Source organism: Actinoplanes sp. NPDC023936, assembly GCF_040639325.1.
GTDB lineage: Bacteria > Actinomycetota > Actinomycetes > Mycobacteriales > Micromonosporaceae > Actinoplanes.
On sequence record NZ_JBEZZR010000010.1, the window covers coordinates 167,586 to 222,679 of the forward strand.

General features: G+C 71.0%; 57 protein-coding genes and 1 pseudogene (1 of these 58 only partly in view). 38 read left to right on the forward strand and 20 right to left on the reverse strand.

The window, feature by feature from the left end; all coding sequences use genetic code 11:
* On the forward strand, positions 1-630 hold the 3' portion of the coding sequence (locus AB0F72_RS16435) for a sugar phosphate isomerase/epimerase (RefSeq protein ID WP_360431095.1). It extends 186 nt beyond the left edge of the window; only the last 630 of its 816 coding nucleotides appear in the window; its start codon lies off the left edge, out of view; the stop codon is at positions 628-630.
* A gap of 114 nt (positions 631-744) precedes the next feature.
* On the opposite strand, the gene AB0F72_RS16440 is transcribed toward AB0F72_RS16435, so the two are convergent.
* Positions 745-1,278, reverse strand: coding sequence for a CGNR zinc finger domain-containing protein (locus AB0F72_RS16440; RefSeq protein ID WP_360431098.1), 534 nt, complete (start codon positions 1,276-1,278; stop codon positions 745-747).
* Between the two features lie 87 nt (positions 1,279-1,365).
* Between AB0F72_RS16440 and AB0F72_RS16445 the strand changes: the two genes are divergently transcribed.
* From AB0F72_RS16445 to AB0F72_RS16465, 5 genes are all read left to right on the forward strand, one after another.
* Entirely contained in the window at positions 1,366-2,265 is a 900-nt protein-coding gene (locus tag AB0F72_RS16445) for a proline dehydrogenase family protein (protein ID WP_360431101.1), read from the forward strand.
* 164 nt (positions 2,266-2,429) lie between these two features.
* Positions 2,430-2,642: a helix-turn-helix domain-containing protein gene (locus tag AB0F72_RS16450; RefSeq protein ID WP_014447695.1), complete on the forward strand. Its 213-nt coding sequence runs from the start codon at positions 2,430-2,432 to the stop codon at positions 2,640-2,642.
* A 186-nt stretch (positions 2,643-2,828) separates the two neighbouring features.
* Positions 2,829-2,930 carry an AURKAIP1/COX24 domain-containing protein gene (locus AB0F72_RS16455; RefSeq protein ID WP_007465623.1) on the forward strand — a complete coding sequence of 34 codons (102 nt, stop codon included), beginning with the start codon at positions 2,829-2,831 and terminating at the stop codon, positions 2,928-2,930.
* A 78-nt stretch (positions 2,931-3,008) separates the two neighbouring features.
* Positions 3,009-4,100, forward strand: coding sequence for an NAD-dependent epimerase/dehydratase family protein (locus tag AB0F72_RS16460; RefSeq protein ID WP_360431104.1), 1,092 nt, complete (start codon positions 3,009-3,011; stop codon positions 4,098-4,100).
* Positions 4,097-5,089 (forward strand): lysophospholipid acyltransferase family protein, encoded by a 993-nt coding sequence (locus AB0F72_RS16465; protein ID WP_360431107.1) that lies wholly within the window; start codon positions 4,097-4,099, stop codon positions 5,087-5,089. The genes AB0F72_RS16460 and AB0F72_RS16465 overlap by 4 nt, the downstream gene beginning before the upstream one ends.
* 469 nt (positions 5,090-5,558) lie before the next feature.
* Here AB0F72_RS16465 and AB0F72_RS16470 read toward each other — a convergent pair.
* Together AB0F72_RS16470 and AB0F72_RS16475 are read right to left on the reverse strand one after the other, a co-directional pair.
* Positions 5,559-6,401: pseudogene (locus AB0F72_RS16470) on the reverse strand (DUF5667 domain-containing protein); the annotation flags it as partial.
* A gap of 166 nt (positions 6,402-6,567) precedes the next feature.
* Positions 6,568-7,521: an ECF subfamily RNA polymerase sigma factor, BldN family gene (locus tag AB0F72_RS16475; protein ID WP_360431110.1), complete on the reverse strand. Its 954-nt coding sequence runs from the start codon at positions 7,519-7,521 to the stop codon at positions 6,568-6,570.
* A gap of 374 nt (positions 7,522-7,895) precedes the next feature.
* Between AB0F72_RS16475 and AB0F72_RS16480 the strand changes: the two genes are divergently transcribed.
* From AB0F72_RS16480 to hemB, 8 genes are all read left to right on the forward strand, one after another.
* Positions 7,896-9,407: an AMP-binding protein gene (locus AB0F72_RS16480; protein ID WP_360431113.1), complete on the forward strand. Its 1,512-nt coding sequence runs from the start codon at positions 7,896-7,898 to the stop codon at positions 9,405-9,407.
* Positions 9,404-9,652 (forward strand): glutaredoxin family protein, encoded by a 249-nt coding sequence (locus AB0F72_RS16485; RefSeq protein WP_360431116.1) that lies wholly within the window; start codon positions 9,404-9,406, stop codon positions 9,650-9,652. The genes AB0F72_RS16480 and AB0F72_RS16485 overlap by 4 nt, the downstream gene beginning before the upstream one ends.
* A gap of 11 nt (positions 9,653-9,663) precedes the next feature.
* Positions 9,664-10,305 (forward strand): HAD family hydrolase, encoded by a 642-nt coding sequence (locus tag AB0F72_RS16490; RefSeq protein WP_360431119.1) that lies wholly within the window; start codon positions 9,664-9,666, stop codon positions 10,303-10,305.
* 232 nt (positions 10,306-10,537) lie between these two features.
* Positions 10,538-11,278 carry a redox-sensing transcriptional repressor Rex gene (locus AB0F72_RS16495; RefSeq protein ID WP_360431122.1) on the forward strand — a complete coding sequence of 247 codons (741 nt, stop codon included), beginning with the start codon at positions 10,538-10,540 and terminating at the stop codon, positions 11,276-11,278.
* Positions 11,275-12,591 carry a glutamyl-tRNA reductase gene (locus AB0F72_RS16500; RefSeq protein ID WP_360431125.1) on the forward strand — a complete coding sequence of 439 codons (1,317 nt, stop codon included), beginning with the start codon at positions 11,275-11,277 and terminating at the stop codon, positions 12,589-12,591. The genes AB0F72_RS16495 and AB0F72_RS16500 overlap by 4 nt, the downstream gene beginning before the upstream one ends.
* A complete protein-coding gene (gene hemC / locus AB0F72_RS16505; RefSeq protein ID WP_360431128.1) occupies positions 12,588-13,514 on the forward strand; it encodes a hydroxymethylbilane synthase in 927 nt (308 codons plus the stop codon). The genes AB0F72_RS16500 and hemC overlap by 4 nt, the downstream gene beginning before the upstream one ends.
* The gene (locus AB0F72_RS16510; RefSeq protein WP_360431131.1) at positions 13,511-15,097 is read left to right on the forward strand and encodes a uroporphyrinogen-III synthase; all 1,587 of its coding nucleotides are present in this window, start codon (positions 13,511-13,513) and stop codon (positions 15,095-15,097) included. Before hemC ends, AB0F72_RS16510 begins: the two co-directional genes overlap by 4 nt.
* A gap of 128 nt (positions 15,098-15,225) precedes the next feature.
* Positions 15,226-16,206, forward strand: a complete 981-nt coding sequence (gene hemB / locus AB0F72_RS16515) for a porphobilinogen synthase (protein ID WP_360431134.1) — start codon at positions 15,226-15,228, stop codon at positions 16,204-16,206.
* Between the two features lie 106 nt (positions 16,207-16,312).
* On the opposite strand, the gene AB0F72_RS16520 is transcribed toward hemB, so the two are convergent.
* The gene (locus AB0F72_RS16520; protein WP_360431137.1) at positions 16,313-17,323 is read right to left on the reverse strand and encodes a GNAT family N-acetyltransferase; all 1,011 of its coding nucleotides are present in this window, start codon (positions 17,321-17,323) and stop codon (positions 16,313-16,315) included.
* Positions 17,324-17,399: 76 nt separating this feature from the next.
* The gene (locus tag AB0F72_RS16525) at positions 17,400-19,043 is read right to left on the reverse strand and encodes a lytic murein transglycosylase (RefSeq protein WP_360431140.1); all 1,644 of its coding nucleotides are present in this window, start codon (positions 19,041-19,043) and stop codon (positions 17,400-17,402) included.
* Positions 19,044-19,144: 101 nt separating this feature from the next.
* On the opposite strand from AB0F72_RS16525, the gene AB0F72_RS16530 reads away from it, so the two are divergent.
* Together AB0F72_RS16530 and AB0F72_RS16535 are read left to right on the forward strand one after the other, a co-directional pair.
* Positions 19,145-19,369: a zinc ribbon domain-containing protein gene (locus tag AB0F72_RS16530; protein WP_360431143.1), complete on the forward strand. Its 225-nt coding sequence runs from the start codon at positions 19,145-19,147 to the stop codon at positions 19,367-19,369.
* A gap of 418 nt (positions 19,370-19,787) precedes the next feature.
* Positions 19,788-22,355: an adenylate/guanylate cyclase domain-containing protein gene (locus AB0F72_RS16535; protein ID WP_360431146.1), complete on the forward strand. Its 2,568-nt coding sequence runs from the start codon at positions 19,788-19,790 to the stop codon at positions 22,353-22,355.
* 204 nt (positions 22,356-22,559) lie between these two features.
* Here the strand turns inward: AB0F72_RS16535 and AB0F72_RS16540 are convergent, their stop codons facing one another.
* A complete protein-coding gene (locus AB0F72_RS16540; protein ID WP_360431149.1) occupies positions 22,560-22,997 on the reverse strand; it encodes a phospholipase in 438 nt (145 codons plus the stop codon).
* A gap of 72 nt (positions 22,998-23,069) precedes the next feature.
* Between AB0F72_RS16540 and AB0F72_RS16545 the strand changes: the two genes are divergently transcribed.
* Positions 23,070-24,086, forward strand: coding sequence for a potassium channel family protein (locus AB0F72_RS16545; RefSeq protein WP_360431151.1), 1,017 nt, complete (start codon positions 23,070-23,072; stop codon positions 24,084-24,086).
* A 35-nt stretch (positions 24,087-24,121) separates the two neighbouring features.
* On the opposite strand, the gene AB0F72_RS16550 is transcribed toward AB0F72_RS16545, so the two are convergent.
* Both AB0F72_RS16550 and AB0F72_RS16555 read right to left on the reverse strand, forming a co-directional pair.
* Positions 24,122-25,141 carry a 2-oxoacid:ferredoxin oxidoreductase subunit beta gene (locus AB0F72_RS16550; protein ID WP_360431154.1) on the reverse strand — a complete coding sequence of 340 codons (1,020 nt, stop codon included), beginning with the start codon at positions 25,139-25,141 and terminating at the stop codon, positions 24,122-24,124.
* Entirely contained in the window at positions 25,134-26,987 is a 1,854-nt protein-coding gene (locus AB0F72_RS16555) for a 2-oxoacid:acceptor oxidoreductase subunit alpha (RefSeq protein ID WP_360431157.1), read from the reverse strand. Before AB0F72_RS16555 ends, AB0F72_RS16550 begins: the two co-directional genes overlap by 8 nt.
* Before the next feature lie 203 nt (positions 26,988-27,190).
* Here AB0F72_RS16555 and ndhC point away from each other — a divergent pair, with 203 nt between their 5' ends.
* The 5 genes from ndhC (at position 27,191) to AB0F72_RS16580 (ending at position 29,870) form a co-directional block, all read left to right on the forward strand.
* Entirely contained in the window at positions 27,191-27,568 is a 378-nt protein-coding gene (gene ndhC, locus AB0F72_RS16560; protein ID WP_360431160.1) for an NADH-quinone oxidoreductase subunit A, read from the forward strand.
* A gap of 80 nt (positions 27,569-27,648) precedes the next feature.
* Positions 27,649-28,245 (forward strand): DivIVA domain-containing protein, encoded by a 597-nt coding sequence (locus AB0F72_RS16565; RefSeq protein ID WP_360431163.1) that lies wholly within the window; start codon positions 27,649-27,651, stop codon positions 28,243-28,245.
* Positions 28,242-28,745 carry an SRPBCC family protein gene (locus tag AB0F72_RS16570; protein WP_360431166.1) on the forward strand — a complete coding sequence of 168 codons (504 nt, stop codon included), beginning with the start codon at positions 28,242-28,244 and terminating at the stop codon, positions 28,743-28,745. The genes AB0F72_RS16565 and AB0F72_RS16570 overlap by 4 nt, the downstream gene beginning before the upstream one ends.
* Complete coding sequence (locus tag AB0F72_RS16575) at positions 28,742-29,317, forward strand: DNA-3-methyladenine glycosylase I (RefSeq protein ID WP_360431169.1); 576 nt, start codon at positions 28,742-28,744, stop codon at positions 29,315-29,317. The genes AB0F72_RS16570 and AB0F72_RS16575 overlap by 4 nt, the downstream gene beginning before the upstream one ends.
* 25 nt (positions 29,318-29,342) lie before the next feature.
* Positions 29,343-29,870: a hypothetical protein gene (locus tag AB0F72_RS16580; protein ID WP_360431172.1), complete on the forward strand. Its 528-nt coding sequence runs from the start codon at positions 29,343-29,345 to the stop codon at positions 29,868-29,870.
* Between the two features lie 36 nt (positions 29,871-29,906).
* On the opposite strand, the gene AB0F72_RS16585 is transcribed toward AB0F72_RS16580, so the two are convergent.
* Together AB0F72_RS16585 and AB0F72_RS16590 are read right to left on the reverse strand one after the other, a co-directional pair.
* Positions 29,907-30,695, reverse strand: coding sequence for an enoyl-CoA hydratase-related protein (locus AB0F72_RS16585; RefSeq protein WP_360431175.1), 789 nt, complete (start codon positions 30,693-30,695; stop codon positions 29,907-29,909).
* Positions 30,692-31,495 carry a PaaX family transcriptional regulator C-terminal domain-containing protein gene (locus tag AB0F72_RS16590; protein ID WP_360431178.1) on the reverse strand — a complete coding sequence of 268 codons (804 nt, stop codon included), beginning with the start codon at positions 31,493-31,495 and terminating at the stop codon, positions 30,692-30,694. Before AB0F72_RS16590 ends, AB0F72_RS16585 begins: the two co-directional genes overlap by 4 nt.
* Before the next feature lie 274 nt (positions 31,496-31,769).
* Here AB0F72_RS16590 and AB0F72_RS16595 point away from each other — a divergent pair, with 274 nt between their 5' ends.
* Together AB0F72_RS16595 and AB0F72_RS16600 are read left to right on the forward strand one after the other, a co-directional pair.
* Positions 31,770-31,937, forward strand: coding sequence for a DUF3117 domain-containing protein (locus AB0F72_RS16595; protein ID WP_014447667.1), 168 nt, complete (start codon positions 31,770-31,772; stop codon positions 31,935-31,937).
* A 77-nt stretch (positions 31,938-32,014) separates the two neighbouring features.
* Positions 32,015-33,430 (forward strand): leucyl aminopeptidase family protein, encoded by a 1,416-nt coding sequence (locus AB0F72_RS16600; RefSeq protein WP_360431180.1) that lies wholly within the window; start codon positions 32,015-32,017, stop codon positions 33,428-33,430.
* A gap of 49 nt (positions 33,431-33,479) precedes the next feature.
* Here AB0F72_RS16600 and AB0F72_RS16605 read toward each other — a convergent pair whose 3' ends face one another.
* A complete protein-coding gene (locus AB0F72_RS16605) occupies positions 33,480-34,034 on the reverse strand; it encodes an O-methyltransferase (RefSeq protein WP_360431265.1) in 555 nt (184 codons plus the stop codon).
* A 315-nt stretch (positions 34,035-34,349) separates the two neighbouring features.
* On the opposite strand from AB0F72_RS16605, the gene AB0F72_RS16610 reads away from it, so the two are divergent.
* Positions 34,350-35,603: a trypsin-like peptidase domain-containing protein gene (locus AB0F72_RS16610; RefSeq protein ID WP_360431183.1), complete on the forward strand. Its 1,254-nt coding sequence runs from the start codon at positions 34,350-34,352 to the stop codon at positions 35,601-35,603.
* Positions 35,604-35,675: 72 nt separating this feature from the next.
* A complete protein-coding gene (locus tag AB0F72_RS16615) occupies positions 35,676-36,095 on the forward strand; it encodes a preprotein translocase subunit TatB (RefSeq protein ID WP_360431186.1) in 420 nt (139 codons plus the stop codon).
* 148 nt (positions 36,096-36,243) lie between these two features.
* Here AB0F72_RS16615 and AB0F72_RS16620 read toward each other — a convergent pair whose 3' ends face one another.
* The 3 genes from AB0F72_RS16620 to AB0F72_RS16630 are packed head-to-tail and all read right to left on the reverse strand — an operon-like array spanning position 36,244 to position 39,242.
* Positions 36,244-37,392, reverse strand: a complete 1,149-nt coding sequence (locus AB0F72_RS16620) for a P-loop NTPase (RefSeq protein ID WP_360431189.1) — start codon at positions 37,390-37,392, stop codon at positions 36,244-36,246.
* Between the two features lie 22 nt (positions 37,393-37,414).
* A complete protein-coding gene (locus AB0F72_RS16625) occupies positions 37,415-37,939 on the reverse strand; it encodes a DUF1003 domain-containing protein (protein ID WP_360431192.1) in 525 nt (174 codons plus the stop codon).
* A gap of 25 nt (positions 37,940-37,964) precedes the next feature.
* The gene (locus AB0F72_RS16630; protein WP_360431195.1) at positions 37,965-39,242 is read right to left on the reverse strand and encodes a CBS domain-containing protein; all 1,278 of its coding nucleotides are present in this window, start codon (positions 39,240-39,242) and stop codon (positions 37,965-37,967) included.
* A 27-nt stretch (positions 39,243-39,269) separates the two neighbouring features.
* On the opposite strand from AB0F72_RS16630, the gene AB0F72_RS16635 reads away from it, so the two are divergent.
* Entirely contained in the window at positions 39,270-40,220 is a 951-nt protein-coding gene (locus tag AB0F72_RS16635) for a PhzF family phenazine biosynthesis protein (RefSeq protein ID WP_360431198.1), read from the forward strand.
* A 25-nt stretch (positions 40,221-40,245) separates the two neighbouring features.
* Here AB0F72_RS16635 and AB0F72_RS16640 read toward each other — a convergent pair whose 3' ends face one another.
* Together AB0F72_RS16640 and AB0F72_RS16645 are read right to left on the reverse strand one after the other, a co-directional pair.
* A complete protein-coding gene (locus tag AB0F72_RS16640; RefSeq protein WP_360431201.1) occupies positions 40,246-40,740 on the reverse strand; it encodes a hypothetical protein in 495 nt (164 codons plus the stop codon).
* Between the two features lie 23 nt (positions 40,741-40,763).
* Positions 40,764-41,477, reverse strand: a complete 714-nt coding sequence (locus AB0F72_RS16645) for an HAD family hydrolase (RefSeq protein ID WP_360431204.1) — start codon at positions 41,475-41,477, stop codon at positions 40,764-40,766.
* Between the two features lie 194 nt (positions 41,478-41,671).
* Between AB0F72_RS16645 and AB0F72_RS16650 the strand changes: the two genes are divergently transcribed.
* The 3 genes from AB0F72_RS16650 to AB0F72_RS16660 all read left to right on the forward strand — a co-directional run bounded on the left by AB0F72_RS16650 (position 41,672) and on the right by AB0F72_RS16660 (position 44,499).
* Positions 41,672-42,574: a DMT family transporter gene (locus AB0F72_RS16650; protein WP_360431268.1), complete on the forward strand. Its 903-nt coding sequence runs from the start codon at positions 41,672-41,674 to the stop codon at positions 42,572-42,574.
* A gap of 142 nt (positions 42,575-42,716) precedes the next feature.
* Entirely contained in the window at positions 42,717-43,451 is a 735-nt protein-coding gene (locus tag AB0F72_RS16655; RefSeq protein ID WP_360431207.1) for a hypothetical protein, read from the forward strand.
* A 112-nt stretch (positions 43,452-43,563) separates the two neighbouring features.
* Positions 43,564-44,499, forward strand: a complete 936-nt coding sequence (locus AB0F72_RS16660) for an SDR family NAD(P)-dependent oxidoreductase (RefSeq protein WP_360431210.1) — start codon at positions 43,564-43,566, stop codon at positions 44,497-44,499.
* A 192-nt stretch (positions 44,500-44,691) separates the two neighbouring features.
* Here AB0F72_RS16660 and AB0F72_RS16665 read toward each other — a convergent pair whose 3' ends face one another.
* The 3 genes from AB0F72_RS16665 to AB0F72_RS16675 all read right to left on the reverse strand — a co-directional run bounded on the left by AB0F72_RS16665 (position 44,692) and on the right by AB0F72_RS16675 (position 47,914).
* Positions 44,692-45,099 carry a CoA-binding protein gene (locus AB0F72_RS16665; RefSeq protein ID WP_360431213.1) on the reverse strand — a complete coding sequence of 136 codons (408 nt, stop codon included), beginning with the start codon at positions 45,097-45,099 and terminating at the stop codon, positions 44,692-44,694.
* 260 nt (positions 45,100-45,359) lie between these two features.
* Complete coding sequence (locus tag AB0F72_RS16670; protein WP_360431216.1) at positions 45,360-47,342, reverse strand: intein-containing Rv2578c family radical SAM protein; 1,983 nt, start codon at positions 47,340-47,342, stop codon at positions 45,360-45,362.
* A gap of 152 nt (positions 47,343-47,494) precedes the next feature.
* Entirely contained in the window at positions 47,495-47,914 is a 420-nt protein-coding gene (locus AB0F72_RS16675; RefSeq protein WP_360431219.1) for a thioredoxin domain-containing protein, read from the reverse strand.
* Between the two features lie 471 nt (positions 47,915-48,385).
* Here AB0F72_RS16675 and AB0F72_RS16680 point away from each other — a divergent pair, with 471 nt between their 5' ends.
* From AB0F72_RS16680 to AB0F72_RS16710, 7 genes are all read left to right on the forward strand, one after another.
* The gene (locus tag AB0F72_RS16680) at positions 48,386-49,015 is read left to right on the forward strand and encodes an RNA methyltransferase (RefSeq protein WP_360431271.1); all 630 of its coding nucleotides are present in this window, start codon (positions 48,386-48,388) and stop codon (positions 49,013-49,015) included.
* Between the two features lie 139 nt (positions 49,016-49,154).
* The gene (locus tag AB0F72_RS16685; protein ID WP_360431222.1) at positions 49,155-49,817 is read left to right on the forward strand and encodes a DUF6758 family protein; all 663 of its coding nucleotides are present in this window, start codon (positions 49,155-49,157) and stop codon (positions 49,815-49,817) included.
* A gap of 131 nt (positions 49,818-49,948) precedes the next feature.
* Entirely contained in the window at positions 49,949-50,107 is a 159-nt protein-coding gene (locus tag AB0F72_RS16690) for a hypothetical protein (RefSeq protein WP_014447648.1), read from the forward strand.
* Positions 50,108-50,116: 9 nt separating this feature from the next.
* Positions 50,117-50,929 (forward strand): PH domain-containing protein, encoded by an 813-nt coding sequence (locus tag AB0F72_RS16695; RefSeq protein WP_360431226.1) that lies wholly within the window; start codon positions 50,117-50,119, stop codon positions 50,927-50,929.
* Entirely contained in the window at positions 50,929-51,792 is an 864-nt protein-coding gene (locus tag AB0F72_RS16700; RefSeq protein ID WP_360431274.1) for a PHP domain-containing protein, read from the forward strand. Before AB0F72_RS16695 ends, AB0F72_RS16700 begins: the two co-directional genes overlap by 1 nt.
* 51 nt (positions 51,793-51,843) lie before the next feature.
* Entirely contained in the window at positions 51,844-52,461 is a 618-nt protein-coding gene (locus AB0F72_RS16705) for a MarC family protein (protein WP_360431229.1), read from the forward strand.
* Between the two features lie 110 nt (positions 52,462-52,571).
* Complete coding sequence (locus AB0F72_RS16710; protein ID WP_360431277.1) at positions 52,572-53,396, forward strand: PD-(D/E)XK nuclease family protein; 825 nt, start codon at positions 52,572-52,574, stop codon at positions 53,394-53,396.
* A 94-nt stretch (positions 53,397-53,490) separates the two neighbouring features.
* Here the strand turns inward: AB0F72_RS16710 and AB0F72_RS16715 are convergent, their stop codons facing one another.
* Positions 53,491-54,366 carry an oxygenase MpaB family protein gene (locus AB0F72_RS16715; RefSeq protein WP_360431232.1) on the reverse strand — a complete coding sequence of 292 codons (876 nt, stop codon included), beginning with the start codon at positions 54,364-54,366 and terminating at the stop codon, positions 53,491-53,493.
* A gap of 123 nt (positions 54,367-54,489) precedes the next feature.
* Between AB0F72_RS16715 and AB0F72_RS16720 the strand changes: the two genes are divergently transcribed.
* On the forward strand, positions 54,490-54,966 hold the full coding sequence (locus AB0F72_RS16720) for a DUF2231 domain-containing protein (protein WP_360431235.1): 477 nt from the start codon (positions 54,490-54,492) through the stop codon (positions 54,964-54,966).
* Positions 54,967-55,094: the final 128 nt, after the last annotated feature.

The following is a 55,094-nucleotide window of genomic DNA, read 5'->3' on the forward strand; positions in this document are numbered from 1 at the left end:
TCGGTCCACGCGCCCTGTCTGCTGGTCACCCAGCGGGTGTGGAGCTCCGACCCGTGGGAGCGGCTGGCGAAAGCCGCTGAGCTGGCCGAGACGCTCGGCGCGCCCACCGTCGTGGTGCACCCGCCGTTCAGCTGGCAGCGCGACTACGCCCGCAACTTCGCCGAGGGCCTGGAGCAGGTGCGCAGCCGGCACCCCGACCTGTCCTTCGCGATCGAGAACATGTTCCCGGTGAAGATGGCCGGCCGCTGGTTCGTGCCGTACACGCCGGGCTGGGACCCCACCGAGACCGGCTTCGACGCCTACACGCTGGACCTGTCGCACTGCGCGGCGTCCCGGATCGACGCCCTCGAGATGGCCGACAGGATGGGCGCCGGCCTGAAACACGTGCACCTCGGCGACGGCACCGGCGAGGGCCGCGACGAGCACCTGGTCCCCGGGCGGGGCAACCAGCCCTGCGCCGAACTGCTCCGGAGCCTGGCCGGCCGAGGCTTCACCGGCTCCGTGGCACTGGAGATCAATACCCGCAAGGCCTCCAGCCGGGCCGCCCGGGAGGCCGACTTGCGGGAGGCGCTGGAGTTCGCGCGCCGCCACCTGGCTCCCGCCGCCACGACACTGACCAACCCCCGCTAACCCCGCCGTCCCTTCCACGATCTGCCGATGCACGCGTCTTCGCCGACATCGCCAAGATCGCGCGGCGGCGCGGCGGCGCGGCGGCGCGGCGGCGCGGTGGGGGGCAGGCGGCGTTTAGGCGGGGGTCAGGGCTGCCCGTTTGCGGGCCCGGTGGGCGGCCACGTGGGAGCGGGTCGCGCAGCGCTCCGAGCAGAAGCGCCGGCAGTTGTTCGACGACGTGTCCAGATAGACGTTGCCGCAGCGCTCGTCGGCGCAGATGCCGAAGCGGGCGCTGCCGTACTCGCAGAGCCACACCGCGAGGCCCCACGCCGCGCCCGCCAGGTATTCCGCGCTGACCGACGAACCCCGGCTGGCCACGTGCATGTGCCAGTCGCTGGCGTCGTGCCCGGAGATGCGTGGCTGCACCGGGTACGCCTCGAGCATCGTGTTCAGCTCGCGCACCGCCTCGGAGTCGCGCCCGGACGTGCCGTACTCGAAGACCTCGCGCAGCCGGCGCTGTGCGCGGCGGAACACGGCGAGGTCTTTCTCGACGACCTGGTCTCGCATGTAGCCCTGCTCGCCGGAGAACAAGGCACGCAACCCGGCGAGATCGTCCAGTCCGGCGTTGACGAGGTCGACTGCCGTCCGGGCGTACGCATCGAAGTTCACCCGACAACGGTAGCCGCAGGTTGGCGCGTAGGGCATGTATGAAGCGCGGCGACGTTTGCCGGCCTGCCCGGAGGTTACCCTCGGCACATGCTCCGTTCCCTCTTTCTCGCGGCGGCCGGCTCGTCCCGGCTCGAGCGTCTGGTCGAGTCAGCACCTGTCAGCAAGGGATTCGTGCGGCGGTTCATCGCCGGCAGCGCCGGTGACGCCTTGCGGGTGAGCCGGGAACTCGCCGACGACGGTCTGGCCGTGACGCTGGACCACCTGAGGGAGGACACCCGGACGGCGGAGCAGGCGGCGGCGGTCCGCCAGGAGTACGTGACGATCCTGGGCCGGCTGCGCGAGGCCGGCCTGACGCCGGCGGCCGAGGTGAGCCTGAAGCTGTCCGCGCTGGGTCAGCGGATCGACGAGAAACTGGCGCTGGAGCACGCGCACGCGATCTGTGCGGCAGCGGCGGAGGCCGGCACCACGGTGACGCTGGACGCCGAGGATCACACCACCACCGACGCGATGTTCGAGACGCTGCTGGAGCTGCGCCGCGACTTCCCGGAGACCGGCGCGACGCTGCAGGCGCATCTGCGGCGGACCGAGGGGGACTGCCGGGAGCTGGCGACGGCGGGTTCGCGGGTCCGGCTCTGCAAGGGGGCGTACGCGGAACCGGAGTCGGTGGCGTTCCAGTCGGCGCTCGACGTCGACAAGTCGTTCGTGCGCTGCCTCAACATCCTGATGTCGGGGGAGGGGTACCCGATGGTCGCGACGCACGACCCGCGGCTCATCGCGATCGGTGAGGACCGCGCCCGCTGGTTCGACAGGTCGACCGGGGAGTACGAGTTCCAGCTTCTGTACGGGGTGCGTCCCGACGAGCAGGCCCGTCTCGCCGCGGGCGGTCACACGGTCCGCGTGTACCTGCCGTACGGCGACCAGTGGTACGGCTACCTGATGCGCCGGATCGCCGAGCGTCCCGTCCGGGTTCTCACGTCGAAGAAGTGACGCTCCCCTGAAAGAAGTAACCCAACCGGGTCAAAACCTCGCAGATCCGGCGTGTCGGGCTTGACTTTTTGTGGGCATTTCACGGAACGCATCGCGTTGGTCACAGCTGTATCGATACCGTTCTGATGACACGCACGTGCCTGCGAAAGGATCGGTGCGACGAGATGACGGGTCCAGCCCAGACCGAGGAACGACTCTCGGAGGTACGGTTCCTGACGGTGGCCGAGGTGGCCGCGCTCATGCGGGTTTCCAAGATGACCGTCTACCGGCTCGTGCACGGCGGTGACCTCACCGCGGTGCGGGTCGGCCGCTCGTTCCGGGTGCCGGAGCACGCGGTACACGAATATCTTCGCGGCGCCTTCTCGCAGAGCGCCTGACGACCGGCCGCCCCCGGCGCCTGCCGGGGTCGTGTTGGCCCGTCGCGATCGTCCCGGTACGCTGGACCGGTTGGTTCCCGGGTCTGCGCGCCGATCGTGACGCCACGCTCCGGGTGCCGTCCAGTCCGGTACCGGCCGTGCCTTCGGGTCGTCGGTCCACCCACATGGTTTCGAGAGGCTTTTCGTATGGGCTCCGTGGTCAAGAAGCGCCGCAAGCGTATGGCGAAGAAGAAGCACCGCAAGCTGCTGCGCAAGACCCGCGTCCAGCGTCGCCGTCTCGGCAAGTGACGGACGGCCGGGCGGATCGCCCGGCCGCGACCGGATCTTGCCGACCCTGTCCCGAGGCTCGCATCGAGAGGTGCACCCGTGGTGACCTCACCGCCCAGCGTTGTCGTGGTCACCGGAGTCAGCCGTTATCTCGGCGCTCGGGTGGCCGCCCGCCTCGCAGCTGACCCACGGATCGATCGTGTCGTCGGCCTGGACCCGCATGACCCGCCCGCCGGCCTGCTCGGCCTGCTGGACGGTGTGGAGCGGATCCGGGCCGACGCGCGCGCGGCCACCGAGGCCATCGCCGATCTCGGCGCCGAGGCCGTCGTCCATCTGGCCGTGACGAGTGTGCCCGACGGCCGTCACGGTGGCCGGGCCGCGATGAAAGAACAGAACGTCATCGGCACCATGCAGGTGCTCGCGGCCGCCCAGGGCGCGCCCGGCCTGCGCAAACTCGTGGTGCGTTCCTCCACTGCGGCATACGGCGCCTCGTTCCGTGACCCGGCCGTCTTCACCGAGGACACCGAGCCCCGCGCCGTGCCGCGCGGGCCGTTCGCCCGGGACATCCTCGACATCGAGGGATACGTCCGGGGTTTCCGCCGGCGCCGCCCCGAGGTGGCCGCGACAGTGCTGCGCTTCGCCCCCATGATCAGCTCGACGGCCGAGACCTCGCTGACCCGATACTTCGCCCAGCCGGTCGTGCCGACCGTGCTCGGCCGTAACGCCCGCCTCCAGTTCGTGCACGTCGAGGACGCGCTGGAGATCCTGCACCGCTCGGTGATCGAGGACCATCCCGGCACGTTCAACGTCGCCGGCGCCGGTGTCCTGATGCTCGCCCAGGCGGTTCGCCGGGCCGGCCGGGTCGCCCTGCCGCTGCCCGAGTCGGCGCTCTCCACCGGCGCCTCGCTGCTGCGCAATCTCGGTGTCGAGCAGATCGGCCTGGACCAGATCGACCTCTTCGTGCACGGTCGGGTGGTGGACACCTCCCGTCTGATCCGTGAGTTCGGCTTCACCCCGCGCACCACCACTGCCGCGTTCGAGGAGTTCATCCAGGCACACGTGGCCGGTTCCACTCTCACCGCGGACCGTCTGGTCGCCGCCGAGCAGGCCCTTCTGGACGGCATCCGCCGGGTCCGGGCCGCGGCGGACGCCACGCCGGACCGGGTGCCGGTGGGAAGCGACCGGTCGTGAGCCAGGACGAGTACCGTCGTGACGCGCTGCCCGGACATGCCGAGTTCCAGTTGCCGAAACCGCCGCCGGTGCAGCGGGTGAACGGCAACCGGCCGATCCCGGAGGCCGTCCCGGTTCCCGATGCCCGGGACGCCGGTGCGGAGATCCCGGACGTCTGGGACCAGCGGCTGGCGAGCACGCTGGCCTTCCTGCGCCGCCGGCTGGCCGGGGCGTACGAAGTGGACGAGTTCGGCTTCGACCCGGAGCTCACCGACACGGTGTTCCAGCCGATCCTCAAGATCCTGTACCGGGACTGGTTCCGCACCGAGGTGCTCGGCATCGAGAACGTGCCGTCCGAGGGCGGCGGCCTGGTGGTCGGCAACCACTCCGGCACGATCGCGCTGGACGCGCTGATGCTCACCGTCGCGATGCGCGACAAGCATCCGAGCGAGCGACACCTGCGCCTGCTCGGCGCCGACCTGGTGTTCCGGATGCCGGTGATGAGCGAGCTGGCCCGTGCGGCCGGTGCGACGGTGGCCTGCAACCCGGACGCCGAGCGCCTGATGACCAGCGGGCAGTTGGTCGGCGTCTTCCCGGAGGGCTTCAAGGGCATCGGGAAACGCTTCTCCGAGCGTTACAAGCTGCAGCGGTTCGGCCGGGGCGGGTTCGTGTCGGCGGCTCTGCGCACCGGCACCCCGATCATTCCGGTGGCGATCGTCGGGGCCGAGGAGACGTACCCGATCCTGGCCGATCTGAAGCCGCTGGCCCGGCTGCTCGGCGTGCCGTACTTCCCGGTGACGCCGACGTTCCCGCTCCTCGGCCCGCTGGGTCTGGTGCCGCTGCCGAGCAAGTGGCTGATCCAGTTCTGCCCGCCGATTCCGACAGCGCATCTGACCGAGTTCGCCGACGACCCGCTGGTCGTCTACAACCTCGCCGACCAGGTCCGGGAGACGATCCAGGCCACCCTGCACGAGCTGCTGGAGAAGCGCCCGGACGCATTCGGTCCGTGACCGTCAAGTGACACATAGTCGCAGTCACTGGAATGAATCGCCCGGACCGACCTATAGTGACAGTTGAGGGGCGGCCCCGAAGTCGGTAACGACTTTCGGCACCGCCCCTCGCCAATGAGCTGGCTCAGAACAGGTCGTTCAGCAACCCGTCCAGCATCCCGCCGTCCGGCCCGTCGTCGAGGATGACCGGTGGGGTCGTCACCGGGACGGTGGGCGTGGGCGACGTCGCCCCGATCCTCGCCGGCGACTTCGACGGCGACGTGGTCGTCGGCGCCACCGTTCCCGGCACGGTCGCCGCGTCGCCGGTGTCGTCCGGCTTCGTGGTGATCACGCTCTTCGACGGTTTCGGTGTGGCGGCCTGGCCCTGCTGCTTGCTCGGCGACTTGCCGCCGGTGTGCCCGGGCTTCGGCTGCGCGGCCGGTCCGGCGGAGGCGTTGTCGTCCTCGCCGCCGCCACAGGTGCGCAGTTTCGGCCCGAGCTCGTCGGAGCCGCTCGGCGTGATCTTCTCGCAGTCGAGGCCGGTCCGCAGCCGATCGGTGCGGCCCGCCACGTCCTCCAGCAGCGCCAGCGACGCCGCGGCCCGGTCCCGGTTCGCCGGGGAGAGCTTGCCCAGGGCCGGGGCGAACACCTTGCGCTGCGCCACGACGAAACCGTCCAGCGTGGTCAGCGGCTTGGTGTCCTGATGGGAGACAGCGGACGTGTTGAGCAGCCGGACACCCTTGCGGGTGTCCGCGTCCATGTCTTCCAGCACCGTGCGGAACGCCGGGTCGCCGCCGTCCATGGAGACCGCCTCGGCCAGCCGGTTGCGGGCGAAGTCCAGCGAGAGCTGGCCCCGCGACACGTCCGATCCGGCGATCGCCAGCTGCGCCCGCTCGGTGGAGCGCTTGACGCCGTAGAGCGCGTCGCCGGGCGATGCGCTCTCACTCGCCGCGGAGATCCCGGAGACCGCCATCGCGCCGGCGGCGACACCGATCACGATCGCGCCCCGGGCCCGGATCCGGCGGCCGAAGAACGACCGCCGGCTTCCGGTCGTGTCGATGACGGGTTCGGCGTCGTCGATGGCGGTCCGGCCGATGCCGTCTCGCTCGGCCGTGGCGACCAGCATGGCGCGCAGGCCGACGCGGAACTCGGATTCGACCGGTGCGCCGGGCCGGGCCGCGCCGAGGCGGCTGCCGATGGCGACCAGCCGGTTGAGCTCCTCGTCGGCTTGCCCACGGGTGTGGTGCCGACGGGCGCCGCCGGCCTCGTCGAGTAGTTCCGCGAAGCGCTCGGCGCTCCGGCGGTCCAGGAATTCGAACTTCACCGTGGGCACCTCCCCTCGCTCGTGGCTGTCTCGCCGGCCTGCGGGCCGGCGTAGGCGACGGAGGCGGATTTACCGGCCCCGGCTCGCATCCGGACAAACGCGCGACACGCGGCACCGGTTACGGGTACGAGGGGGTGCCATCGGGTATCGGAGATCGACATCCGAGAGCGCCTGATCAAGACTGGAACCCTTCCGGCAGCAACCGGTTGAGCGCTCGGACGGCCCGGTATTGCAGGGCCTTGATGGCGCCCTCGTTCTTGCCCATGGTCTGTGCCGTCTCGGCGACCGAGAAGCCCTGCAGGAAGCGCAGCACGATGCACTCCTGCTGCTCGGGGTTGAGCTGCTTGACCGCGGTGAGCAGGGCGACGTTCGTGATGTGGTCGACCACCGCGGATTCCGGGCTGCCCTCCGGTCCGCGGTCCTCCCGGTCGGCGTCGAGGACGTCCCCGGTGGTCACCTCGAGGCGGTACCGCCCCGACTTGAAGTGGTCGGCGACCAGGTTGCGGGCGATCGTGACCAGCCAGGCGCCGAGGTCCCGGCCCTGCCAGGTGAAGCTGCCGATGCGCTTGAGCGCGCGCAGGAAGGTGTCCGAGGTGAGGTCCTCGGCGAGCTGCCGATTGCCGACCCGGAAGTAGACGAACCGGAAGACGGTGTCGACGTACCGGTCGTAGATCAGTCCGAAGGCCTCGGCCTCGCCGGCCTGTGCCCGTTCGACGAGCGCCCACACCTCGGCGGCGGGGTCGCCACGATCGGGCCGGGCCGGGTGTTTCGGCGGCGCGGTCTCGGTGGGTGGTCCGGTGGTGCTCTGGGTCGGCAGGACGACGGTGTGGTCGCCCGGCGCCGTGTCCGGCTCGCCGATGTTCGACCGCTGACCCGCCGTCGGCTGGGCGGGCGGGCGTGGCGACCCGGCCCGTCCGCCGAACTTGCCGTTGCCTCCGTGTGGCTGGGCGACGGCCGGCGGCCCGTTCGGCGTCCGGCGGCTGCCGGTCTGCTTCGGGCTGTCACCGCGGATCGCGTTGACGATGCCGCCGTCGAACGACTCACGCAGGGTGTTCAAGCCCTCGTTGAGCGCGAGCCGGGCCGCGAGGACATCGCGGTGGAACGGGTCCCCGGCGTACACATGGGTCACTTCGCCTCCTCAACCCGGCGGGCCTGTGACGATCGCGAATCAGTCCCGCCAGACGTGAATTCGCCATGATTCCGTGCTTTGTGTGGCACAGCGGCCTCCTCGGGATGAGGGTGGTCACTCACAACAAAAGGGGCGGGTCAACCCGCTGAAAAGCCGGTCGACCTCACCCGTTGGTGTGGAGTCCGTTACGCAGACGGAAGTATCACCGACATCGGACACGAGGAGTCGCACACCATGTGCGCTGCGCGCAAAGCCGCGAATCGGATCTTTACCCCGTCCAGAGTCGGCTCGACGATCGCTGGTGGAGCGTCGGCGCCGACGGACCTGATGTCCGGCATGCCGCTCCGGGGTCGTTTGTGCCAAACTCGGGCCTCGTGGAGGAACCCGCCCGCGATCCGGTTGCCGAGGCCGCCGACCGCCACCCCGACCGGCCCGCCCTGATCGCCGGGGACGCGGTTCTCACCTGGGCAGAACTGGACAGTCGCGTGTCCACCGCGGCGCGCTGGGCGGCCGCGCGCACCGCGCCGGGCGATCGGGTCGCGCTGGTCCTCGGCAACACCGTGGACTTCGCCGTCGCCTACTTCGGAGTGCTGCGTGCCGGCCGGGTCGCGGTGCCGCTCAATCCCGGTTACACGGCCCGCGAGATCGATCATGCGGTGATGGACTCGGGGGCGGCGCTGATCGTCGGGGAACCCGCGGGACCGCCTCGGCTGCGCCTGGTGACTGCTCCCCGCGTACCCGATGAGCAGGAAGCTGGGGACGGCATCCTGCCGGCGGTCAAGGCAGCGGATCTCGCGGTCCTGCTCTACACCTCGGGGACGAGCGGGCGTCCGAAAGGGGCCATGCTCACCCACGCCGCGCTGGCGGCGAACCACGACCAGCTGGACCGGATCGAGCCGCCGGTGGTCGGCCCCGGCGACGTGGTGCTGCTCGCGGTGCCGTTCTTCCACGCCTACGGCCTGAACACCGGGCTCGGGACGGTCGCCCACCACGCGGCGACGGGGGTTCTGGCCGAGCGTTTCGATCCGGCGGAGACGCTCGCGCTGATCGCCCGGCACGAGGTGACTGTCGCGGTCGGCGTGCCCGGGATGTATCAGGCCTGGACCTCGGCGCCCGGCGCGGCGGAGGCCCTGCGCGGCCTGCGGACCGCGGTCTGTGGCGCGGCGCCGCTGGGTGCCGGCGCGGCGGCGCGCTTCCGCGCCGCGACGGGCAAGAGCATCCTGATCGGGTACGGGTTGACCGAGACGGCGCCGGTGCTCACCACGACCGCCGTCAGTCACCGGGACAAGAGCGACTCGATCGGCCGGCCGCTGCCCGGGGTCGAGCTGCTGCTGCGCGACCCGGCCGGCGCCGAGCTGTGGCGTGACGGCACCGCCTCGGTGGAGGACGACCTGGCCGACCTGAACCCGGCCGACCCGGACCTGGACGTCGCGGCCTCGGCCGGCACCGACCCCGGCGAGATCGTGGTGCGCGGCGCCAACCTCTTCTCCGGGTACTGGCCGGACGGCAGCGGCGGGCCCGGCCCGGACGGCTGGTGGCCCACCGGCGACGTGGCGTACGCGGACGGCGACGGCGACCTGGTCCTGGTCGACCGGATCGGCGAGCTGATCCTGGTGAACGGCTTCAACGTCTACCCCGCCGAGATAGAACGGGTATTGGACGGGCATCCGCGGGTGGCCGCCGCCGCCGTGGTCGCGGTGCCCGACGCGGAGAGCGGGCAGCGGCCGCACGCGTACGTGGTGCCCGCCGGCGAACCGCCGCCGAGCGTGACCGAGCTGCAGGTGTGGTGCGCGGCCCGGCTGGCCCGCTTCAAGCTGCCCGGCATCGAGCTGGTCACCGAACTGCCCCGGTCGCCGATCGGCAAAGTGCGTAAGAAGGAGCTATGAACCGACTCACCCTGATCAGCCGGGCCGGCTGCCACCTCTGCGAGGTCGCCGAGCAGACCCTCGACCGGATCGCGCCGCAGCAGTGGACCAAGGTCGACGTGGACTCCGACATCGAGTTGGAGCGGGATTACGGCGACCGGGTGCCGGTGCTGCTGCTGGACGGCAAGGAGCACGGATACTGGCGCATCGAGGAGGAGCGCCTGTTACGGGATTTGGCTCGACAGCCCGGGGAACCACGGCTGTAACTTGGCTCCTCGTGACAGCTAAGCACCTGGTCTGGGACTGGAACGGCACCCTTCTCGACGATCTTCCCCTGGTGGTCTCCTCGACCAACGCCGCGTTCGCGGCGGTCGGCGCCCGTAACGTCGCCGCCGACGAGCACCGGCGGGCCTTCCGCCGGCCGGTGGCCGAGTTCTACGCCGAGATGCTCGGCCGGGCCGTGGACGCCGAGGAGTTCGGGCGACTCGATCAGATCTTCCACGACGCGTACCGGCTCGGGCTGACCGACATCTCGCTGGCCGCCGACGCGATGACCGCGATCAAGACCTGGCCCGGCTCCCAGTCGCTGCTCTCCATGTGGTTCCACAGCGAGCTGGTCCCGGCCGTCGAGACGTACGGCCTGGCCGGGCTCTTCGCCCGTATCGACGGATTGCGCACCGAGGTCGGCGGCGATCTGAAGGCCGGGCACCTGGCGCGGCACCTGGCCGAGCTCGGCATCGACGGCAGCGACGTCGTCATGATCGGTGACTCTCTGGACGACGCGCACGCCGCCGAATCCGTCGGCGGGGCGGCCGTGCTCTACACCGGCGGCTTCACCGACCCGGACCGGTTGCGCAATTCCGGCTATCCGGTGGCCGACACGCTGGTAGGCGCGGTAGAGATGGCCATGTCACTCTAGGTCAGGTGGCCCTGGCGGGGGTCGCTCGGTAATACTCGATAGGTCGGCCCGGCTAACACAGCTGGGTCGATCTTGTCCAATTGTCCCGACAAGATCGCGATTTGTGCACGCCTTCACAAGCGCCTACTCTGTGACTCCGACGAGCCCCGCTACCACAGCCACCCCAAGAGGGTTTCACCGGTATCGCACAGACAGGGCTCACCGCAGGTCCGCCTCGTCGGCACGGAGTCAGATGAGTCAGCAGCGTCAAGGAAGCACGCCCGGCGATGCCGGTGGCGTCCCGGCCTTCCCGGATCTCCCGGAGGCCACTATCGCGCGGCTGCCCGAGTACCTGCGGGCTCTCCACCACCTCGCCGAGACCGGCGCCGAGACCGTCTCCAGCGAGGGCCTCGCGGCCGCGGCCGGAGTGAACTCCGCGAAGCTCCGCAAGGACCTCTCGCACCTGGGCTCCTACGGCACCCGTGGCGTCGGTTACGACGTCGCCCTGCTCGTCGACCAGATCGAGCACATCCTCGGCCTGGACAAGAACCGGGCGGTCTGCCTGGTCGGCGTCGGCAACCTCGGGCACGCCCTGGCGGGTTACGCCGGGTTCGCGAGCCGCGGTTTCCGGGTGGTGGCCCTCTTCGACGCCGATCCGAACAAGGTCGGCGAGCGGATCAACGGCCTCACCGTGCGGCACATCGACGACCTGAACGCGGTCGCCGCCGAGGAGTCGATCGCGATCGGCGTGATCGCCACCCCGCCCGGCTCCGCCCAGGCGGTCGCCGACGTGCTGGTCGCCGCCGGTGTGACAAGCATCCTGAACTTCGCGCCGGGCGTGCTCTCGGTGCCCCCGAATGTTGATGTTCGTAAGGTGGATCTCGCCATAGAGCTGCAGATCCTTTCGTTCCATGAGCACCGCAAGGCGTCTCTGACCGCGCTACCTGGTGGCCGGTCCGCCGCGGCGGGCAATCAGGAGGCGGTCGGCTCGTGAACCTGCTCAGCATCGGTGCCTCGTACCGCACCGCCGACGTCGCGGCCCTGGAGCGGCTCGCCATCCCCGAGTCCGCGGTGCCCGACTTGCTGCAGAAACTCGTCGCCCAGCCCTATGTCGGCGAGGCCGTCGTGGTCTCCACCTGCAACCGGGTCGAGGTCTACGCGGCGGTCTCCGGCTTCCACGGCGGGCTCGGCGACATCTGCAACGTGCTCGCCGAGCACTCCGGCATCCCGGCCAACGATCTCGCCGGCCACCTCTACGTGCACTACGGCGAGGCGGCGGTCCGGCACTCGTTCCGGGTCTCCTCCGGTCTCGACTCGATGGTCGTCGGCGAGGCTCAGATCCTCGGGCAGCTGCGCGACGCGTACCACGCGGCGACCGAGGTGGACTCGGCCGGCCGGCTGCTGCACGAGCTGATGCAGCAGGCGCTCCGGGTCGGTAAGCGGGCGCACGCCGAGACCGGCATCGACCGGGCCGGCCAGAGCGTCGTGACGGCCGCGCTGGACGTGGCCGCCGACCACCTGGGCGGCGACCTGTCCGGCCGGTCCGCGCTGGTGATCGGGGCGGGCGCGATGGGCGCTCTCTCGGTGGCCACGCTGACGCGTACCGGGGTGGGCCCGCTGCGGATCACCAACCGCAGCCTGGAGCGTGCCGACCGGCTGGCCGAGGCGTACGGCGCGGTCGCGGTCCCGTTCGAGGACCTGGAGACGGCCCTCCGCGAGGTGGACATCGTGGTCAGCGCGACCGCCTCCACCGAGCCGGTGCTGACCCGCTCCCGGCTGGAGGCGGCGCTCGCCGCCCGGAGCGGCGCCGCGCACCCGCTCGTCGTGCTGGACCTGGCCGTGCCGCGGGACGTGGCGCCGGACGCCGGCGACCTGCCGGGCCTGGTCGTGGTCGACATCGACAGCCTCGCGGCGAGCCGCCGGGCGCTGCCCGCGGCGGCCGAGACCGCGGCCGTCGAGCAGATCGTCGCCAGTGAGGTGGACAACTTCCTCGGCTGGCTGCGCGGCGCGGAGATCGCGCCTACCGTGGCGGCGTTGCGGACCCGTGCGGAGGAGGTGGTCTCGGCGGAGATGCGCAAGCTGATCTCGCGACGGCCGGACTTCACCGAGGAGCAGCGGGCCGATGTTTCCCGTACCCTGCACCGGGTCGTGCAGCAACTGCTGCATTCGCCGACGGTACGGGTGCGTCAGCTGGCCGCCGAACCCGGCGGGGATCAGTACGCGGCGTTGCTGCGTGAACTGTTCGACCTGGACGTGCCGCTCGCCACCCACGCGAACGCGGTGCCGGAGATCGGGGGGAAGGCGTGAAACCGCTTCGGCTCGGCACCCGGGGCAGCGCCCTGGCGGTCACCCAGTCGCAGATGGTCGCCGACGCGCTGACCGCTGCCACCGGCCGCCCGGTGGAACTGGTCCGGATCGTCACGCCCGGTGACCAATCCGCGGCGCCCGTCGCTCAGCTGGGCGTCGGTGTCTTCGTGTCCGCGCTGCGTGACGCGCTGATCGCCGATGAGATCGACTTCGCCGTCCACTCGTACAAGGATCTCCCGACCGGCGACTACCCGCGGCTGCACATCGCCGCCGTCCCGGTGCGGGAGGACCCCCGGGACGCGTTGATCACCCGTACCGGCCTGGCCCTCGCCGAGCTCCCGCCCGGTTCCAAGATCGGGACCGGAGCGGTGCGCCGAATCGCGCAACTGCGTGCTCTCGGCCTAGAGTTGCAGGTCACGCCGATTCGAGGGAACGTGGACACGCGGATCGCACGAGTGCTCGGCCCCCAGGCCGACCTCGACGCCGTCGTCCTCGCCCGAGCCGGTCTGGCGCGTCTCGGCCGGACCGGGGAGATCAGCGAGACGCTCGACCCGATGCTCATGCTGCCCGCCCCTGCCCAGGGCGCGCTGGCGGTGGAGTGCCGGGCCGGCGACACGGACCTGGTCGGGCTGCTGTCCGAGCTCGACCACGCACCGACCCGGGCCGCCGTCATGGCGGAACGGGCGTTGCTTGCCACGCTGGAGGCCGGGTGCTCCGCCCCGGTCGCCGCCTATGCCGAGCTCGCCGAAGGTGAGAACGGTGACGAGATCTACCTGCGCGGTGCGGTGATCAGCCCAGATGGGGTTCGAGCCATCCGGCTGTCGCGCACCGGAACGCCCGCCGGCGCGGCGGAGATCGGCAAGGCACTCGCCATCGATCTCCTCGACGCCGGCGCCGATACCCTGATGGGGAGCACAGAATGACCACCCGCACCGCCCGTAAGCCAGCCGGACGCATCGCGTTCATCGGCGCCGGACCCGGCGACCCGGAGCTGCTGACCCGTCGCGCGTACGCGGCGCTGACCGATGCCGACCAGGTGGTCTACGACCGCGGCGTGCCCGAGTCGCTGCTGAGCGCGATCCGCTCGGACGCCAAGGAAGACGCCCAGTTCAGCCCGGCCGAGGGCGCCCCCGGCGACGTCGCCAAGGTGCTGCTCTCCGCCGCCAAGTCCGGCCTCTCCGCGGTGCACCTGGTCGCCGGCGACCCGTTCGGCCACGACTCGGTGGTCAAGGAGGTGCAGGCGGTCGCCCGGACCGCTGTGCACTTCGAGGTGATCCCCGGCATCGGCCAGGCGGAGGGCGTCGCGGCGTACGCCGGTGTGCCGCTGCCCGGCGTGCGGGTCGCCGCCGACGTCGACGACATCACCACCCTGGACTTCGACGCGCTCGCCGGCGCGGCCCAGAAGGGCTCGTTCGCGGTCGCCGTGGACGCCGGCGACCTCGCCGCCGTGCGTGACGGCCTGCTCGCCGCCGGCGTCGAGCCGGGCGTCCCGGTCGGCGTGACCGGCGACGGCACCGGCGAGACGCAGTACACCACCACCTCGACCGTGGACAGCTTCGTCGCTGCGGCGCTCGGCTTCACCGGCCGGGTCGTGCTCACCGTCGGCTCCGAGGTCGCCGAGCGCGACACCATGAGCTGGTGGGAGAACCGCCCGCTGTACGGCTGGAAGGTGCTCGTGCCGCGGACCAAGGAGCAGGCCGGCGCGATGAGCGCCCGGCTGCGGGCCTACGGCGCGATCCCGTGCGAGGTGCCGACCATCGCGGTCGAGCCGCCGCGCACCCCGGCGCAGATGGAGCGCGCGGTCAAGGGCCTGGTCGACGGCCGGTACGCCTGGGTGATCTTCACTTCGGTGAACGCGGTCCGGGCGGTCTGGGAGAAATTCGCCGAGCACGGCCTGGACGCCCGCCACTTCGGCGGCGTCAAGATCGCGTGTATCGGTGAGGCCACCGCCGAGGCGGTCCGCGCGTTCGGCATCCAGCCCGAGCTGGTCCCGGCCGGCGAGCAGTCCAGCGAGGGCCTGCTGGCCGAGTTCTCGCCGCACGACGAGATCCTCGACCCGGTCGGCCGGGTGCTGCTGCCGCGTGCCGACATCGCCACCGAGACCCTGGCGGCCGGGCTCATCGAGCGCGGCTGGGAGGTCGACGACGTGACCGCGTACCGGACGGTGCGGGCGGCCCCGCCGCCGGCCGAGATCCGCGATGCGATCAAGTCGGGCGGCTTCGACGCGGTGCTCTTCACCTCGTCCTCGACCGTACGGAACCTGGTCGGCATCGCCGGCAAGCCGCACGCCCGCACGGTGGTGGCGGTGATCGGGCCGAAGACGGCGGAGACCGCTGTCGAGTTCGGCCTGCGGGTCGACACCCAGCCGCAGAACGCGTCGGTGCCCGACCTGGTCGAGGCGCTCGCCGAGTACGCGCTGGAGCTGCGCGAGAAGCTGGCCGCGATGCCGGCCAAGCAGCGCCGCGGCTCCAAGGTCCAGGGGCCCACGGCACTGCGATTCCGCTGATTTTCCTCTGAAGCGCGCCGGATTTCGTCCGGCGCGCTTTCGTTTTCCCGCTCGCCTTTGGTTCCCGCTCGTCTTTGGTTCCCGCTCGTCTTTCGTTTCCGCTCGTTGCCTTCTCCAGGGAGCATCTGATGTCCTTCCCCGACATCCGCCCGCGCCGGCTGCGGCGCACCCCGGCGATCCGCCGCCTCGTCGAGGAGACCCGGATCGCCCCGTCCGAGCTGGTCCTCCCGATCTTCCTCAAGGAGGGGCTGACCGATCCGAAACCGATCAGCTCGATGCCGGGCGTCGTCCAGCACACCCGCGAGTCACTGCTGAAGGCCGCGCACGACGCGGTCAGCGCCGGCGTCGGCGGCCTGATGCTCTTCGGCGTGCCGGACGACGCCAACAAGGACGAGACCGGCTCGGCCGGACTCGACCCGGAGGGCATCCTCAACGTCGGTCTTCGCGACCTCCGCCGCGAGTTCGGCGACGCGACGGTGGTGATGGGCGACCTCTGCCTGGACGAGTTCACCTCGCACGGGCACTGCGGCGTGCTCGCCGCCGACGGCTCGGTCGACAACGACGCCACCCTGGAGATCTACGCCGAGATGGCGGTGGCGCAGGCCGAGGCCGGCGCACACATGGTCGGCCCGTCCGGGATGATGGACGGCCAGATCGGCGTGATCCGGCGGGCCCTCGACAAGGCCGGCCACCAGGACATCGGGATCCTCGCCTACTCCGCGAAGTACGCGGGCGCGTTCTACGGCCCGTTCCGCGAGGCCGTCGAGTCCACCCTGCAGGGGGACCGCCGCCAGTACCAGCAGGACCCGCCGAACCTGCGGGAGGCGCTGCGCGAGGTCGACCTGGACGTGGCCGAGGGCGCCGACATCGTCATGGTGAAGCCGGCCCTGGCCTACCTCGACGTGATCGCCGCGATCCGCGAGCGGGTGACCGTCCCGGTCGCCGCCTACCAGGTCTCCGGCGAGTACGCGATGGTCGAGGCCGCGGCCGCCAACGGGTGGATCGACCGCGAGCGGGTGATCCTGGAGTCGCTGACCTCGATCAAGCGGGCCGGCGCCCAGATCACCCTGACGTACTGGGCCACCGAGGTGGCCCAGTCGCTCGGCTGACGCTGCTTTTGCCGATCTTGGAGGCTTGCCCACGGGCGTCATCGCGCAGCCCTCTCACGGCGATCTCCGCATGGGCTGTCGGTGAGCAAGCCGCCGAGATCGGGGGCTATTCCAGCCGCTGGACCAGGTGGGAGACATCGGCGATGTACTCGTACCAGTCCCGGTCCGACTGGTAGCCGAGCTCGGCGTTGACCTTCAGCATCGACTCGTTGTGCTGGGCGTTCCAGGTCTGCACCTGGCGCAGCGTGGGCTCCGCGGAGCGCAGCTCGAACAGCATCCGGGCCTTGATCGCCCGGTCGATGCCGTAACCGCGGTGCTCACGGACCACGATCGTGTCGTACTGGTCTGCCCGCTCGGGATGCTGAGCGGGCACCACCACCTCGGTGAGCCCGGCGACCGCCCCGGTGGCCTCGTGGATGGCGAGCACGATGTACGGCTTCAGGCCGCGCTTGTGAAGCGTTTCGATCGACTCGCGAAGCCGCTGCGGATCGGACGAGCGAGGCGCCAGGTCGAGATCGTCGTCGTCGTTCTGGGCTTCCGCCTTGGCCTGCGCGTACGCCTCCAGCAGCGAGTCCGGCGGGCCACCCGGGTGGTACTCCACGCGGTAGCCGGAGCTGATCCCGCTCGCCATCGCGCCCAGCGTCAGCCAGTCCACCGATTCGAGGTTGAGCACGCTGCGGGTCTCCACGTACTCCCGCTCGAAGCCCAGCGACTCGTAGAACGGGATGGCCGTGGTGCCGCCGATCGCCTCCACGCCGATCGAGGTGAACCCTTCGAGGTACGCCCGGCGGGCCGCCACCCCGACCAGCTGACGGCCGAGACCGCGGCGGCGCAGGTCGGGCCGGACCAGAATCTCCAGCACGCCGATGTCGCCGAGCAGCAGGATGTTGACGTGGGCGAAGATCTCCCCCTCGCCCTCGGGCACCCGGTCGTCCTCGACCACCCAGGTGATCCGGCGCTCGCCCGGCATGGTCTCGGCGAGATAGTCCCGCACCTGCACGTCGCGCCAGGGTGGATCATCAGGGAGATCAGCGGCCATGGCCGCGTTCACCGTCTCCACGAGCGACTGGATCTCGGCCGCGGACGCGGAGCGTGGATCCCATTCACGCACCCTCACCCGTACATCGTGCCGTTAACGTGACCACTAGGGAAGTGCTCACCACGCAAAAGTACCGGTCTGCTCACCGAGAGTGTCAGCTCTGGCTGCGGCGTCCGTAATCGTCCGCGTACTGGAAAACCCTCTGTGCGTACGGCCGGACCGCGTTGTACGACAGGATCGCGTCCCACCAGGACTCCGCCTTGGCCAGATCGCGCCCGCCCTTGCAGAGGTAGACGGCGGCGGTCAGCGCGGCGTCGTCGATGTCGTTCGGGTTCGTCACGCCGTCCCGGTCCGCGTCGACAGCGTTCTCCTTCCAGGTGGACGGGATGAACTGCATCGGCCCGATCGCCCGGTCGTGAGTGGTGTCGCCGTCGAGCTGTCCCTGATCGGTGTCCGCGATCATCTGCCGGCCGCCCTGCCCGTTCAGCGGCAGGCCGTAGATCGTCGGAGAGGCCACTCCGTCGACACCGAGCACCGCGCCGTTGAACGCGCCGTGGTCGGACTCGACCTTCGCGAGCGCGGCGAGTGTGGTCCAGCTCAGGTGGCAGGAGGGCGTGGTCTTGGCGGCGACCAGTTCGGCGTACCCATAGGCCTGCACCGCCACGACCGGGATGCCGACCTTGGTGCCGACCTGGGTGGCCCAGCTGGAGAGCGCGTCGGCCGGCCGTCCGCCGCCCGTTCCCGGCTGCGTGGTGGGCAGCCCCGCGCCGGGCAGCCCCGCGCCCGGAAGTCCAGTTGCCGGCAGCCCGGTGGTCGCGCCCGGCAGGCCGGTCGCCCCCGCGCCGGGCAGTCCGGTGGCGCCGGCGCCGGGCAGACCCGTCGCGCCGGCTCCCGGCAGTCCGGTGGCTCCCGCGCCGGGCAGTCCGGTCGCTCCGGCGCCGGGCAATCCGGTCGCGCCGGCGCCGGGCAGCCCCGCGCCGCCGTCCGCCGGAAGCCCGGTCCCCGCCGCGGGGTCCCCGGGCATGGCCGAGACGTTCGCGCTGGGTGCCGGGCCGGCCTCCAAAGCCTTCGGTACGAGGTAAGCGCCGGACGTTCCGGCCAGGATCACCAGAGCCACGATGACGAAGCCGGGGATGACGACACGGCCACTGGGTCCCTTGGCCCACAGCGCGGTGGCCCGCCCCGCCCGCCCGGCGGCCCGCAGAGACCGCCGTCCCACTCCCGGGCTCGCGGCTGCTGCGACGGCGGTGGCGGGTTCGCTCTTGCCGCTTGCGCTCTCTGCGCCGGCCTTGTCGTCCTTAGCGCCTTTATCGGCCTTATCGGATTTGTCGCCCGTGGTCGCGTCGGCCTTGCCTGCGTCGGCCTTGCCTGTCTCGGCCTTGGCAGCGTCGGCCTTGGCTGCGTCGGCTCCAGCGGGGCCGGCTTTTTCTGCCTCAGTCTTGGCTGCGTCGGCCTTGGCTGCGTCGGCCTTGCCTGGTTCGGGCTTGGTCGGCTCGATCTTGGCAGGGGAGTCGCTGCCCGGCTTGTCGGAATCGTCCTTGCTGGCGGCATCTGTCTTCGGGGCGGTGGGCGGCTTCGTCAGCCCTTCCGTCCCGGCGCCGGCCGAGGCATTCTGCGCCGTGGCTCCGCCCGCCGGTATCGCACCGACCTGCGGCATCGCGCTGACCTCAGGCGCTCCGCCGAAGTTTTCCGACTTGTCGCCCGGAGCCGCGCCGGAACCACTCAACGGCCCCCGCTGGCGGGGTGCCGCCGAGCGCAGCTCGAACCGCTCTGCCGGTTTCTTCGGTGCCTCCGCCACGGCGTTGACCCTACCCGTTCGTGTCACCCACCGCGGAAGTCGATCCGGCCCTGTGGAAGCTCTCGGTGCGCGGACGACCGTAGGGGCCCTACGCTGGTCTGATGCCGCGTTATGAGTTCCGGTGCCGCGCCTGCGCCGCCACCTTCGAGATCAGTCGCCCGATGAGCGAGGCCGCCGAGCCGGCGCCCTGTCCGCAGGGGCACGGCGACACCGTGAAGCTGCTGTCCACAGTCGCCGTCACCGGCCGCGGCGGCGCGAGCCCGGCTCCCGCCCCGGCCCGCCCTTCCGGCGGCGGCGGTTGCTGCGGAGGCGCCTGCGGCTGCTGACGGCGAACCGGCCCGGCGGAGGCGGGCCCGGAAAGCGAGCCCGCCGGCACGGACGGCCCGCCGGCCCGGAACAGAGGTGTTCCGCGATCGACTGCGGCGGGTGAGCCCCCGCTCGCGCCGCGTGCCGATTCGGTGCCTCGGACGGGTACACCCGAACGTCCTGACGCTTTCGGCCGGTTGTGGCGTTTCCGCCTTCGATCTCTTTCGTTACGAGACGCGTAGTCCCGTACGTCACGCGTCGATGTGGCGATCTCAGGTCATCCGTAAGGGGTCGGCCATGGCGGGCAAATGATTACCGTCCGTTTCTACGATGGGCGGTGACACAGAGATACGGCAGCATGAGGCACGACTTCCAAAAGGGGGCGGAGGGTCCACCGTGTCGGGATGGAGCGAGCTACCCAGTGGCCTGGTGACCTTCATGTTCACCGACATAGAGGGCTCCACGCGGTTGGCCAGGATGCTCGGCGAGGCATACCGGGGCGTGCTCGGAGCGCACCGATCAGTGCTACGCGCTGTGCTGGCCGACTTCGGTGGTGTCGAGCTCCTTACGGAGGGTGACTCATTTTTCATCGCGTTCGCGAACGCTGACGCGGCCGTCGCCGCGTGTGTGGAGGCGCAGCGGCGACTGTCCGCATACGACTGGCCGCGACGCGACGCGGTGCCCCGTGTCCGGATGGGACTGCACACCGGACGGGCCACACCTGTCGGCCGGGAGTACGCGAGCGCCGAGGTGCACCGGGCGGCCCGGGTGTCGGCCGCGGCCCACGGCGGCCAGATCCTCTGCTCGGAGGCGACCGCGCTGGCCGTCACGGCGGCGTACACCGCCCCCGCACACCGGCCGTCGGGACAGACGCTTGCCGACGTCGACCTGCTGGATCTCGGTGCGTTCCGGCTGCGCGGCTTCGACGACGACGAGCGGATCTTCCAGGTGCTCGCGCCGGGGCTGGAGCGCGAGTTCCCCCGCCCGCGCACCGCTGAGGCGCCACGCCACAACCTGCCCGCGCCGTCCAGCCGGTTCGTCGGCCGAGCCGCCGAGTCCGCTGAGCTGGCCGAGCTGATCAGCCACAACCGACTGGTCACGGTGGTGGGAGCGGGCGGGGCCGGCAAGACGCGACTCACTCTGGCTGTCGCGGAGCAGCTGCTTCCCGCGTACCCAGGCGGAATTTGGACGGTCGATGCCGCGACCGCGGCAGACGGCTTGCCCGCGACGCTGGCCGCGGCTCTGGGGCTGCGCCCCGAACCGGGCCGTCCGATGATCGACACCCTGGTCGAGCAGTGCGCCGAGCGGCGGATGCTGGTGGTGCTGCAGACGTGTGACGCGGCGCCGGCGCTGACCGCGACGCTGGTGCACCGCCTGCTCAGCCGGTGCCGCCGGCTGGATGTGGTGGCGACCGGCCGGGCGCCGCTGGGGCTTCCCGGCGAGACCGTCTGGCGGATTCCGCCGCTGGCGCCGGCGGACGCGTTCGCGCTGCTGCGGGAGCGTGCCTCGGCCGCGCAGGGCGGCCGTGTCGGTGACGGCGATCAGCAGCTGGCATGTCTCGCGGCCCGGCTGGAGGGTTCGCCGCTGGCGATCGAACTGGCGGCCTCCCGGCTGCGTCTGCTGCCGGCCGAGCAGCTGGCCCGGCGGCTGGACGACCCGCTCGGCGCGCTGGACAACGACGCCGCGGGCGACGGCCGGCACGCCAGCCTGACCAACAACCTGGCCTGGTCCTATCGAACTCTCGGCAGCCGCGCCGCGGACCTGTTGCGCCGGCTCGCGGTCTTCGCCGGTCCGGTGGATCTCGCAACGGTGGAGTGGTGCGGCACCGAAGCTCTCGGCGCGCTCTCCGAGCTTGCCGACAAATCGGTGGTCGAGGTGGTGCCCGGCCCTCGCTACCGGCTTTCCGATCAGGTACGGGCATACGCGCTCCGCAAACTTTCCGCCGCCGGCGATGAGCAGGCTGTTCGTGACCGTCACCTCACCTGGGCGATGCAGGTGCTGGAGAAGGTGGCCGCGGACTCCGACGGCACTGTCTCGCTCACCGAGCTGAGCCCGTTCGTGGCGGAGTGGCAGGCCGCGCTGCGCTGGGCCGCGACGAGCGGCGCCGCGCGTGCCGGTCTGCGGCTGGCCGGCGCGCTCGATCCGTGGTGGCGGGAGCACGGCGACGCCGCTGAGGCTCGTGACCTGCTGGGACGTCTCTACCGGCGGGTCGGCGACGAGACCGGCCCGCGCGATCTGGCCGGCGCCTATCTGGTCCATGCCGGACTCGCCGAGGACCGCTGGGAGCGGGAGCTGTTCCTGGCCCGGGCCGAGGAGCAGGCCCGCCGGTCCGGTGACCCCGCGCTGCTGATCCGGTCGCTCGCCGCCCAGCGGGTGCAGCTGGACGGTGACGCCGAGGCCGCCGAGCGGGCCTGCCGTCACGTGATCGCCGAGGCGGACCGGCTCGGCGCCCCGTCCGCGGCGCTCCCGGCGGTGCTGGCCCTGGCCGAGCTGCTGTGGCGCCGGGACGCGCTGGCCGAGGCCGCCGAGCTGCTGGCCGGCGCCCGCCAGATCGAGGCGGCACACCCCGAGGACCGGGGCCGGCGGGCCGTGGACTGGTTGCTCGGCATGGTCGCGCTTCGGCGCCGTGACCTGGTGGCGGCGCACGACCACCTGGTGGTGGCGTTGCGGTCGAGGTTGCGGCACGGTTTCCGGGGTGCCGCCGCGGACGCCGTCGCGGCGATCGCGGTCCGCTGCGTCCTGGGTGATGACCCGGCGACAGCGGCGGTCCTCTTCGGGGGGGCGGAGACGGCGCGCGGCGCGCGGCGCACCGAGTCGTTCGGCGCGTTCTGGTCGGCGCAGCAGGCGGCGTTGCGGACGGCGCTCGGCGACGCGGCCTTCGACGCGGCCTACGCGGAAGGCGCAGGCTTGGGGTTCGACCGCATTGTGGCGCTCGCGCTGGCAGTCGAGCATCCGGACCTGGAAGACGGAGCAGCCCGCTTCGCCAACGCGGTAGCGGGCTCCTAGCCGCGCTGCCTCGCTCACGCTCCCTTGGGCGCGGTCCGGCCTCCCGCGAGGTCCGCCTTCCGCGAGGTCCGCCTTCCGCGCGATCTTGGCGGTTTGCCGGGCACCGTGCGGGAGGAGCGGGAGGGCGTGGGCACGCGCGGCAGGGTGCGCTGGGGCGGGAGGAAACGGGTGCGCTCGGGAGACGGACAGCGGGGAGGCGTCGCGCTACTCGCCGAAGAGGCGGACCGTCTCGTAGTAGGTGAAGGCCAGGACGTTGCACGGCGGCTGGGCGGCGAGCCGATGGCTGTCGCACTCGCGGCGCAGGTCGGCGCGGAACACCTCGTCGAGCCGGGCCCGGTGCTCGCCGAGGGTGCCGGCGGCCCGGTAGTTGCGGTACCCGAAGTCGTGGTGACGGCAGGCCAGTCCGAAATTGAAGCCGAACGGATTCTCCGGCGCGTGACTGCACTTGTCGGTGGACCAGTCGAAGCCGTACGCCGCCCACGCCTGCCGGTCGAGCCGGGCCGCGTTCCACGCCGCCGTGCTGGCCGCGGTCGGCTGTGTCCAGCGCATCAACAGCGTCGCCTTGTCGACCGTTGTGGCGCCGGCCGGCTGACCGGTGAGTACGATCACCGCGGCCAGAAGGGAAGCTGCTCGGTAACTCATCGGGCCTCCGATGACGTCCTACGAGTGTGATCTCCAGCTTGACCGTTAGGGTGAGGGCGTGCGGGCGGTTTCATGATTCATCTACCGATGGTCCGCCAGGGGCCGTTGAGGGCCCTGGCCGTCCGGCTCGCGATGGCGTGCACCCTGGTTCTTCTCGCCGTGGCCGTGATCTATGCGGACCGCGAGGGCTACCGTGACGTCAACGAGGACGGTCTGACCCTCCTCGACTGCTTCTACTACGCCGTGGTCTCCCTCTCCACCACCGGCTACGGCGACATCACTCCGGCGACGCAGAGCGCCCGCCTGGTGAACGTCCTGCTCATCACGCCCGCCCGGGTGCTCTTCCTGATCATCCTGGTCGGCACCACGCTGGAGGTGCTGACCGACCAGTACCGCAAGGGCCTTCGGGTCAGCCGGTGGAGGCGAAAGTTGAAGGACCACGTGATCATCTGCGGCTACGGCACGAAGGGCCGGGCCGCGGTCGCCGCGCTGCTGGAGACCGGTTACGACAAGTCCCGCATCGTGATCGTGGAGAACCGCGAGGCCGGGGTACGGCAGGCGCAGGCGAGCGGGTTCGTCGTGATCGAGGGCGACGCGACCCGTTCGGCGGTGCTGAACGACGCGGACGTGAAGAACTGCAAGTCGGTCATCATCGCGACCGACCGCGACGAGGCGTCCGTCCTGATCACCCTGACCGTTCGGCAGCTGACCGCCGGCCAGGTCCGGATCATCGCGGCGGTCCGCGAGCAGGAGAACGCCGCCCTGCTCAAGCAGAGCGGCGCCCACCACGTGATCGTCTCGTCCTCGACGGCCGGCCGGCTGCTCGGCCTGACCACCACCGCTCCGCCGCTGATCGACGTGGTGGAGGACCTGCTCACCCCCGGCCAGGGGATGGCGCTGGCGATGCGTTCCGCCGAGCGCGCCGAGGTCGGCCAGAACCCGCGTCGGCTGCCCACCCTGGTGGTGGCGCTGATCCGCCGCGGCAAGGTGCTCCCGCTCGGCGGCGAGCAGGCCGTCACGATCGAGACGGGCGACCTGCTCGTCTACATCCGGGACGACGAGGGCGTCACCAGCGGAGTCACCGTCTAGAGCAGCGACGAGGGCGTCGCCAGCGGAGTCACCGTCTAGACGATGGTCCAGGTGTCGCCGGCGTTGAGCAGGTCGTTGAACATCTCCTCGGGAGTGCCGGTGGACTGGGCCTGCGCGTCCAGCACCTGCTTACGGACGATCTCGTCGTAGGACGGGCGCTGCACGTTCCGGAAGACGCCGATCGGGGTGGTGGTCAGCTCGGACCCGGAGAGGCGGGTCAGGGCGAACGCGTACGCCGGGTCGTCGACCGTCGCGTCGTGGACGATCGCCGTGCCGCCCTCCTGGACCTTCAGCCCGAAGCTGCCCTCCGGGTGGACGACCGAGAACTGGTTGTCCGCGCCGAAGGTGATCGGCCGGCCCTGCTCCAGCCGGATCAGGTGCTGGTCACGCGTACCCGCGTCCTTGACCAGGTCGAACGCCCCGTCGTTGAAGATGTTGCAGTTCTGGTAGATCTCGACGAACGCGGAGCCCTCGTGCTCGGCGGCGGCCCGCAGCACCGACTGCAGGTGCTTGCGGTCCGAGTCGATGGTGCGGGCCACGAACGTGGCCTCGGCGCCGAGCGCGAGCGAGAGCGGGTTGAACGGCGAGTCCGCCGAGCCGGCCGGGGTCGACTTGGTGATCTTGCCGATTTCCGAGGTCGGCGAGTACTGACCCTTGGTGAGCCCGTAGATCCGGTTGTTGAAGAGCAGGATCTTGAGGTTCACGTTACGGCGCAGCGCGTGGATCAGGTGGTTGCCGCCGATCGAGAGCGCGTCCCCGTCACCGGTGACCACCCAGACGCTCAGGTCCGGGCGGGAGGTGGAGAGACCTGTCGCGATCGCCGGCGCGCGGCCGTGGATGGAGTGCATCCCGTAGGTGTTCATGTAGTACGGGAAGCGGGACGAGCAGCCGATCCCGGAGACGAACACGATGTTCTCGCGGGGGATGCCGAGTTCCGGCATGAAGCCCTGGACGGCGGCGAGGATCGCGTAGTCGCCACAGCCGGGGCACCAGCGGACCTCCTGGTCGGTCTTGAAGTCCTTGGCGGTCAGCGTCACAGCAACCGGGCTAGCCATTCTTGACCACGTCCTCCAGCATGCTCTCCAGGGTGGCGGCGGTGAACGGAAGACCGTTGATCTGGTTGAACCCAACGGCGTCGACCAGGTACTTCGACCGGATCACCGCGGCCAGTTGACCAAGGTTCATCTCGGGGACCACGACTCTGTCGTACCCCCGAAGCACTTCGCCGAGATTCGCCGGCAGCGGCGAGAGGTGGCGCAGATGCGCTTGCGCGACGGGCAGGCCGCGCTGGCGCAGCGCGCGGCAGGCGGCCCCGATGGGTCCGTAGGTGGAACCCCACCCGAGGACGAGGACGCGCGCGTTCTCCTCGGGATCGTCGACGTCGACGTCCGGAACTCCGATGGCGTCGATGCGGGCCTGCCGGATGCGGACCATGTGCTCGTGGTTCGCCGGGTCGTAGGAGATGTCGCCGGTCTTGTCGGCTTTCTCCAGTCCGCCGATGCGGTGTTCGAGTCCCGGCGTGCCGGGGATCGCCCATGGTCGGGCCAGAGTCTCCGGATCGCGAAGGTACGGGAGGAAGCGCCCCTCCGGAGAATTGGGCGACGTGGTGAAATCCACCGAGAGGTCCGGCAACTCGTCCACGGCCGGCAGCAGCCACGGCTCCGACCCGTTCGCCACGTAGTTGTCGGAGAGCAGGATGACCGGGGTGCGGTAGGTCAGCGCGATCCGGGCCGCTTCGAGGGCCGCGTGGAAGCAGTCCGACGGCGATTTCGGGGCGATCACCGCGAGCGGCGCCTCACCGTGCCGGCCGAACAGGGCCATGTTCAGGTCGGCCTGCTCGGTCTTGGTGGGCATGCCGGTGGACGGGCCGGCCCGCTGCACGTCGACGATCACCAGCGGCAGCTCCAGGGCGATCGCGAGCGAGATGGTCTCGCCCTTGAGCGCCACACCGGGGCCGGACGTGGTGGTCACGCCGAGCGCCCCGCCGTAGGACGCGCCGAGCGCCGCCCCGATCGCGGCGATCTCGTCCTCGGCCTGGACGGTGGTGACGCCGAACCGCTTGTGCTTGGAGAGCTCGTGCAGGATGTCCGACGCCGGGGTGATCGGATAGGCACCGAGAAAGAGCGGAAGTTTCGATCGCACCGCGGACGCCACCAGGCCGAGAGCCAGCGCCTGGTTACCGGTGATGTTCCGGTATGTGCCGGGGCGCATCCGGGCCGGTTTCACCTCGTACCGCACCGAGAAGGCCTCGGTGGTCTCGCCGTAGTTCCAGCCGGCCTGGAAGGCGGTCTTGTTCGCCGCGACCAGATCCGGCCGTTTCGCGAACTTGCGCTCCAGGAACCGCAGCGTGGACGCGAACGGTCGCGAGTACATCCAGCTCAGCAGGCCGAGCGCGAACATGTTCTTGGCGCGCTCGGCGTCCTTCTTCGCGACGCCGGACTCGGCCAGGGCGCCGACCGTCATCGAGGTGAGCGGGACCGGGTGCACCGAGTACTCCCGGAGCGACCCGTCCTCGAGCGGACTGACCGGGTAACCCACCTTCGCGAGGTTCCGCTTGGTGAACTCGTCGGTGTTCACGATGATGTCGGCGCCGGCCGGCAGCTCGGCGAGGTTGGCCTTGAGCGCGGCCGGGTTCATCGCGACGAGCACGTTCGGCGCGTCGCCGGGGGTCAGGATGTCGTAGTCGGCGAAGTGGACCTGAAAGCTGGAGACGCCGGGAAGCGTGCCGGCCGGCGCGCGGATCTCGGCGGGAAAGTTGGGAAGGGTCGAGATGTCGTTGCCGAGCTGAGCGGTTTCCGACGTGAAACGGTCACCGGTGAGCTGCATTCCGTCGCCGGAGTCGCCGGCGAATCGGATCACAACACGGTCCAGCTGCTCGACTCGCTTCGCGGGAGCGGCCACGGTCAACCTCCATAGGACGCGGTCCGGCGGCTTAAGTCTGTCGATGAGCCGGCCCGCACTCGTCAGTTCCACACTACGTCGCCGGTCCTTACGAAGCGGCCCCGAACCGTTGCCCACGGTAGCGGTGCGGGCGAAGTCCCAGCCAGCAATGTCCACCATGCGGCACGTAATTTGCGGTCCCGGTTCGGCTAGGCTCCCCGATCGTGGACGGATATCTCGGTTCGTACGCCACGCTCGGTTTGATGCTCGCCGCCGGAGCGCTGCTGTTCGTGGCCGCGTTCGGGGCGAACCGGTTGCTGCGGCCGGCGCATCCGGCCGAGCCGCTGGGCAAGCGGATCGCGTACGAGAGCGGCATCGATCCGGTCGGCGGCGACTGGGCGCAGGCTCAGATCCGGTACTACGTCTACGCGTACCTGTATGTGCTTTTTGCGGTTGAAGCCGTATTTCTCTTTCCGTGGGCGGTGATCTTCGATCGCCCGGAGTTCGGTGGCGCCGCCATCGCCGAGATGGGCATCTTCGTCGGCGTGCTCGCGCTGGGCATCCTCTACGCGTGGCGTAAGCGCATCCTGACCTGGACCTGAGCCTCCACCGCACGACCGAGGTCGTCATCGACCGGGTGGCGGGCTCGCCACCGGAAAGCCGACATGTCAACATCGTGCGCATGGGTCAGCTTCTGCTCTTCATCGTCGTGGCGCTGGTGGTCGCGACGATCGTCTTCGGCGTGACGGTTCTGCTGAGCGGGGGCGACTCCGGGCTGACTCCGGTCGAGCCCGACGGGCGTGCGGTGCCGCTGCCCAGCGACCGGCCGCTCGGCGAGTCCGACATCGCGGGCACCCGGTTCGACACGGTGTTCCGTGGTTACCGGATGAACCAGGTGGACCAGGCACTGCAGCGGGCGGCGTACGACATCGGCTACAAGGGTGAGCTGATCGGCGTGCTGGAAGCCGAGGTGGCAGCGCTCCGCGACGGCCGGATGGAGGACGCCGACGCGCTGCGCCGGGCCCGCGAGGCCTCCGCGGCTCCGCCGGTGCCGCCCGCCGCGCTCGCGGCCGGCGCCGGGTCCGCGCCGCACACCGACCTGATCAGCAGCGACGACCCGATCGACGAGGTCGCCGGCCTGCCTCCGCACGGCAGGAAGGCCGAGCCGGAGGCCGAAGCAGAGAAGGCCGGAGCGACCGCGGAGAAGACCGGAGCGACCGCGGAGAAGGCCGGAGCGGCGGCGGAGAAGACCGACGACGAGCCGGCGGAGAGCCGATGACCGGTCCGGAGGGAGGCCCAGCCGGCGGTCTCGGCGGCGCGGCGAGACCCGGCATCGGCGAGTTCACCGCCACGGTCATCGTCAACGCGCCCGCTCCCAGGGTCTTCGCCGCGTTCATGAACTGGGAGAAACAGTCGGAGTGGATCCCGTTCACCCGGGTCCGGGTGGTCGACGGTGACGGCGGCGAGGGCAGCCTGGTCGAGGCGGTCACCGCGCTGGGCCCGGCGGTGATCCGGGACGAGCTGCGCGTGGTGAAGGTGAACGCGCCGTACGAGGTGCGGGTGGTGCACTGCGGCAAGGTGCTGCGCGGCCCCGGCTCGATGCGCTGCACCGCGATGTCCGGCGACCGGACCCAGGTGGTGCTGCACGAGTGGTTCCACCTGCCGGCCGGCCCGGTCGGGAAGATCGCCTGGCCGGTGCTCTGGCCCGGCTCCAAGATCGGTTTCACCGGGGCGCTGAAGAAGTTCGGCCGCCTCGTCGAGCAGGGCCGCATCCCATGACCGACCTGATCGTCGGCGACGACGGGCGGGCCCGGTGCTTCTGGGGCGGCAGCACACCGGACTACGCGGCGTACCACGACACCGAGTGGGGCCGGCCGCTCCGCGGTGACGACGCGCTCTTCGAGCGGCTCACCCTGGAGGCCTTCCAGTCCGGGCTGGCCTGGATCACCATCCTGCGCAAGCGTCCGGCGTTCCGGGCCGCCTTCGACGGCTTCTCGATCACCAAGGTGGCGGCGTACTCGGAGGCCGACGCGACACGCCTGATGGCCGACGCCGGCATCGTCCGCAACCGGATGAAGATCGACGCCGCGCTGCACAACGCCAGGGTCGCCGCCGACCTGCCGGACGGTCTCTCCGCCCTGCTCTGGTCGTTCGCGCCCGCCGCCCGGCCCAGACCGGCCACCCGCGCCGAGGTCCCGGCCGTCACACCCGAGTCCACCGCGCTCGCCAAGGACCTGAAGAAGCGGGGGTTCAAGTTCGTCGGACCCACCACCGCGTACGCGTTGATGCAGGCCACCGGCATGGTGGACGACCATCTGACCGGCTGTTGGGTCCCACCGCTCACTGCCTGAAACGCCGCGTGATGAGATGGACCGTATGGCGCAGTGGTCAGTGATCATCCCGGACGAGCAGTGGGCGACCGAGCGGTTGTTCCAGCACGATGTCGTGACGGTGGCGAGCGGGCCGACCGAGGCCGCAGCCGGTGACGAGGTGCTGCTGGTCGCCGAGGACCACGTCGTGGCGCTGGCCCGGGTGGAGAAGGCGGGCAGCGGCGACCTGGTGCTCGGCTACCTGCGGCGGGCGTTCGACGAGCCGGTTCCGGCCGGTGAGCTGGCCGCCGACGGCCCGGTGACAGCGATCGGCGAGGAGCTGTTCCGGCGGCTCTCCGGCCGGCTCACGCCTCCGGCGGACAAGAAGGCGTGGCTGGTCAGCGTGGCGATGCCGATCGAGGCGGTCACCCCGGCCGAGGCGGTGCGCCAGTTCTGGTCGAACGTCGCCGAGCTGGGGCCGCAGGAGCTGCCGACCTATGTCTGGCCCTCCGGCGACGAGCTCGCGATGCAGGCGTTCGTGCTCGGTGTCGAGGCGAACCAGGACCCCGAGGAAGAGGACGAGGAAGAGGAGTGATCCCGTCCCGGCGGCCGCAGCCGCCGGGAAAGGGCCTCAGCGGCCGTTGTAGACCGGCTTCTGCTTCTTCAGGAAGGCGCTGACCGCCTCCCGGTGGTCCTCGGTGGCGCCGCAGATCGCCTGGGCCTGAGCCTCGGCCGCGAGGGCGTCGGAGAGCGTGCCGGCGTCGCCGATGGAGAGCTCCCGCTTGATCGCGCCGTACGCCACGGTCGGACCGGCCGCGAGCCGCGCGGCGAGCTCCTGAGCGGCCGGCAGCACCTGCTCGTCGTCGTCCTTGAGTTGGGTGAGCATCCCGATCCGGGCCGCTTCCTCGGCCCGCACCGGCTGCGCGAGCAGCAGCAGCTCCACGGCCTTGGCGTGCCCGACGATGCGCGGCAGCGACCAGGAGACGCCGCTGTCGCCGGCGAGGCCGACGTTGGCGAACGCCATCAGGAACGTGGTCGACGGCCCGCCGATCCGGAAGTCGGCGAGCAGGGCGAGCGACGCGCCGGCGCCGGCCGCCATGCCGCGGACCGCCGCGACGACCGGCTTGGGCATGTTCGCGAGGCGCTGGGCGATCGGGTTGTAGTGCACCTGAACCGTGTTCAGGTCGGTCGACCCGGCCTCCAGCAGCGCCGCGTGCTCCTTGAGGTCCTGGCCGCCGGAGAACGCCGCGCCGGCGCCGGCGAGGACGATCGCGCGGACCGACCTGTCGCTCTCCAGCTGGGCGAGGGTGTCCCGCAACGCCTCCTTCAGGTCGACGGTGAACGAGTTCATCGACTCGGGGCGGTTCAGGGTGAGCGTGACGACGCCGTCGGTGCGGTCGAGGAGGAGGGTGCGAGTCATGACTCTGAGAATCCCATACGTCCACCACGCGTCGCGGCGTGCAGGCAACGTTCCACGTAGCGATCGGCGGCTGGTCGCAAGCGTGAGGCGTGTTTGTCGAAGAAGCCGGCGGCGCGCACCCCGGGCCACCCCGGGGGCAGGAGCGCGGACGGCAGCTGCGGGTCCTGGAAGAGGAACGACCGCCACGCGTGCACCAGCCGGAACCGGGCCGCGTAAGCCTCCTCATCGGAGCTACGTGCCGTGACCGCCTTGACGACGGGCTGTAGCGACGCCATGAACTCCTCGTAAGACCGTCCGATTTGCCCGAGATCCCAGGCTCGCCGCACTAGATCCGACCCGGACGTGTGGCTCGCGCTGAACCGCTCGTACCCCGCCCCGGCCTCGGCCAGCGCGGCCTCCAGCTCGTCCGAGGCGCGCGCCGCGACCCAGACCTGGTCGCTGAGCGGCCCGTAGCCGAGATAGGAGAGCCGGGCCGCGTCCCGGCGGGCCAGTGGTGGATCGTGGAGGAGGACCATGTCGAACCGGCCGTCCCAGCCGCCACGACCGGTTCGGTACACCCGGCTGGCCGCGTCGTCCAGCCGCCGCGCCGCCTTCGGAGTGAGCAGATAGCCCGGTCCGGACGCGAGACGCAGCGGATGAAGCCAGCCTTGTCGCACCATTCGCGACACTGCTGTACGGACCGCGGGAGCCGCGATGTCGAGCGGAGCGAGTAGCCGCACGAGGGCCGCGACCGGGGCCCGGGAGCCACGGGCGCGCAGGTAATCGCCGTACAGGTCGAAGAGTGCGGACCGCGCCTGCATGACCGCACATTGTGACAGCCCAAAAGACGATATGCTAGACGCTGTCACATCCGCCTGGGCTGGGTTTGGGTTCGCCGGTGTTCATCAGGGAAAATGTTTGATCGGCACGGTGGGCCGCAACGCGTGAACACGTGAAACGGCCTGAGCGGGCCGCCGATCGGAAACGAGCACCGCGTCGCGTGGGGCTGAGCACGTGACGTGGCTGCTGGCATTCCAGGAGCAACTGGCTGTGGGGCAACCCACCAACCCTGACGTAGGTCTGAGGGGAGACAAGATGGCGGCGATGAAGCCGCGGACGGGCGATGGTCCGCTGGAGGTCACCAAGGAGGGTCGTGGCATCGTCATGCGCGTCCCGCTGGAGGGTGGTGGCCGTCTCGTCGTTGAGATGACTCCGGACGAGGCCAACGCGCTGGGTGACGCGTTGAAGTCGATCGCCGGCTGACGTTTCACGCGAGCCCGCCGGTACGGTACCGCCCGTACCGGCGGGCTTTCCACGTCTTACGGAAAGGTCATCCTCCCGTGTTCGCAATCCGCTTGACCGAGGCATCCGACGATGCGGCCACCCGGGTCGTCCCGATCGGCCCGGACGGCCCGTCGCCGGCCGGTGAGCTCGACGCCGAGGTGCACGCGCTGATCAAACAGGCCGACGACGCCGGCGAGACCGGCCGGGTCACCGTGCTGCCCCGGCCGCTGAGCCGCCCGGCCCGGGTCCTGCTCGCCGGGACCGGCGACGGCGACGAGGCCGGCTGGCGTGCCGCGGGCGCAGCGGTGATCCGCGCCGCAGGGGACGACGAGGCGCTCGAGGTGCTGCTGCCGTCCACCGCCGGCGAAGCCGCCCTGCGCGGCCTCGCCGAGGGTCTCTGGCTGGGCGGCTACCGCTATCGCGACGCGCCGAAGCCGGCGCGGTCCGGCGAGGTGCGGATCGTTGCGGCAAACCCGCAGGGGTACGCGGAAGGCCTCACCCGGGCGCAGACCACCGCCGCCGCCACATGGCTGGCGCGGGACCTGACCAACACGCCGTCGTCGGTGAAGAACCCGGAGTGGTTCGCCGAGCAGATCGTCGCGGCCGCCGCGGAGCGCCCGGGCATGACCGTGACCGTCCGGGCCGGAGACGAGCTGTCCCGGTTCGGCGGCCTGCTCGCGGTCGGTGGCGGCTCGGTGTCGCCGCCCCGGTTCGTCGAGCTCGCCTGGAACCCGCCGGGCGCGACCACCCACGTGGTGCTGGTCGGCAAGGGCATCACGTTCGACACCGGCGGCATCTCGATCAAGCCGCGCGACGGCATGAAGCTGATGAAGAAGGACATGGGCGGTGCGGCCGCGGTGGTGGCAGCCACGCTGGGCGCCGCCGACCTGAACCTTCCGGTACGGGTCACCGCGCTCACCCCGCTCGCGGAGAACGCGATCAGCGGCTCGGCGTTCCGCCCCGGTGACGTGATCACCCACTACGACGGCACGACGAGCGAGAACCTGAACTCCGATGCCGAGGGCCGGATCGTGCTGGCGGACGCCCTGGCGTACGCGGCCGAGCAGCTCGCGCCCGACCTGGTGCTCAACCTGGCGACCCTGACCGGGGCGAACGCCGTCGCGCTCGGCAAGCGGACGGCGGCGCTCTACAGCCCGGACGACGAGCTGGCCGCGGCCCTGGCCGAGGCGGGCGCCGCGGCGGGGGAGCGGATGTGGCGGCTGCCCCTGGCCGAGGAGTACGCGGAGAACCTGCACAGCGACATCGCCGACCGGGTCAGCGCGCCGGGCGGCCCGGGTTCGGTGATGGCCGCCCTGTTCCTGCGCGAGTTCTTCGGCGACACCCGCTGGGCCCACCTGGACATGTCCGCCCCGAGCTGGTCGGAGAGCGACGACGCGGACCTGTCCAAGGGCGCCACCGGCTGGGGCGCCCGAACCCTGCTCCGGTACCTTTCGGGACTTTCCCGCACGTAACGGGTGGCACTGCGCCCGCCGAGCGGAGCGAGGCCCGTCAGCTCCTCAGTCAGCCCCGCTTCACGGCGGTTAGCAGGCCGGCGCCTGAGGGGATCACCGCCGGGATCCAGTCCTCGGACTCCCGGATCGCCTTCACCGTCTCGCGGATGGTCAGGGTGTCGACGTCACGGGCGGCCGGGTCGCTGATCCGGCCGTTCGCGTGGGCGCCGTTCACGATCAGCACCCCGCCCGGGCGCAGCAGCCGCAGCGCGGCCTCGGTGCAGGCGGCGAACTCGGTGGTGTCGGCGTCCACGAAGATCAGGTCGTAGGCGCCGTCGGCGAGCCGGGGCAGCACGTCCAGCGCGCGCCCGCTGATGATCCGGGTGCGACCCGGTGCGAAGCCGGCCTCCTGGAAGACCCGCCGGGCGATCCGCTGGTGCTCGTGCTCGACGTCGATGGTGGTCAGGACCCCGTCGGGGCGCATCCCCCGCAGGAGCCAGACGCCGCTCACCCCCGTACCCGTGCCGATCTCGACGACCGCCTTGGCGCTGCCCGCGGCAGCCAGGAGGCGCAGCACGGAGCCCGCGCCGGGCGAGACGCACGGCAGTCCGAGCTCGTGGGCCAGGGCCCGCGCGGTCTGCTGGACCGGGTCCTCGGTGGCGTATGTCTCGGCGAACGGCGTTGATTGCGGCGCCGGCTGACCGAATGAACGAGCGGGACCGATGATGACGAACCTCCGGACGAGCAGTGGTGACGCGCGTGGTCCGGCCACGCACATCGGATAGAAGACTAGAGCGAGCATCACGGGTGATGCACCGCGCCGTCGATGGATAAACCGCCCATGGCGCTCGGCAGCGCGATCGGTGGGAAGGTGGTACCCGGGGATTCCGTGTCATCCTGGGAGTGCTGCGCCGGGCGGACTGAGAGTGGAGGCACCGACGTGACCGACGGCTGGAACTGGCGCCGGCCATCGGGGTCTGCTGCCCCGGGGGCACCCGATCCCGCCTCGCCGTGGTGGTCCGACGCGGCGGCCGACCCATGGCGTGACCCCTACGCGCCGGCGGCGGTGCACGTCGGCACTCAGCCGGTCGGCGAGGTCCCGCAGCCGGAGGTCGTTCCGGACCCCGACGCGCCGCGCCGCTCACTCGGCCCGATTCTCGCGATCTGCCTGGTCACCGCGTTGCTGGCGGGTGGTCTCGGCGGAACGCTCGGCTTCGTCTTCGCGGTCCGCGGCGGCTATGGGAGCAACGGCGGCACGCAGATCGGCGCCAACGCGCAGCCGGTTCCCGAGTCGATGCAGCGGGCGCCGGAAAGCCTCGCCGGCGTGGCCGAGCGGGTGCTGCCGAGCGTCGTGACGGTCCGCGTGACAGGCGCGATCGGCTCCGGTTTCGTCGTCTCCGAGGACGGCTACGTGATCACCAACGACCACGTGGTGGAGGGGGCGAACGACACCATGTCGGTCGCCTTCAGCGACGGCACCACGGCCTCGGCCGAGGTGGTCGGCCGGGATCCGGAATCGGACATCGCAGTGATCAAAGTCGCAAAGTCCGGGCTCTCCCCGGTCTCCCTCGGCGACTCCGACGCGATCGCCGTCGGCGACCCGGTGCTCGCCTTCGGCTCCCCGCTGGCCCTGGTGAACACGGTGACCTCCGGCATCGTGAGCGCGCTGGACCGGCCGATCGAGGCGGGCGAGGCGGGCGGCGCCACGCGGTACTACGCGGCGATCCAGACCGACGCCGCGGTGAACCAGGGCAACTCCGGCGGCCCGCTGGTCAACGCGGCCGGCCAGGTGGTCGGGGTGAACTCGGTGATCCGCTCGGTCGGCGGCACCGACACCGAGGCGGGCAACATCGGCCTCGCCTTCGCGATCCCGATCAACCAGGCGAAACGCGTGGCGCAGGACATCATCGACACCGGCAAGGCCCGGCGTACGGTCATCGGCGCCGAAGTGGTGACCGGGGAGACCGCCGGCGGCGCCCGGCTGCGCAGCGTCGAGCCGGCCGGTCCGGCGGCGTCGGCCGGCCTGAAGAGCGGCGACGTGCTCACCAAGATCGACGGCCACGTGCTGGAGGACGGGACCGACCTGATCGCCCTGGTCCGCAAGTACGCTCCCGGCGCGACAGTCGCCGTGGAGTACCGCCGAGGCACCAAGCCCGCGTCGGCCTCCGTGACCCTCGCCGCAGACACCAACTGACGTCACGGGCGGGCTGCCAACTCACAGCGGGCGTGCGTAGGCTGGAGCCGGGACGCCTGGGAGGCCGGAGCTGTGTTCGAGAATCTGAACTGGTGGGAGATCGGCGCGCTGCTGATGCTGGCGCTTCTGATCTTCGGGGAGCGACTGCCCAAGGTGATCGGCGACGGCATGCGGATGGTGCGCGGCCTGCGGTCGATGGCGCAGAACGCGACGTCGGACCTGAGCCGTGAGCTCGGCACCGACATCCAGCTGGAAGACCTCCACCCGAAGGCGTTCATCCGCAAGCACATCCTCAGCGAGGACGAGGAGGCGACGCTGCGCAAGCCGCTGCAGACGCTCTTCGACGACGTGAAGCAGGACCTCAACGGCGTCAAGACGGAGCTCTCCGACGTGGCGGCGGCGGCCGACATCAAGAGCGCGGCGTCGGCGAAAAGGGCCGCGCCGGTCGAGACTCCTCAACCGGCGCAGCGCTACGACCTCGACGCGACCTGAGCTAGCTGGCTGAGTTAGCTGGCTTCGCTTCGCTCCGCGGCGATTGCCTTGTAACCGGTGAGGGGGCAGGCGATTTCCCGCCACCCGCAAACCCCAAACCCCGCGGGCGTCGAGAAATCACTTGCCCCCTCACCGGCGGCAATCGCTTTTAGCGCTTGGCGTTGACCATGAGGCCCAGCGGCTTGCCGACCAGGGACTCGCGGCGGACGGCCAGCTTGTCGGCGACGCCGTCCAGGGCCTTCGCGGCCGGCGCCTCCGGGTCCGCCAGCACGATCGGGGTGCCGGCGTCGCCGGCCTCACGGACCCGGGTGTCCAGCGGGATCTGGCCCAGCAGCGGCACCCGCGCGCCGACGGTCTTGGTGAGCGACTCGGCGACGGTCTCGCCACCGCCCGAGCCGAAGACCTCCATGCGCGAGCCGTCCGGCAGCTCCAGCCAGGACATGTTCTCCACGACGCCGACCAGGCGCTGGTGGGTCTGCAGCGCGATCGCGCCGGCCCGCTCGGCCACTTCGGCGGCGGCCATCTGCGGGGTGGTGACGACCAGGATCTCGGCGTTCGGCAGGAGCTGGGCCAGCGAGATCGCCACATCGCCGGTGCCCGGCGGCAGGTCGAGCAGCAGCACGTCGAGGTCGCCCCAGTAGACGTCGGCGAGGAACTGCTGCAGCGCGCGGTGCAGCATCGGGCCGCGCCAGACCACCGCGGCGTTGCCGGCCGTGAACATGCCGATCGAGATGACCTTCACGCCGTGCGACTGCGGCGGCATGATCATTTCCTCGACCCGGGTGGGCTTGTTCTCCACGCCGAGCATCCGCGGCACCGAGTGGCCGTAGATGTCCGCGTCGACCACGCCGACGGAGAGGCCCCGCTTGGCGAGTGCGGCCGCGAGGTTCACTGTCACGCTGGATTTGCCGACGCCACCCTTGCCGCTCGCCACCGCGTACACCCGCGTGCGGGAGCCGGGCTGAGCGAAGGGAATGACCGGCTCCGCGGAAGCGCCACCACCGCGCAGCGTGGTCTGCAGCGCCTTGCGCTGCTCCTCGGTCATCACCCCGAAGTTGATCTCAACTCGGTCGATGCTCGGGATCGCGGTGAGGGCGGCGGTGATGTCGGTGGTCAGCTTGTCCCGCAGGGGGCAGCCGGCGACGGTGAGCAGCAGATCGACCTTGACGAGGCCATCGCTGACGGTGAAACCCGAAACCATGCCGAGGTCGGTGATCGGGCGGCGGATCTCGGGGTCGTCAACGGTCGCCAATGCGGCCTGAATGGCGTCCTCGAGCGTCGATGCAGGTGCGGACATGTTTGCCATGCTACGTCGGGCGTCAGGGCCGCTCCTCGTCCCACTCGGCTCGGGCCCGCTTCTCCCGGCGCAGTGCCGCTTCGTCCAGTTCGTCGGCGAGGCGGCCCAGCTCGTTCCGTAGGAAATCCCTGGTGGCGACGTCGCCGAGCGCGATCCGCAGCGCGGCGATCTCCCGGGTCAGGTACTCGGTGTCGGCCTTCTGCATGGCCGCCCGGCGTCGATCCTCCTCCATCGACAGGCGATCTCGGTCGGATTGCCGGTTCTGCGCCAGAAGGATCAGCGGCGCCGCATAGGACGCCTGCAAAGACAAGATCAAGGTCAGGAACGTGAATGTGTACGGGTCGAAGCGCAGATGTTCCGGAGCGAGTGTGTTCCAGGCGAACCACGCGGCGATCACCACCGTCATGTAGACGATGAACTTCGCCGTGCCCATGTACCTGGCGATCCCCTCCGACCAGCGGCCGAACGCCTCCGGGTCGAACTTCGGCAGGTGCACCCGGCCCGGCTCACGCGGCTGGTCCAGGCGATCCCGGCGTGACTCGCTCATGCCGTCGCCTCCGCTTCGCGCTCGCTCATTGCTCCGCCTGCTCGTCGTCGTGGGCGTCGCGATCACGCCAGTCCCGGGGCAGCGAGTGGTCCAGCACGTCGTCGACGGTGACCGCCCCGAGCAGCCGGTGCGCCGAGTCGACCACCGGCATCGCGATCAGGTCGTACGTGGCCATCCGCCGGGTGATCTCGGTCAGCCCGGTTTCGGTGCGCAGCGGGTCGATGCCGCTGTCCACCAGTCCGCCCACGATCGAGGCGGGCGGCTCCCGGAGCAGCCGCTGAAAGTGCACCATGCCGAGGTACTTGCCGGTCGGCGTGGCGCTCGGCGCCCGCGCGACGAAGACCTGCGCGGCGACGACCGGGTGCAGTTCGGGCATCCGGATCCGGGCCAGGGCCTCGGCGACCGTGGTGTCCGGGGTGAGGATCACCGGCTCCGAGGTCATCACGCTGCCCGCGGTGCCGGGACGGTAGTTCATCAGCTGCCGGACCGGCGCCGCCTCCTCCGGCTCCATCAGGTCGAGCAGCACCATCTGCTCCGCTTTCGGCAACTCGGCGAGCAGGTCGGCGGCGTCGTCCGGGTCCATCCGCTCGAGCACGTCGGCGGCGCGTTCCCGGTCCAGCCGGGCCAGGATCTCCACCTGATCGTGTTCGGGCAGCTCCTCCAGCACGTCGGCCAGCTTGCGGTCGCTGAGCGCGGCCGCCACCTCGTTGCGCCGCGCGTCCGGCAGATCCTGCAGCGCGTTCGCCATGTCGGCCGGGCGCATCTGTTCCAGCAGCGCCAGGAGGTTCGAGGTGCCCTGCATGTCGGCCGGGCCGACCAGGCCGCGAACCCGCTCGTAGTCCGCCTGGTAGACGTGGCCGCGCCGGGCCAGCCGGCCGGTGTGCTCGCGCACCGCGACCCGGGTGACGAGCCATTCGGTGTTCCGGTTCAGCTCCATGGCGATGTCCACCACGATCCCGGTGTGGTCCGGGCCCTCGCCGTGCTCGGGGACCACCGTGATCCGGCGGTCCAATAGATCCTCCAGCGCCAGCAGCTCGTTCGGCCGTTTCTCGAACCGGCGCAGGTTCAGGGTGCCGGTGCTCAGCACGACCGACTCGGCATCCATGCTGGTGACCCGCCCGATCGGCAGGAAGATCCGGCGGCGCAGCGCCATCTCGGCGACCAGCCCGACGATCTGCGGCGGCCGGTTCGTGGTGCGCAGCCGCACGACAGCGTCCCGCACCCGGCCGACCCGGTCGCCGTTGGGGTCGAACACCGGCAAACCGGCGAGGCGAGCCAGATAAACCCTCGTCCCCATGGTCACGCCCCCAGATTAGGATAGGTTCCGGACATGTCCACCGTGGCGTACGAGATCGTCGACGTGTTCACCGACCGGCCCTACGCCGGCAATCCGCTCGCGGTGGTCCACGACGCCGAGGGCCTCGCGCCCGACCAGATGCACACGCTCGCACGTGAGTTCAATCTGGCGGAGACGGTTTTCGTACTTCCCCCGGTCGCGCCCGGCGCAACCTACCGAGTGCGCATCTTCACCACCGAGACCGAGCTTCCGTTCGCCGGCCACCCGAGCGTAGGCGCTGCCGTCACCCTGATGCGCCGCGGCGGCTTCCCGCCCGGCGACGTGGTCCAGGAGTGCGGCGCCGGCCTGCTGCCGATCTCGGTGACACCGGCCGGCTCGGCGACGCTCACCGGCGGCACGCCGACCCTCGGCGATCCGCTCGACCCGGTGCCCCTGCTGGAGACCGTCGGCCTGTCGGCCGAGGACCACGCGGGGGGCGAGCTCGCCGCGTCACGTTCGGCCGGGTGCGGCCTGCCCTGGACCTTCCTTCCGGTACGACGGGAGGCGCTCGCCAGAGCCGCGTTGAACCCGGTGGCGGCCAAGGCGTACGGGGTGAGCGGCTTGACCGTCTTCTCCTGGTCGGAGTCCGCCGGGCCGGGTTCCGCGACGCCGGGTTCCGCCGGGCCGGGTTCCGCGGCACCGGCTTCCGGCGGTTCGGCGGGGGAGGCGCACGCTCGGGTCTTCGTGCCGGGCGAAGCGGTCTGGGAGGACCCGGCGACGGGTTCAGCGGCGCTCGGGCTCGGGGTGTGGCTGGTCGCGGCGGGCTGGCTCCCCGGAGAGGGCGTGTCGTCCTACCGGGTGCACCAGGGTCACGAGATCAAACGCCCGTCCCTGCTGGAGTGCACGGTCACGGCATCCGGCGGAGCAGCCACCTCGGCGACGGTCACCGGCCACGTGGTCCCGATCGCGAAGGGCGAGATAGCCATCCCGCCCTTCGTCGGCTGAGCACCGCGCCGCGGCGCGGCCGGGATCAGCGTTTGCGGACTCGGTGGAGGCGGAACGGGCGGCGTGTCTCCACGCGGGCGGGCGTTTCCCGGGGCGGCTCGGCACCCGCCTCGGTGGGCAGCTCGGGCGCGCCCACCGCACTCTCGGCGACGGGCGTCACCCGTACCACGGCGCAGTTGGTCTCTGCCCATCGCGCCACCAGCTCGTCCGCCGAGCCGGGGGCGTTGAGGCGTTTGGCGGCCAGCGCGGGTGCGAGCTCGTTCCACTCGTCGCTGCCCGGGGTCAGCCTGGTCACGGCGGCGTCGGTGGCCACGATCAAGCCGCCGTGATCGCCGCGTAGGCGGACCGTGGCCCGCTGCGACTCGGCGAGCCCGGGTGCGAACTGCTCGCCGGGGCCGCTGACGACGAGGAGCGAGCTCTCGGCCGGCATGCACCACAGCGCGTATGCCGGGCCGTCGCCGACCGAGATCCAGGCGATCGCCGCTTTTTTGATCGCCTCATCGAGCACGCCAGAGGTCACCGGGCCATCCTGTCAGACCCGGTTCACCGCTGCCCGGCGCCGGCCAGTGCCGGAGTGTGCCGTAGCAGGCCGAGGACGTCGGTGAGGGAGCGCACGGTTCGGCCGGCGAAGTTCGTGTCGGCGTCGAAGACCAGGTGACGCGCCAGGTCCGGCGCGGCCAGCCGGACCGGTGTCATGCCGACGGCCGCGGCGCCGGTGAGTTCGTGGCTGCCGCCGTCGCCGACGTAGAGGCAGTCCGCCGGCGCCACGCCCAGCCGGTCGCAGGCGGCCAGGTAGATCTCCGGGTCCGGCTTGCAGACGCCGAGCTCGACCGAGTAGATCTGAGCGTCCAACAGCGGCGCCACCGGGAGGCCGGGCAGGAAGGCGGGTAGTTCGTGGGTGCAGTCGCTGATCACCGCGGTGCGCACGCCTCGGCCGCGGATGGCGGTGAGCGCGCTGACCGCATCCGATCGGAGCTGGGTGTCGGCGCGCAGCGCGTCGATCCGGGCCGGCATGGCGGCTCGGATGGCGTCGGGGCGTGGCCGGCCACCGGCCTGTTCGATCACCCAGCGGAGCGTGGCCTCCGCCGAGCCGTAGCGTCCGCAGGCGCGGGCCCGGAAGGTGCGGTCGAGGACGCCGGTGACGGCCTCCGGGTCGGCACCGAGCGACCGGGCGATGTCCGCGTGCTGGGGTCCGCGCTGGACAGAACGGGTCAAGGTGCCGAAGAAGTCGAACACGACCGCACGGTACGCGGACATGTAAATCGGCCTCCCGGTCATCGGGGGAAGAGAACGGCTGAAGAACCGTCGGTGACTGTAGCCACTCCGTCACTGTCCGCCAATAGGAATGTGCAACTTGCGGACTACGTCTCTGCAAGAAGCGACGGCCGGGGATGAATATGCGCTCACCGCGTCAAGACGACGCTCCGACGACCCGTACCCATGGGGTGGCGATGCCGCCGCCCACCACCGTGCTCGCGCTGGCCGTGGCGATCCTGGCGGTCTCCTCGTCCGGCCCGCTGATCGCCTTCGCGGCGGCGCCCGCGATAGCTGTCGCGTTCTGGCGCAACGCCCTCGCGACGGTCGTCCTCACGCCCGTCGCGCTGACGTCCCGGCGTGCCGAGGTGTCCGAAATCGTCCGGGGCGCACGACGGCGTGACGGCCTCTTCTGCGTGCTCGCCGGTGTCGCCCTCGCCGTCCATTTCGCGACGTGGATGCCGGCCGTCCAGCTCGGCTCGGTCGCCACGGCCACCGCGCTGGTCGCCACCCAACCGGTCTGGCAGGGCTTGATCGCGGCCGTGCAGGGCCGGCGCCCGTCCGCCGCCGGCTGGCTGGGCATCGGGCTCGCGGTCTCCGGCGCGGCCTGGGCGACCGGTGCTGACCTGGGCGTCTCCAGCCAGGCGGTGCTGGCCGACGTGCTCGCGCTGCTGGGCGCGATGGCGGCCGCCGTCTACACGGCGCTGGGCGAGCGGGCCCGGTCGGCGCTGAGCACCACCACGTACACCTGGATCTGTTACGGCACGTGCGCGGTGATCCTGCTGGTCGGCTGCCTGGTGTTCGGGGTGGATCTGAGCGGTTACGACACCGGGACCTGGGCCGCGATCCTGGCGCTGGTGGTCGGCGCGCAGCTGCTCGGGCATTCGATGTTCAGCTACGCGCTCCAGCACACGTCGGCCACCGCGGTCAGCGTGCTGATCCTGCTGGAGGTGCCGGGCGCCGCCCTGATCGCCTGGTGGTGGCTCGATCAGCAACCCAGGCCGGGTTCGCTGCCGGGTCTGGCGCTGCTGCTCGCCGGCGTGGCGGTGGTCATTCTCGGCGCCGCACGGGCCGGCCGGTCGACACCGGCACCTTCCTGATTGTCCCTTTCGCAGTCATTTACCGACAAAGCACTTCCTCAACCGCAAACTTCCGATGGGGTACGGGTTCAAGCCGTCACCCGGAGCCCCGTGCCGCTCGTTTGTCCAGCGATCGGGGCCGCCCGGAGACCGAGGGGGTGTGATGCGTCGCGATCGGATCGCCGGGCTGCTCGTCGCCGGCACTCTGGTCCTCGCCGTGCCCGGCTGCGGCGGGCTCGACGGCCTCGGCGGGCTCGACGGCCTCGGCGGGCTGAGCGGGCTCGGCCGGGCGGACGGCCCGGACCGCACCGGGCTGAGCGGGCTCGGCCGGGCGGACGGCCCGGATCGCACCGGGCTGCTCGGCGGCTGGAGAACCGCCGGGTGCGCGTTCGCCCGGTCACCGCGGCACGCCGTCGTCGCGAACAACGTCCGGACGCCGTTCACCCCGCCCCGGCTCGCCGCCGCCATGGAACGGATCGACAGCGGCGGCCGGGAACGGTTCCCGCAGGCCTACTCGGGCATCGAGATCGACCAGAAACGGGTACGGGCCGTCGTCTACCGGGTGCCGTCCGCCGGTTTCGACGACTTCGTCCGGCGCAGCGCCGAGGGCAGCTGCATCGTGGTCCGGGACTCCGCGCACGCCGTCGCCGAGCTCGCCGGCTGGCACGACCGGATCGTCGCCGACCTCCACTACTGGGCGGGTCAGGGAGTGCGGATCGTCACTGTCGGCAGTCGCCACGACGGCGCCGGGGTGGAAATCGGCACACCGGATATTGATCAAGCTCGTCGCCTGCTGCCCGCGCGGTACGGCGTCGCGGCGCCGCTCGTCCTCGTCGAGGAAGGCCCGGTCACGCCGCTGACCAGCGGTCGGCCGAGCACGCCCGAATCCGGCGGCTGACCGTCGAGGGCTGTCAGAAAAGTGTCAGCGGTGCCAGGTCCGGGATGCTGCGCTCCTACGCCACGGTGACGTAATGTTTGCCCCGGCTTCCGGGACCGGGCAGGATCGCCGCATGGTCTTCGACGCACGTTCCGCCGGGGGCAGTCCGTCCCGGCGTGACGCCACCCGCCCCGCAGACGGCCGTCCACCCCGTTCCGGCGCTCCCGGATCCGACCCCGAACGGACCGCCGAACCGGACATGATGGAAATCGTGGAAGCGGAGATCGAAGAGACCGGCGAAGCCCCGGTCACCATGCGCCTCGACGGGAAGGTCGCGCTGGTCACCGGCGCCGGCAGCCCGGACGGCATCGGGTACGCGACGGCCCGTCGCCTGCGCAACCTGGGCGCTCGCGTCGCCATCGTGTCCACCACCCGGCGCATTCACGAACGGGCCTCCGAGCTCGGCGTGACCGGTTTTGTGGCCGACCTGACCGACGAGTCCGAGGTCGGGGCACTCGCCGACGCGATCGCCGACCAGCTCGGTGACGTCGAGGTGCTGGTGAACAACGCGGGGCTGGCGAGCCGTACCAGCCCGGAGGTCCTGCGGCCCGTCGCTCAGCTGACGCTCGACGAGTGGAAGGCTGAAATCGATCGGAACCTGAGCACCGCGTTCCTGTGCAGCCGCGCGTTCGTCAGCGGCATGGCGGAACGCGGCTGGGGCCGGATCGTCAACCTGGCCGCCACCGCCGGCCCGGTCAACGCGCTCCCCACCGAGGCGGCGTACGCGGCGGCGAAGGCGGGAGTGGTCGGCCTGACCCGCGCCCTCGCCATGGAGCTGGTCGCCGACGGAGTCAACGTGAACTGCGTGGCCCCGGGCACGATCTACACCGCCGCGTCCACGGTCACCGAGATCAAACAAGGCCTGGGTACGCCGATCGGCCGCCCCGGCACCCCGGACGAGGTGGCCGCGGCCGTGGCGTTCCTCTGCTCACCGGCAGCGTCCTACATCACCGGCCAGATGCTGGTGGTGGACGGCGGCAACAGCGTCCGCGAGGCCCAGTTCCGCTAGCCGTCGTCCCCGCACCCCCGCGTGTTGAGTTCGGGTGCGGAGCGTGCCCCAATTCGACACGCGGTCCTGGTTCCCCTCGCGTGTGTGGAGTTGGGGTGCGGAGCGTGCCTCAACTCGACACGCGGTCCTGGTTCTCCTCGCGTGTGTGGAGTTGGGGTGCGGAGCGTGCCTCAACTCGACACGCGGGTTGGGTCAGGGGAATTTTGTCAGCTGGGCGGCTGCTCGTTCGACGGCCAGGCAGCGGTCCTCCACGTAGTCCATGCCGGCCTCCTCGGCGATCCTCCTCGCCTCGGCGGACGCGATGCCGCTCTGCAGCCACACCGCCGGCGCCTTGATGGCGGCCGCCTGGCGGACGATCTCGACCGCGTCGCGGGACGGCCGGAAGATGTTGACCAGGTCGACCGGCTCGGGCAGGTCGGCCAGTGTCGGCACGGTCGGGACGCCGAAGATCTCGTCGACGAACGGGTTGACCGGGATGATGCGCCAGCCGTGGCGGAGCATCTGCAGCGGAACCGTGTGCGACGGTTTGTAGGGCTCTCGGGAAGCTCCGACGACGGCGATGACCGTCGCGTCTGCCAGGATCTGCTGGGCACTCCGCATGCATCAACCTTAGCCACCGCGCACGGTGGCGCACCGTGCGCTGGGCGGTGCGTCGCCCCGCGGTGGTGCGTCGCGCCGCGGGGATGCGCCGCGCCGCGGGGATGCGTCCCGGGCGGAGCGCCGCAGGGGTGCGTCCCGGGCGGAGCGGCGTCCCGGTCGGAGCGCCGCGGGGGTGCGTCCCGGGCAGAGCGGCGTCCCGGGCCGAGCGCCGCGCCCCGAGCCCCCCGCTCGGGGCGCGGCGAGTTCTGCGGGCCGAGCGCTTACAACAGCGTCAACTGGTCGGCTCGGGGACCGCCGGTTGGCGACGGCTCGGTGACGCGGCGGGCCTGGGCCGCGTCGGGGCGGTGCAGGCCGTGGCGGCGGGCGGCCATCCGGACCCGGGCGGTCACCTCGTCCTGGTAGGCGCGCCGCGAGTACGACCCCTTGCCGAACAGCTCCCGGTATCGCGGCAGCAGGTGCGGGTGCTCGCGGGCGATCCAGGACGCGTACCACTCGCGGGCGCCGGGGCGCAGGTGCAGCGGCAGGGGCGTCACGCTGGTGGCTCCGGCGGCCGCGATGGCGGCGACCGTCTCGTCGATGGAGTCCTCGGTGTCGGTGAGGCCGGGCAGGATCGGCGCCATCAGGACGCCGATGGAGAAACCGGCGTCGGTCAGGCGGCGGATCGCGTCGAGGCGGCGGCGTGGGCTCGGGGTGCCGGGCTCGGCGGAGCGCCAGACCTGCTCGTCGACGAAACCGACCGAGTAGGAGAGGGCGACACGGGTGACCTCGGCGGCCTGGCGGAGCAGGTCGAGGTCGCGCAGGATCAGCGTGCCCTTGGTGAGGATCGAGAACGGGTTGGCGTGGTCGCGCAGGGCGGCCAGGATCTCCGGCATCAGGCGGTAACGGCCCTCGGCGCGCTGGTAGACGTCCACGTTCGTACCCATCGCGATCGGAGCGCCGGACCAGCGTGGGGCGGCCAGCTCGCGGCGGATCAGGTCGCCGGCGTTCACCTTGACCACGATGCGGGTGTCGAAGTCGTGGCCGGCGTCGAGGTCGAGGTAGGTGTGCGTGTTGCGGGCGAAGCAGTTGTGGCTGACCACCCCGTCGGCGATGAAGTCGCCCGTGCCGGTGGAGATGTCGAAGAGCGGCAGGGTGAGGCCGAGGTCCTCGATGTCGACGACGGTGAGGCGGCGGTTGGCCCGCACACCGACCCCGGACGCGTCCAGCGGCGCGGCGGAGGCGCCGGTCATGTGCCGGAAGCGCAGCGCCGCCTCGAGATGCCGCTCGGTCTCCACCCGATCCGACCCGGGGCGGACGGCGGCAGAGCGGACGGCGGCAGAGCGGACGAAGGCAGAGCGGCCGACGCCGGGGCGGACGGGCTGGCGGGTGGCGAGGCCGAGGTGGGAGAGGGCCTCGGCGACCCGGCCGAGGTAGACCGGGTCGTCGCTGGTGAAGACGACGGCCAGCCGCTCGGTGTGCCCGACAGCGCTGAAGGCGCCGGCCAGAAACCCCCTGTACCACTCGCCGGTGGGCAGCTCCGGCCAGCGCAGGGCCTCGGTGAGCGGGATGTCGTCGAGGTAGCCGTCCGCGCGGACCCAGGCGTCGCCCTCCCGGGCCGTGCCGCCGCCGGAGGCGTCACCGCGGACCAGGCCGCAGAGGAAACCCGTCTGGTAGTCGGGGGACTCCTTGGGTGGCTCGGCGAACCGGCCCACCCCGAACATCAGGTCGCCGACCGCGAGGGCGGGCAGGTGCGCCTCGGTGGGGCTGACGTGCCGCCAGCCGCGGTCGGTGAGGAAACGGTGGTCGCCGCTGGACACCAGACGTGTCCCGTCGGAGAGGGTGACCCGGAACGCCGGCTTGCTGGTGGCCCAGTGGTCGAGAACCGTGGTCGGCACGTAGCGCCGGTGCGGCCCGGCGCCCATCGTGCCCATCACCGCGTCGCCGGGGCGGATCTGGGCGAGCGGCCGGGTCGAGCCGTCGGCGAGCAGGATCGGGGTGTCGCCGGCCAGGCAGTAGGTGCACGCGTGGGAACAGCCACGGTACGGGTTGACGGTCCACTCGAACGGCACCCGGGACTGGCCCGGCACCCGGTTGATCAGCGATTTCGCCCGCACCTCGTAGAACGTCATCCCGGCGAATCCGGGGGTGTCGAAGGTGCGGACGGTGGCGCCGGGCAGCGCCAGCGGCAAGGGTGGAGCCGCCGGCGCTGCCCTGCTGAGCAGCGACTCGTCGTCGGGGGGAGCCGACAGATGAGACCATCGCATGGCGGATATTCGAACACACGTTCGACGGCCTGTCCATGACCTTTCTCGAACGGATGTACGTGTCGTGGGTGGCCGGAAAACGCGTACCCGGAAGATCTGAACAAGAAGGCCCGCGGACCGAACCGGTCCGCGGGCCTTGATGTCTTGCCGGGTCAGCTGCGGCCGGCGGCCGTCGCCTCGGGCTCAGCCTTGGCGGACTCGCCGTGGGCGCCCTTGCGGTGTGCGGCGATCTGCTCGCGCACCTCGTCCATGTCGAGCTGCTCGACCTTCTCGATCAGGCTCTCCAGCGCCGACTCGGGGAGTGCGCCCGGCTGGGCGAAAACCACGACGCTGTCGCGAACGGCCATGATCGTCGGGATGGAGCGGATGTCGAACTTCGCGGCCAGGGCCTGCTCGGCTTCGGTGTCCACCTTGCCGAAGGTGATCTCGGGGTGTTTCTCCGAGGACCGCTCGTAGGTCGGTGCGAAGCGGACGCAGGGCCCGCACCAGCTGGCCCAGAAGTCGACCAGGACGATGCCGTCCTTGCCGGTGACCTCGTCGAAGTTCGCTGCGGTGAGCGCAACCGTCGCCATGATGCCTCCGTCTGCGGGAATCGCTTTCGTCCGGTGAAACTCCTGGTACCCAACTCTCATTCCCGCGTGAGGCGCCGGTACACGTGTCGTGCGGCACTCCGCCGGAGTTGATCTGGGCAACTCATCGTAACTGAAAGTAGGCGGACGGTGTCGGATTGCCGACTCGAACGAGCGGCACCATCCGCGCCGGTTGCGACTATCTAGCCCATTTGTCCAGCCTGTGAGTCCGCTGTGGGAGCGCGCCCAGGCGTCAGATTAATAGGAAACAAAGTTAAATGTGACCTGGCTCACACCTGAAAGTCCTTCACATGGATACGGACCGTAAGGCAAACTCTTTCCCAACAGAGCGTGGGCGGCGGGTGCCGGGGAGGGCCCCGCCGCTCATTGCGTCTCCTGCCGGTGATCAGATCCCGGCAGCGGAACGACCGACGGGCGACGACCGTCGCAGGATGAGTAGCCTAACGCCCCATGATGGCGGGCGAGGATCATTTGACCGAGGTCGGTGTGGGCCCGTGGCCCGGCGACTGGCCGGTCGGCGAGCAATACGATCCGGAGCTGCTCGAGCAGGGCGACCGCCGCAACGTCGTGGACCGGTACCGGTACTGGACCCGGGAAGCCGTGATCGCGGATCTGGACGAGCGGCGGCACGACTTCCACGTCGCGATCGAGAACTGGCAGCACGACTTCAACATCGGCACGGTGGTCCGCAACGCCAACGCGTTCCTCGCCGCCGAGGTGCACATCGTGGGCCGGCGGCGGTGGAACCGGCGCGGTGCCATGGTCACCGATCGTTATCAGCATGTCCGGCATCACCCGGACATCGATGATTTCGTGGCCTGGGCCGCCGAGGCCGGCCTTCCCATCGTCGGCATCGACAACCTGCCGGGCTCGCGTCCGATGGAGACCACCACCCTGCCGCGGCGGTGCGTGCTGCTCTTCGGCCAGGAGGGCCCGGGCCTCTCCGGCCCGGCGCGGGCCGCGTGCGACCAGATGTTCTCGATCGCACAGTACGGGTCCACGCGCTCGATCAATGCCGGTGTCGCGAGCGGCATCGCGATGCACGCGTGGATCCGGGCGCACGCGACCCCGCCGCCGGCCTGACTCGCGGGCTCCGCCGGCCGGCCCGCGTTCGGATATCGCCCGGGAGGCCTCATCCGCCGGCCTGACACGCTGATGAAAAGGACGGATCCGCTTGACGGCGGACCGCCGGACCCGCACGGTATGGAGTGTGGGTGTCACAGTGAGTTGCCCCAGATGTGCTGCTCAGGTGCGGAGGCCGGACCTGATGCACAGCGCCTGGCGGTGCGACAACTGTGGCGACATCTCCCCGTTCCACGTCGCCGAGCACATCAGCGCGGACATCGTCGGTTCGGTGCTGCGGGAGTCGGCCACGAGCGCGGAGCGGATCCCGCTCTGGTGCCCCTGGCCGCTGCCCTCCGGATGGATGGTCACCGGCGTCGGCTGGTCCGGCGACGAGCGGTTCGGTGTTCGTGCCACGGTGCTGGCGTGCAGCGGCCCGGAACCCCTCGGTGGCGGCCCGGCCGACCTGGTCCTGGTCGCCGAGCAACCGGGCGTCGGACTGGGCACCCGGTTCGCCGGGATTCCCGGTCTTGACCCTGGTCACCTGCTTGCCGAGGCGCTCGCCGAGCCCGGCTCGCACACCGGTCCACACGCGAAGATCAAAGCGGCCGGACACCCCACTCCACTGTGGTGTGTAAAGTCACCTGAAGATCGAAGTGCCTACGTGAGTGAGGCCAAAGGAATGTGGCTCTATGCGGTAGCGTGGCCGGCAAGCGCGGGCTATCTACTCGCGGAGCACGTCGTTCTGCACGACCTCTCCGAGGGTGTGCCGCCCGAGCTGGTGTTCGGAGCGCCATCGCCATACCTGCATGGTCGTGCCTAACCCCCTCGGGTGTGACCTGCGGTGATGACAATCGGCTTTCCAGGCACTTTGTTCACACGAAGCGACGAAGCTGATACCGTCAGTACTGCCGCGGCGCTGAACGTCACCCGCACCGGAGGAGAAGGCCCGCCATGATCAAGAAGGTCCTCACCTGGCTTGGTATTGCATTCTTGATCTTCTTCATCGCCTTCAACCCGAGATCCGCTGCGGCGGTCTTCGAGTCACTCGGGGGCACGATCGCCGACATCGCACGAGGCTTCGGCACCTTCTTCACCGACCTCGTCGCATAGCATCTCTACATGGATCCTGGCGAGCCGCGCGAACCGCGAGGCGAGGGTGCCCGGCGCCCTCGGGACGACGACGAGAACTTCGGGTATGACGACCCGGCGTTCGGCGGTCCTGAGTACACACGCTCCGATCCCTATCCGGACGACGACGCGGCGTACGCACGCGACCAGCGCCGGACCGAGGAGATCTACGCCGACTCCGACGAGTACCAGCCGCCGTCCTTCACTCCGGACGAGCTGGAAGGCCTCGATCAGGGTGGCGGGCCGCGCCGGTTCCTGCCGCTGGAGGACGAGCCCACCACGCTCGTCGCCCGCTACCTCTTCCCCACCGAGCGATATCGCGGTGAGTGGAAACGGCACTGGATCCATCTGACGACGCCGATCGCGATCGGCGCCGGGGCCACTCTCGTTCTGGGTTATCTCGCCGGCTTCCTCACTCGCCAGAACATCGACGGCATGGTCACGGTCGCCGTGCTGGTCTGGCTCGGCGTGATCAGCTGGGTCGCCTGGCAGGTCTTCGACTGGTACTTCGACAGGTTCATCCTCACCAACAAGCGCGTGATGGTGGTCAACGGGATCATCACCCGGAAGGTGGCCATGATGCCCCTCCTCCGGGTGACCGACATGAAGTACGAGCAGTCCGCTCTCGGCCGGATGCTGAGTTACGGCACGTTCGTGCTCGAGTCGGCCGGTCAGGACCAGGCGCTGCGCGAGGTCAAGCACCTGCCCAACCCGAACGAGCTGTACCTGCGGGTGGTCGAGGAGATGTACGAGCCGCAGGCTGTCGAGGCGCGGCTGGGCAAAGAGGACGACGACGCCGACTGATCGTGACAAGCATCGACCTTCACTGCCACTCGACGGCCAGCGACGGCACCTTCACCCCGGCCGAACTGGTGCGGGCGGGTCGGGCCGCCGGGCTGGACGTCCTGGCGATCACCGACCACGACACCACCGGCGGCTGGGAGCAGGCGGCCGCGGCCCGGTCCGAGGGCCTCGCGCTGGTCCGGGGCGCCGAGCTCTCCTGCTGGTGGGGCGAGCGCGTCTGGGGTGGGCAGGGCATCGCGCTGCACCTGCTGGCGTACCTCTTCGACCCGGCCGAGCCGCTGCTCGCCGCCGAGCTGGCCCGGCTGCGCGGCGATCGGGAGCAGCGCGCCGAGAAGATCGTGGCGAAACTCCGGGCGGACGGGGTGCCGATCTCCTGGGCCGAGGTGCTGGAGTACGCGGCGGGCGGCTCGGTGGGGCGGCCGCACATCGCTCAGGCGCTGATCCGGGCGGGACTGGTCCGCACCACCACCGAGGCGTTCGCCTCCGCGTGGCTGGGCGCGCGGTACTTCGTACCCAAATCGGATCTTGATGTTTTTGAGGCTGTCCGTGCGGTGCGGGAAGCCGGTGGCGTGACCGTCTTCGCTCATCCGCGCGCGACGGTGCGGGGGCGGGTGGTGCCCGACCGGCTGATCGCCGAGCTGGCCGAGGCGGGCCTGTTCGGCCTGGAGGCCGACCACGAGGACCACACGCCGGTGGAGCGCGAGCAGGTGCGCGAGCTGGCGGATCAGCTCGGGCTGGTGGTGACCGGATCGTCGGACTTCCACGGTACGCACAAGACGGTCGAGCTGGGCGCGTTCCGGACCGCGCCCGAGATGTACGAGAAAATCGTCTCCGCCGCCACCGGAGTTCCGGTCCTGGGGTGACGATCGCCGCAGCCGCCTGCGGAAACTGACGCCGCGCCCTAACTTGATCGGGTGAATGTCAAGCTGTTCGGCGAGTTCTTCGTGACTCTGCTGGTGATCGTCGATCCTCCCGGCATGGTCCCGGTCTTCCTCGCGCTCACCGGCAGCATGCCGGCGAAGGCCCGGAACAAGGCCGCTACGCAGGCGGTGCTGCTCGCCCTCGGCGTGATCGTCGGCTTCGCGATCGCCGGGCAGACCCTGCTGGACTACCTCCATGTGCAGCTGCCGGCCCTCCAGGCCGCCGGTGGCCTGCTGCTGGTCCTGGTCGCGCTGCAGCTGCTCACCGGCAAGACCGACGAACCCGCCGACCAGATCGGCACCAGCAACGTCGCGCTGGTCCCGATCGGCACCCCGCTGCTGGCCGGGCCCGGCGCGATCGTCGCCACGATGCTCTTCGTCCAGCAGGCCGAATCCCTCGACGAGCACCTGATCCTCGCCGCCGCGATCCTCGCCGTGATGGCGACCGTCTGGCTGGTGCTCCGCTTCTCCGGGATCATCGTGCGGCTGCTGCGCCCGGCCGGCATCGAGGTGCTCACCCGGATCGCCGGCCTCCTCCTCGCGGCGATCGCGGTGCAGCTCATCGCGGACGCCGTCTTCGCGTTCGTGAAGGATTACAGCGGGCAGTTCTGAGGGTTTCGCGTTCGGTTCTTGTCGGGGGGTGCTGGCAGGATTGCCGTGTGTCCCCCCGATCACGCGCCACCAGCTCCGCTGCCATCCCCGAGCAGCTCGGGTTCGCCGGCATGCCGGAGCGGCTCTTCGTCTGCACGCCGAGCAAGCTCGGGGCCTTCGCCGACTGTCCCCGCCGCTATCGCTATTCCTACGTCGATCGCCCCACCCCGCCCAAGGGCGCGCCGTGGGCACACAACTCGATGGGCGCGAGCGTGCACACCGCCCTGAAGAACTGGTTCGCCCTGCCGGTCGAGCGGCGTGAGCCAGGCGCGCTTCCCACGCTTCTCAAGGCGACGTGGGTCCGGGAGGGATATCGCGACGTCGACCAGGAGCGGGCGGTCTACCGGCGCGCCCTCGACTGGCTGGAGAGCTACGTCGCCACCCTCGACCCCGACGAGGAGCCGCTCGGTGTGGAGCGGGTGGTCGCCACCAAGACCTCGGTGCTGGCGCTGAACGGCCGGGCCGACCGGATCGACGCGCGCACCGGGCCGGACGGCCCGGAGGCGGTGATCGTCGACTACAAGACCGGCCGCTCCGGGCTGGACGCCGACGACGCGCGGGGCTCGCAGGCGCTCGCGCTCTACGCGTTCGCGGCCGAGCGGGTGTTCCGGCGGCCGTGCCGGCGCGTCGAGCTGCACCACCTGCCGACCGGGACGGTCGCCGCGCACGAGCACACCGAGGAGTCGCTGGCCCGGCAGGTCCGGCGGGCCGAGGAGACCGCGACCGACATCATGGCGGCGGAGAAAGCGGTGGCCGCCGGGGCCGACCCGGACCAGGAGTTTCCGACGAATCCGGGGTCGCTCTGCGGGTGGTGCGACTTCCGGAAGGTGTGCCCGGCCGGCGCCGGTGTGGCGGGCAAGGAGCCGTGGACGGCGGTGGAGCACCTGGGCGCCTAGCGGGCGGCTCGGGCCACTCCCGCCGGTCGGCCGGCGGGTCACTGTCTTCGGCCGGCCGGCGGGTCGTTCTCTTCGGCCGAGGGCCGGCTCGGGTTCAGGAGCCGGTCGGTTGGAGGCCGGCTCTTTCCAGGGCAGCCCTGCGCATGGGCGCCACCCGGTACTGCTCGGGCAGGGTCGCGAGGACGCCCGCGAGCAGGGCGCGCAGGCCTCGCACCGAGAGGCGGGCGGCCAGGTCGGTGGTGGGCCAGCCCAGTCCGCCGTACATCTGCCGGGCCCACGCCGGCAGCAGGGCGATCGCCGTGCTCGCGACGCCGAGGTACGCCCAGCGGGGCGGACCGAGGTTGAGGCCGAGGCGCAGCGCCCGGCCGCCCCACGACGACGGCACCGGCGGCACCGGCGGCACGGTCAGGAACAGGGCCGTCTCCGCGCTGTCCCGGGTGAGCGCCAGCTCCGGGCGCATCGCCGCGTAGTAGTCCGCCACCTCGGCGGCGGTGCCGGGCACTGTCGCCGGGTCGAGGCCGACCAGTTCCGCGGCACGCCGCTGCTCGGTGTAGTAACCGTCGACCTCCGCGGGCGTGAGCCGCACGCCGGCGTCGACGGCCGTGCTCAGGAACGACTCCACCTCGGCGACATGCACCCAGCGCAGCAGGTCCGGCTCGTCCACCCGGAACCGCTCACCGGTGCGCGGGTCGGTGGCGGACAGCCGGGAGTGCAGCCGGCGCAGACGGGCGGCCGCCGCGTTCACCTCGGCGGTGCTGCCGTAGACGACCGTCCCCACGTAGTTGGAGGTGCGCATCAGGCGGCCCCACGGGTCGGCGCGGTAGCCCGAGTTCTGCGCGACGCCGGCGACGGCGCGGGGGTGCAGCGCCTGAAGGTAGAGCGATCGGAGCCCACCGAGCATCAGGATCGGCTCCTGATGCAGTTTCCAGGTGACCGAGTCCGGGCCGAACAGGCCGACGTCTTCCGTCATGTGGTCAAGAGTGCCACGACCGGGTTGCCATCGGCCGATCCTGACCTGCGCCAGAGTGCCCTGACGTGAGATTGTTGCGCCTTCACGCAATTTGGTCAGCGCACGACCCGTGATCGAGGAGGAATGGTGTTCGACCAGGTCAACGGTTTACCGGTACATATCCTCGTGCTCCACGCCGCCGTCATCTTCGTGCCGCTGCTGGCCCTTGGCAGCGTCGTCTACGCCGTCGTCGCGCCCTGGCGGGCCAAGATGGGATGGGCCGTCGCGATCCTCGCCGTCGTCGCCCCGATCGCCGCCGTGGTGACGAAGGTGTCCGGCACCGAGCTCTACAACCGGCTCCTCGGCCAGGGCATGTCCGGACCGGGCAAGGTGATCCTGGACGACCACATGAACTACGGGACGATCACCATGTGGCTGTCGATCGCGCTCGGCGTGGTCAGCCTGCTGCTCGTGGCGCTGACGATCCGGGCCGGCGCGCGGCTGCCCCGGATCGCCGACATCGGCTTCGCCGTGGTGATCATCGGGCTGGCCGCGACGACCGGGTACTACATCTTCGAGACCGGTGACTCCGGCGCGACAGCGGTGTGGGGCACGTACTGATCGCGGCGGGTCCGGCTGGTCGCGGCCGGTCCGGCTAGACGTGGACTTCGCACATGGTTGTGGACTGCCGTTATAGCCATCGTGGTCGGGTGGGATCGATGTTGAGTAGGGCGAGGAGTTGGGCTTGG

Bases quoted from the DNA above. Each gene is read 5' to 3' on its own strand.
- AB0F72_RS16445 (WP_360431101.1), top strand. From the start codon at position 1,366: ATGCTCCGTTCCCTCTTTCTCGCGGCGGCCGGCTCGTCCCGGCTCGAG.
- AB0F72_RS16450 (WP_014447695.1), top strand. From the start codon at position 2,430: ATGACGGGTCCAGCCCAGACCGAGGAACGACTCTCGGAGGTACGGTTC.
- AB0F72_RS16455 (WP_007465623.1), top strand. From the start codon at position 2,829: ATGGGCTCCGTGGTCAAGAAGCGCCGCAAGCGTATGGCGAAGAAGAAG.
- AB0F72_RS16485 (WP_360431116.1), top strand. From the start codon at position 9,404: ATGAACCGACTCACCCTGATCAGCCGGGCCGGCTGCCACCTCTGCGAG.
- AB0F72_RS16495 (WP_360431122.1), top strand. From the start codon at position 10,538: ATGAGTCAGCAGCGTCAAGGAAGCACGCCCGGCGATGCCGGTGGCGTC.
- AB0F72_RS16510 (WP_360431131.1), top strand. From the start codon at position 13,511: ATGACCACCCGCACCGCCCGTAAGCCAGCCGGACGCATCGCGTTCATC.
- hemB (WP_360431134.1), top strand. From the start codon at position 15,226: ATGTCCTTCCCCGACATCCGCCCGCGCCGGCTGCGGCGCACCCCGGCG.
- AB0F72_RS16530 (WP_360431143.1), top strand. From the start codon at position 19,145: ATGCCGCGTTATGAGTTCCGGTGCCGCGCCTGCGCCGCCACCTTCGAG.
- AB0F72_RS16535 (WP_360431146.1), top strand. From the start codon at position 19,788: ATGTTCACCGACATAGAGGGCTCCACGCGGTTGGCCAGGATGCTCGGC.
- AB0F72_RS16540 (WP_360431149.1), bottom strand. From the start codon at position 22,997: ATGAGTTACCGAGCAGCTTCCCTTCTGGCCGCGGTGATCGTACTCACC.
- AB0F72_RS16545 (WP_360431151.1), top strand. From the start codon at position 23,070: ATGATTCATCTACCGATGGTCCGCCAGGGGCCGTTGAGGGCCCTGGCC.
- AB0F72_RS16550 (WP_360431154.1), bottom strand. From the start codon at position 25,141: ATGGCTAGCCCGGTTGCTGTGACGCTGACCGCCAAGGACTTCAAGACC.
- AB0F72_RS16565 (WP_360431163.1), top strand. From the start codon at position 27,649: ATGGGTCAGCTTCTGCTCTTCATCGTCGTGGCGCTGGTGGTCGCGACG.
- AB0F72_RS16570 (WP_360431166.1), top strand. From the start codon at position 28,242: ATGACCGGTCCGGAGGGAGGCCCAGCCGGCGGTCTCGGCGGCGCGGCG.
- AB0F72_RS16575 (WP_360431169.1), top strand. From the start codon at position 28,742: ATGACCGACCTGATCGTCGGCGACGACGGGCGGGCCCGGTGCTTCTGG.
- AB0F72_RS16580 (WP_360431172.1), top strand. From the start codon at position 29,343: ATGGCGCAGTGGTCAGTGATCATCCCGGACGAGCAGTGGGCGACCGAG.
- AB0F72_RS16585 (WP_360431175.1), bottom strand. From the start codon at position 30,695: ATGACTCGCACCCTCCTCCTCGACCGCACCGACGGCGTCGTCACGCTC.
- AB0F72_RS16590 (WP_360431178.1), bottom strand. From the start codon at position 31,495: ATGCAGGCGCGGTCCGCACTCTTCGACCTGTACGGCGATTACCTGCGC.
- AB0F72_RS16595 (WP_014447667.1), top strand. From the start codon at position 31,770: ATGGCGGCGATGAAGCCGCGGACGGGCGATGGTCCGCTGGAGGTCACC.
- AB0F72_RS16620 (WP_360431189.1), bottom strand. From the start codon at position 37,392: ATGTCCGCACCTGCATCGACGCTCGAGGACGCCATTCAGGCCGCATTG.
- AB0F72_RS16625 (WP_360431192.1), bottom strand. From the start codon at position 37,939: ATGAGCGAGTCACGCCGGGATCGCCTGGACCAGCCGCGTGAGCCGGGC.
- AB0F72_RS16635 (WP_360431198.1), top strand. From the start codon at position 39,270: ATGTCCACCGTGGCGTACGAGATCGTCGACGTGTTCACCGACCGGCCC.
- AB0F72_RS16645 (WP_360431204.1), bottom strand. From the start codon at position 41,477: ATGTCCGCGTACCGTGCGGTCGTGTTCGACTTCTTCGGCACCTTGACC.
- AB0F72_RS16650 (WP_360431268.1), top strand. From the start codon at position 41,672: ATGCCGCCGCCCACCACCGTGCTCGCGCTGGCCGTGGCGATCCTGGCG.
- AB0F72_RS16655 (WP_360431207.1), top strand. From the start codon at position 42,717: ATGCGTCGCGATCGGATCGCCGGGCTGCTCGTCGCCGGCACTCTGGTC.
- AB0F72_RS16660 (WP_360431210.1), top strand. From the start codon at position 43,564: ATGGTCTTCGACGCACGTTCCGCCGGGGGCAGTCCGTCCCGGCGTGAC.
- AB0F72_RS16665 (WP_360431213.1), bottom strand. From the start codon at position 45,099: ATGCGGAGTGCCCAGCAGATCCTGGCAGACGCGACGGTCATCGCCGTC.
- AB0F72_RS16670 (WP_360431216.1), bottom strand. From the start codon at position 47,342: ATGCGATGGTCTCATCTGTCGGCTCCCCCCGACGACGAGTCGCTGCTC.
- AB0F72_RS16675 (WP_360431219.1), bottom strand. From the start codon at position 47,914: ATGGCGACGGTTGCGCTCACCGCAGCGAACTTCGACGAGGTCACCGGC.
- AB0F72_RS16680 (WP_360431271.1), top strand. From the start codon at position 48,386: ATGGCGGGCGAGGATCATTTGACCGAGGTCGGTGTGGGCCCGTGGCCC.
- AB0F72_RS16690 (WP_014447648.1), top strand. From the start codon at position 49,949: ATGATCAAGAAGGTCCTCACCTGGCTTGGTATTGCATTCTTGATCTTC.
- AB0F72_RS16695 (WP_360431226.1), top strand. From the start codon at position 50,117: ATGGATCCTGGCGAGCCGCGCGAACCGCGAGGCGAGGGTGCCCGGCGC.
- AB0F72_RS16710 (WP_360431277.1), top strand. From the start codon at position 52,572: ATGCCGGAGCGGCTCTTCGTCTGCACGCCGAGCAAGCTCGGGGCCTTC.
- AB0F72_RS16715 (WP_360431232.1), bottom strand. From the start codon at position 54,366: ATGACGGAAGACGTCGGCCTGTTCGGCCCGGACTCGGTCACCTGGAAA.
- AB0F72_RS16720 (WP_360431235.1), top strand. From the start codon at position 54,490: ATGGTGTTCGACCAGGTCAACGGTTTACCGGTACATATCCTCGTGCTC.